This is a genomic window from Salegentibacter sp. 24, from assembly GCF_004362395.1.
Lineage (GTDB): Bacteria > Bacteroidota > Bacteroidia > Flavobacteriales > Flavobacteriaceae > Salegentibacter.
The window spans coordinates 57,672-112,840 of sequence record NZ_SNWE01000014.1 but is presented as its reverse complement, the minus strand read 5'-3'; the positions used below and the strand labels follow the sequence as shown (position 1 = coordinate 112,840).

General features: G+C 37.5%; 42 protein-coding genes and 2 tRNA genes (1 of these 44 only partly in view). 23 read left to right on the top strand and 21 right to left on the bottom strand.

What is annotated here, in order from left to right; genetic code table 11:
• Positions 1–141: 141 nt before the first annotated feature.
• Positions 142–780 (bottom strand): c-type cytochrome, encoded by a 639-nt coding sequence (locus tag DET49_RS11560; protein ID WP_133548254.1) that lies wholly within the window; start codon positions 778–780, stop codon positions 142–144.
• A 75-nt stretch (positions 781–855) separates the two neighbouring features.
• Complete coding sequence (locus DET49_RS11555) at positions 856–1,686, bottom strand: universal stress protein (protein ID WP_133548253.1); 831 nt, start codon at positions 1,684–1,686, stop codon at positions 856–858.
• A 116-nt stretch (positions 1,687–1,802) separates the two neighbouring features.
• On the opposite strand from DET49_RS11555, the gene DET49_RS11550 reads away from it, so the two are divergent.
• On the top strand, positions 1,803–2,258 hold the full coding sequence (locus DET49_RS11550) for an RNA methyltransferase (RefSeq protein WP_133548252.1): 456 nt from the start codon (positions 1,803–1,805) through the stop codon (positions 2,256–2,258).
• Positions 2,259–2,443: 185 nt separating this feature from the next.
• Entirely contained in the window at positions 2,444–4,390 is a 1,947-nt protein-coding gene (locus DET49_RS11545) for a M1 family metallopeptidase (protein ID WP_133548251.1), read from the top strand.
• A 495-nt stretch (positions 4,391–4,885) separates the two neighbouring features.
• On the opposite strand, the gene DET49_RS11540 is transcribed toward DET49_RS11545, so the two are convergent.
• Positions 4,886–6,316 carry a TonB-dependent receptor gene (locus DET49_RS11540; protein ID WP_133548250.1) on the bottom strand — a complete coding sequence of 477 codons (1,431 nt, stop codon included), beginning with the start codon at positions 6,314–6,316 and terminating at the stop codon, positions 4,886–4,888.
• Positions 6,317–6,354: 38 nt separating this feature from the next.
• The gene (locus DET49_RS11535; protein WP_133548249.1) at positions 6,355–7,899 is read right to left on the bottom strand and encodes a SulP family inorganic anion transporter; all 1,545 of its coding nucleotides are present in this window, start codon (positions 7,897–7,899) and stop codon (positions 6,355–6,357) included.
• Positions 7,900–8,253: 354 nt separating this feature from the next.
• On the opposite strand from DET49_RS11535, the gene era reads away from it, so the two are divergent.
• From era to DET49_RS11515, 4 genes are all read left to right on the top strand, one after another.
• Positions 8,254–9,135 carry a GTPase Era gene (gene era, locus DET49_RS11530; RefSeq protein ID WP_133548248.1) on the top strand — a complete coding sequence of 294 codons (882 nt, stop codon included), beginning with the start codon at positions 8,254–8,256 and terminating at the stop codon, positions 9,133–9,135.
• A gap of 17 nt (positions 9,136–9,152) precedes the next feature.
• Positions 9,153–9,971: a hypothetical protein gene (locus DET49_RS11525; protein ID WP_133548247.1), complete on the top strand. Its 819-nt coding sequence runs from the start codon at positions 9,153–9,155 to the stop codon at positions 9,969–9,971.
• 111 nt (positions 9,972–10,082) lie between these two features.
• Entirely contained in the window at positions 10,083–11,390 is a 1,308-nt protein-coding gene (gene der, locus DET49_RS11520; protein ID WP_133548246.1) for a ribosome biogenesis GTPase Der, read from the top strand.
• Between the two features lie 104 nt (positions 11,391–11,494).
• Entirely contained in the window at positions 11,495–14,248 is a 2,754-nt protein-coding gene (locus DET49_RS11515; protein ID WP_133548245.1) for a TonB-dependent receptor, read from the top strand.
• 113 nt (positions 14,249–14,361) lie between these two features.
• Here DET49_RS11515 and DET49_RS11510 read toward each other — a convergent pair whose 3' ends face one another.
• From DET49_RS11510 to DET49_RS11490, 5 genes are read right to left on the bottom strand one after another with little or no spacing between them, the layout of a single operon-like run.
• Positions 14,362–15,156, bottom strand: a complete 795-nt coding sequence (locus DET49_RS11510; protein WP_133548244.1) for a TPM domain-containing protein — start codon at positions 15,154–15,156, stop codon at positions 14,362–14,364.
• A complete protein-coding gene (locus DET49_RS11505) occupies positions 15,157–15,597 on the bottom strand; it encodes a TPM domain-containing protein (RefSeq protein ID WP_133548243.1) in 441 nt (146 codons plus the stop codon). It lies immediately after the preceding gene.
• 5 nt (positions 15,598–15,602) lie between these two features.
• Entirely contained in the window at positions 15,603–16,199 is a 597-nt protein-coding gene (locus DET49_RS11500) for a LemA family protein (protein ID WP_133548242.1), read from the bottom strand.
• 2 nt (positions 16,200–16,201) lie between these two features.
• Entirely contained in the window at positions 16,202–16,531 is a 330-nt protein-coding gene (locus DET49_RS11495; RefSeq protein WP_057480627.1) for a MerR family transcriptional regulator, read from the bottom strand.
• Positions 16,531–17,508 (bottom strand): M23 family metallopeptidase, encoded by a 978-nt coding sequence (locus DET49_RS11490; RefSeq protein WP_133548241.1) that lies wholly within the window; start codon positions 17,506–17,508, stop codon positions 16,531–16,533. The genes DET49_RS11495 and DET49_RS11490 overlap by 1 nt, the downstream gene beginning before the upstream one ends.
• Before the next feature lie 132 nt (positions 17,509–17,640).
• Between DET49_RS11490 and alaS the strand changes: the two genes are divergently transcribed.
• The 3 genes from alaS to DET49_RS11475 all read left to right on the top strand — a co-directional run bounded on the left by alaS (position 17,641) and on the right by DET49_RS11475 (position 22,155).
• The gene (gene alaS / locus DET49_RS11485) at positions 17,641–20,250 is read left to right on the top strand and encodes an alanine--tRNA ligase (protein WP_133548240.1); all 2,610 of its coding nucleotides are present in this window, start codon (positions 17,641–17,643) and stop codon (positions 20,248–20,250) included.
• A 6-nt stretch (positions 20,251–20,256) separates the two neighbouring features.
• Positions 20,257–21,252, top strand: coding sequence for a GSCFA domain-containing protein (locus tag DET49_RS11480; RefSeq protein ID WP_317130317.1), 996 nt, complete (start codon positions 20,257–20,259; stop codon positions 21,250–21,252).
• Between the two features lie 288 nt (positions 21,253–21,540).
• Positions 21,541–22,155 carry a DUF4230 domain-containing protein gene (locus tag DET49_RS11475; protein ID WP_133548239.1) on the top strand — a complete coding sequence of 205 codons (615 nt, stop codon included), beginning with the start codon at positions 21,541–21,543 and terminating at the stop codon, positions 22,153–22,155.
• Positions 22,156–22,246: 91 nt separating this feature from the next.
• Here DET49_RS11475 and DET49_RS11470 read toward each other — a convergent pair whose 3' ends face one another.
• The 4 genes from DET49_RS11470 to DET49_RS18485 all read right to left on the bottom strand — a co-directional run bounded on the left by DET49_RS11470 (position 22,247) and on the right by DET49_RS18485 (position 26,888).
• A complete protein-coding gene (locus DET49_RS11470; RefSeq protein WP_133548238.1) occupies positions 22,247–24,001 on the bottom strand; it encodes an aromatic amino acid hydroxylase in 1,755 nt (584 codons plus the stop codon).
• Between the two features lie 129 nt (positions 24,002–24,130).
• Positions 24,131–24,673: a DUF4136 domain-containing protein gene (locus DET49_RS11465; RefSeq protein WP_133548237.1), complete on the bottom strand. Its 543-nt coding sequence runs from the start codon at positions 24,671–24,673 to the stop codon at positions 24,131–24,133.
• Positions 24,674–24,684: 11 nt separating this feature from the next.
• Positions 24,685–26,691, bottom strand: a complete 2,007-nt coding sequence (locus tag DET49_RS11460) for a urocanate hydratase (protein WP_133548236.1) — start codon at positions 26,689–26,691, stop codon at positions 24,685–24,687.
• A 26-nt stretch (positions 26,692–26,717) separates the two neighbouring features.
• Entirely contained in the window at positions 26,718–26,888 is a 171-nt protein-coding gene (locus DET49_RS18485; RefSeq protein ID WP_166636573.1) for a DUF5522 domain-containing protein, read from the bottom strand.
• A gap of 32 nt (positions 26,889–26,920) precedes the next feature.
• Between DET49_RS18485 and DET49_RS11455 the strand changes: the two genes are divergently transcribed.
• Genes DET49_RS11455 through hemL form a run of 4 tightly spaced genes read left to right on the top strand, consistent with a single transcriptional unit; the run spans position 26,921 to position 30,349 of the window.
• A complete protein-coding gene (locus DET49_RS11455) occupies positions 26,921–27,247 on the top strand; it encodes a hypothetical protein (protein ID WP_133548235.1) in 327 nt (108 codons plus the stop codon).
• A 32-nt stretch (positions 27,248–27,279) separates the two neighbouring features.
• The gene (locus DET49_RS11450) at positions 27,280–28,218 is read left to right on the top strand and encodes a 1-aminocyclopropane-1-carboxylate deaminase/D-cysteine desulfhydrase (protein ID WP_133548263.1); all 939 of its coding nucleotides are present in this window, start codon (positions 27,280–27,282) and stop codon (positions 28,216–28,218) included.
• A gap of 1 nt (position 28,219) precedes the next feature.
• Positions 28,220–29,053: a glucosaminidase domain-containing protein gene (locus DET49_RS11445; protein ID WP_133548234.1), complete on the top strand. Its 834-nt coding sequence runs from the start codon at positions 28,220–28,222 to the stop codon at positions 29,051–29,053.
• 6 nt (positions 29,054–29,059) lie between these two features.
• Entirely contained in the window at positions 29,060–30,349 is a 1,290-nt protein-coding gene (gene hemL, locus DET49_RS11440; protein ID WP_133548233.1) for a glutamate-1-semialdehyde 2,1-aminomutase, read from the top strand.
• A 159-nt stretch (positions 30,350–30,508) separates the two neighbouring features.
• Here the strand turns inward: hemL and DET49_RS11435 are convergent, their stop codons facing one another.
• Positions 30,509–32,026, bottom strand: coding sequence for a GH3 auxin-responsive promoter family protein (locus tag DET49_RS11435; RefSeq protein WP_133548232.1), 1,518 nt, complete (start codon positions 32,024–32,026; stop codon positions 30,509–30,511).
• A 106-nt stretch (positions 32,027–32,132) separates the two neighbouring features.
• Between DET49_RS11435 and DET49_RS11430 the strand changes: the two genes are divergently transcribed.
• Entirely contained in the window at positions 32,133–32,927 is a 795-nt protein-coding gene (locus DET49_RS11430; protein WP_133548262.1) for a DUF2797 domain-containing protein, read from the top strand.
• A gap of 124 nt (positions 32,928–33,051) precedes the next feature.
• Here the strand turns inward: DET49_RS11430 and DET49_RS11425 are convergent, their stop codons facing one another.
• Both DET49_RS11425 and DET49_RS11420 read right to left on the bottom strand, forming a co-directional pair.
• Positions 33,052–35,736 carry an AsmA family protein gene (locus DET49_RS11425; RefSeq protein WP_317130316.1) on the bottom strand — a complete coding sequence of 895 codons (2,685 nt, stop codon included), beginning with the start codon at positions 35,734–35,736 and terminating at the stop codon, positions 33,052–33,054.
• 43 nt (positions 35,737–35,779) lie between these two features.
• Complete coding sequence (locus DET49_RS11420) at positions 35,780–36,478, bottom strand: queuosine precursor transporter (protein WP_133548231.1); 699 nt, start codon at positions 36,476–36,478, stop codon at positions 35,780–35,782.
• Between the two features lie 106 nt (positions 36,479–36,584).
• Here DET49_RS11420 and folK point away from each other — a divergent pair, with 106 nt between their 5' ends.
• On the top strand, positions 36,585–37,715 hold the full coding sequence (gene folK / locus DET49_RS11415; protein WP_133548230.1) for a 2-amino-4-hydroxy-6-hydroxymethyldihydropteridine diphosphokinase: 1,131 nt from the start codon (positions 36,585–36,587) through the stop codon (positions 37,713–37,715).
• 118 nt (positions 37,716–37,833) lie between these two features.
• On the opposite strand, the gene DET49_RS11410 is transcribed toward folK, so the two are convergent.
• A complete protein-coding gene (locus DET49_RS11410; RefSeq protein WP_133548229.1) occupies positions 37,834–38,400 on the bottom strand; it encodes an RNA methyltransferase in 567 nt (188 codons plus the stop codon).
• Positions 38,401–38,502: 102 nt separating this feature from the next.
• Here DET49_RS11410 and DET49_RS11405 point away from each other — a divergent pair, with 102 nt between their 5' ends.
• The 8 genes from DET49_RS11405 to DET49_RS11370 all read left to right on the top strand — a co-directional run bounded on the left by DET49_RS11405 (position 38,503) and on the right by DET49_RS11370 (position 48,965).
• The gene (locus DET49_RS11405) at positions 38,503–40,335 is read left to right on the top strand and encodes an ABC transporter ATP-binding protein (RefSeq protein WP_133548228.1); all 1,833 of its coding nucleotides are present in this window, start codon (positions 38,503–38,505) and stop codon (positions 40,333–40,335) included.
• A 12-nt stretch (positions 40,336–40,347) separates the two neighbouring features.
• Positions 40,348–41,598, top strand: a complete 1,251-nt coding sequence (locus DET49_RS11400) for an ATP-binding cassette domain-containing protein (protein ID WP_133548227.1) — start codon at positions 40,348–40,350, stop codon at positions 41,596–41,598.
• A gap of 118 nt (positions 41,599–41,716) precedes the next feature.
• Positions 41,717–44,302 (top strand): DNA mismatch repair protein MutS, encoded by a 2,586-nt coding sequence (mutS, locus tag DET49_RS11395; protein WP_133548260.1) that lies wholly within the window; start codon positions 41,717–41,719, stop codon positions 44,300–44,302.
• 256 nt (positions 44,303–44,558) lie between these two features.
• Positions 44,559–44,631: transfer RNA gene (locus tag DET49_RS11390), tRNA-Gly, on the top strand.
• Positions 44,632–44,648: 17 nt separating this feature from the next.
• A tRNA-Leu gene (locus DET49_RS11385) sits at positions 44,649–44,733 on the top strand.
• An 805-nt stretch (positions 44,734–45,538) separates the two neighbouring features.
• Complete coding sequence (locus DET49_RS11380) at positions 45,539–46,603, top strand: AAA family ATPase (protein WP_133548226.1); 1,065 nt, start codon at positions 45,539–45,541, stop codon at positions 46,601–46,603.
• A 6-nt stretch (positions 46,604–46,609) separates the two neighbouring features.
• On the top strand, positions 46,610–46,942 hold the full coding sequence (locus tag DET49_RS11375) for a cyclic-phosphate processing receiver domain-containing protein (RefSeq protein WP_133548259.1): 333 nt from the start codon (positions 46,610–46,612) through the stop codon (positions 46,940–46,942).
• A gap of 61 nt (positions 46,943–47,003) precedes the next feature.
• Positions 47,004–48,965, top strand: coding sequence for a DUF2779 domain-containing protein (locus DET49_RS11370; RefSeq protein WP_243729621.1), 1,962 nt, complete (start codon positions 47,004–47,006; stop codon positions 48,963–48,965).
• Between the two features lie 38 nt (positions 48,966–49,003).
• On the opposite strand, the gene DET49_RS11365 is transcribed toward DET49_RS11370, so the two are convergent.
• From DET49_RS11365 to DET49_RS11350, 4 genes are all read right to left on the bottom strand, one after another.
• On the bottom strand, positions 49,004–49,954 hold the full coding sequence (locus DET49_RS11365) for a toll/interleukin-1 receptor domain-containing protein (RefSeq protein ID WP_133548225.1): 951 nt from the start codon (positions 49,952–49,954) through the stop codon (positions 49,004–49,006).
• Between the two features lie 132 nt (positions 49,955–50,086).
• Complete coding sequence (locus DET49_RS11360; protein ID WP_243729619.1) at positions 50,087–50,803, bottom strand: M48 family metallopeptidase; 717 nt, start codon at positions 50,801–50,803, stop codon at positions 50,087–50,089.
• Between the two features lies 1 nt (position 50,804).
• A complete protein-coding gene (locus DET49_RS11355; RefSeq protein ID WP_133548224.1) occupies positions 50,805–53,831 on the bottom strand; it encodes a type I restriction endonuclease subunit R in 3,027 nt (1,008 codons plus the stop codon).
• A protein-coding gene (locus DET49_RS11350; RefSeq protein WP_133548223.1) for a DUF262 domain-containing protein crosses the window boundary here: on the bottom strand, positions 53,831–55,169 show its 3' portion. It continues 971 nt past the right edge of the window; only the last 1,339 of its 2,310 coding nucleotides appear in the window; its start codon lies beyond the right edge, outside the window; it ends in the stop codon at positions 53,831–53,833. Before DET49_RS11350 ends, DET49_RS11355 begins: the two co-directional genes overlap by 1 nt.

Genomic DNA, 55,169 nt, shown 5'->3' with positions numbered 1-55,169 from the left:
CATTCCGAACAGAGAAGTTAAGCCCGTTAGCGCAGATGGTACTGCTATTTGTGGGAGAGTATGTCACCGCCTTTTTTTTAAAGACCCTTACAGTTAGACTGTAAGGGTCTTTTTTTTACCCTATAGGGAATGAATAATTTATTATAATTCCGTTAAGGGCTTAGGTGAGGGCACAATATTTTCTACAGGCTCCAAACTTTTTAAATAGGCATATATAGCTTTTAGATCATCTTCTTCAACATCTTTGAAATGTTGCCAGGGCATTGGAGGTAATAACATTCGAGCATTTTCAAGGCCTTTATATTTACCTTCTACCATAGCTCTTTTAAATTGTTCAAAATTCCAGCTGCCTATCCCGGTCTGGTGCGGTGTTAAATTTGCTGAATAGCTGATTCCCCAGGGACCTACAAATGCCGTTAAATCAGCATTCATTAACATCCATCCGTTTTCCAGGGCTTGTTTATTAATTTTGGGTAGCTCGCTATTTGCATTAAAACCTGAAAAGGCTAATTCTGAAATTAATTCAGGGCCACTCTCTCCCATTCTTTTTGGAGAATGACAATCGTGGCAACCAATCATTTCTACAAGGTACTTCCCTCTATTTTCAATCGTCTCTTTACTTAGTTTTTTCTCCTGCCGTATTTCAGCCATGAGGTTTTTCTCTATATGTTCCTCTTTGTTATCCTGGCAGGATACCATGGGAACAAATAAAAAAAACAGGAAAACATATAGACTCAAAGAAATTTCTTTAAGGTTATATAAGGCTTTTATTAATTTCATAATTACTGATTTGTAATTATCGAAATTATAAATTCAGTGGAATATCAACTATGGGGAAAATCTTGCGTTTTCAGTTTAGATATCGCGATTTATACTCAGTACAGGAATATCATAGTTATTAATAATCTCTTCGGTAATACTAGGACTAAAAATGGTGTCAAAACCGGTCCGTTTGTGGCTTATACTTGTAAAAAGATCTGGTTTTATTTTGTTTAGGGCCATCCCTATACCTCTGACCTCATTATTTGCATTAAAACATGCTATTTTTATCTCTTTTACCTGGATGTTTTCCAAAAATGTCTTCGTTATATTATCTATTTCATCTTGTTCTTTAAAATCATACGGAGTATTTATATAAACCAGTTCTTTTTCAAGATTCAATTTTTGCAGAATGCGGTATACCTTCTGAAAGGCTTTTTGGGAAACTTCTTTCAAATCTGTTGCAATAAGTACTTTCTTCAGCCTATTAAAATCAAATTGGTGTTTTATAGCTAAAACCGGTACTTTTGATTGACGGATAAGTTTTTGAGTATTAGAACCCATTATTTTTTCAAAACCCTGGGTTCCGTGAGTACCCATAATTACTAGCTCATAATGCTCAGGATTGACAAAATTGATAAGTTCATCCATCCCGGTGTTAAAAATTAAACTATGATCGGCCTCCACACCTTCTTTGATCGCATTTTTCTCCCAGTTTTTTAATTGCTCCCTTGCCGTGTTAATCTGCTCTTTAGTTTCCGGATATTTTTTCTCCTCCTCCACATTTAATTTAGACCAGTCCACACGCGTTGGAACGCTATGCAGAAAACGTAAAGGATATCCCAGGACCTTCGCCATTTCAATCCCGAATTCTGAAGCATTAACTGCAGATTCAGAGAAATCGGTTGGTATAAGTATGTATTTCATAATTTTAATATTTCACCTAAAGTTAAAGGGCATTTACACTATAAAAAATGATAAATATCAGGTTTAATCGGCTAGAAATCCCGTGTAAATTATAATTATTTTATTTTTGGACCCTTATGAAGATAGACAATTTAGAACAGGGTTTTTTTGGTATTGGTATACAAAATGGAAAAACTCCCGAAAATTTAGGGGTACTTTGGCGTTCTGCACAAAATTTGGGGGCTAGTTTTATTTTTACCATTGGGAATAGGTATGCCAAACAGGCTTGTGATACCCATAAAGCTGTAGGTGCAATGCCTTATTTTCATTATAAAACCTTTAAAGAGTTCTATTCACACTTGCCCAAGGGTGCAATGCTTGTAGGGGTTGAAATAACAGCAACTGCTAAACCTTTAGAAACTTTTACCCATCCAAGGCGTTGCGTTTATCTACTTGGTGCGGAAGATCACGGTCTTTCCAAGGAAGCTATAGAAAAATCACATTATTTAGTAAAATTTAAGTCCAGTTTAAGTCTCAATGTTTCCGTGGCGGGTAGTATTATAATGTATGACAGGAATAGTAAACTAATTTAAGTAAAATTTACGCCAATTGGAATTTGAAGGAAATAAGAGCATATTTTGGGAGAATTCAATATCAAGTTCGGGAATTATAAATCTTCATTTATTCATACTTTCCGCTTTTTATAAGTTTCGTTTTTTCAGGATTTTTTAATCAGTTTGGTTAAATTAGCGCGAATTACAATAAAAACTTAAAAATAATGAGATACTTATCCAAAGCTATGCTGGGACTTGTAATTGCCGGACTGTTTTCGGTCGGCGCCAAGGCTCAGGAGGTTGTAGAGAACAACCAAAGTGATTTTAGTGAATTCATGGACCGTACTGGTAATATGTACCGTACTGCTACAGGAAAACCCGGTCCAGAATACTGGCAAAACGAAAGCGATTATAAGATTGAAGCCACTTTAAATGATGAAAACCATACCATGAAAGGTCATATCACCTTGACCTATACCAATAATAGTCCGCAAGACTTGGAATTTATATGGATGCATTTAGAACAAAACAGGTTTACCGAAGATTCGCGGGGAACCCTAACTACTCCTATCCAAGGAAATCGGTATAATGGAGATATAGATGGAGGTTATACCATTTCTAACCTGGAAGCAGAAGTCAAAGGAAGTTCTTCTTCAGAATATTTAATAACTGATACCAGAATGCAGGTTTTCTTTGATAAAGCCATTCCGGCCAATGGAGGTGAAGCTACCATTTCTATGAATTTTGAATATAAAATCCCTGTAGAGGGGATGGACCGAATGGGAAGACTGCAAGTCGAAGATGGTACTATTTACGCTATGGCGCAATGGTTCCCAAGAGCAGCAGTACTAGATGATATAGAAGGCTGGAATATTGAACCTTATCTGGGAGCTGGTGAGTTTTATTTAGATTATGGAGATTACGATTATAAAATCACCGCACCTGCGAGTCATATAGTGGTAGCTTCAGGAGAATTGCAAAATCCTAGACAGGTATTATCCTCTACGGTAAGGGAAAGAATGGAAAGAGCTGCAGAAAGCGATTCTACTGTTTATCTGATTAAACCTGAAGAAGTAAATGATATGTCTCTCAGGGCGAAGCAGGAAGGAACTCTTACCTGGCATTTTAAAATGGAAAATACCCGTGATGTTGCTTTTGGTTCTTCTAAAGCTTTTATTTGGGATGCAGCAAAGATAGACCTGCCTGGCGGGAACAAAGCCATGGCACAGTCTGCTTACCCTAAAGAGAGTATGGGAGATGGAGCCTGGAGCCGTTCTACCCAGTATTCTAAAGCTTCTGTAGAGCATTATTCTAATAAGTGGTTTGAGTACCCTTACCCAGTTGCAGTTAACGTTGCCGCTGATATCGGCGGGATGGAATATCCCGGATTGAATTTTTGCAGTTGGAAAAGTGAGGGTGCTTCGCTTTGGGGGGTTACGGATCATGAATTCGGGCATAACTGGTTCCCAATGATTGTAGGTACCAACGAAAGAAGGTATGCCTGGATGGATGAAGGTTTTAATACTTTTATCAATTATTACAGTACCCTTGCCTTTAATGAGGGTGAATATCCTGCACGTTTAAATAAAACCAGGAATATGACTGGTTGGTTTACCAGCGAACAGCGCGAGGGAATCAATACCTATCCCGATGTCACTAATTTAAGAAACCTTGGTATGACGGCTTATTACAAGCCCGCAATTGGCCTTTTGTTGTTAAGAGAATATATCGTGGGGGAAGAACGTTTTGATAACGCATTCATCTCTTATATAGAAACCTGGGCTTACAAACATCCGCAACCAGCAGATTTTTTTAATCATATGGAAAGTGTTACTGGAGAAAACCTTTCGTGGTTCTTTAAAAAATGGTTCTATGGTACAGGGAATATAGATATTGCATTAGATGGTGTAAGCCCCTATGAAGGAAATTATATAATTTCTCTCGCAAACGAAGGAGAAATTCCAATGCCCGTTAAGATGGAAATTACATATGGGGATGGATCTACAGAATTAGTTAAGCTTCCGGTGGAAATCTGGCAACGTGGTGATACCTGGAATTATTTACACCGAACAGATAAAACTATAGAAAATGTAGAACTAGATCCGACCAAAATTTTACCAGATATAAATTCCGGTAATGATGCCTGGCCAAATTCATTTTACCAGGATTAATTGACATCAAATTAATCCCTGGAATAGATAACTTTATTTATAAATATTATGCAAAAAGCTATTCGGTTACTTCTGAATAGCTTTTATGCATCTTAACTCCATTCTTTTTTGTAAAAAAAAAATACTTTACACATGTTAAAGGGGTAGAAAAAAATCAATATTGAAGAGGTAATAGATAAAATTAGAACTGAAATTTAAAAAATGAAAATTATCTAATTAACTATCGCGAACTTATTATACCAATCAATAGAAGAGGCAGAATTTTCCCATTGGAGCCATCAAGAATACAGGGTGAATGCCTTCGGCTAAAGGCAAGCTGAATTAAAACTTTCGATTTTATATATACGCTATAACAACTAATGTCCTTGCTATGTTAATGATCTCTCCTGAAAGTTTGTTGCTTATAAGCTGCTCTAGCTAAAAAAATATAAAAAATGAAAATCTTTTACTCGCAAATATTTAAAACCTTGGGTTACCAGTTTTTCTAATATTAGATTATTTTTTGGTAAATAATTTCTTTTCGTTAATCATTTTAGTGGTGCTTTCTGGAAGCATAGATTCCCAGCCAGATTTTCCTTCCGTGATCATTTGGTGCACTTGTCTGGAATGGATATCTAAAGTTTCAGGATCGTAATCTTTAATGTCTACCACGCGACCATTATCCTTAAAGTACTGATAGAGTTCCTGCATTCTTGGGTGAACCTTTAAATTCTCACTGGTGATAATCTCACCGGTATCCTCATCTTTCAGGGGATAGAGATAGATCTTAAGACTTTTAAAGAATAATTTTCCGAAAGCTTCCAAAATACCACCACTTAAATGGCGATAATATCTTTCATCAAAGATATCCCGAAGCGTACTTACACCCATGGTAAGGCCCATTCGCTCTTTGGTGTGTTGTCCAAAATATTCAACCACCTTATAGTATTCCTGGAAATTAGAAATCATCACCGTTTGACCTAAAGAGCCTAATAAATCTGCCCGGTCAAGAAAATCCTCCTCGTCTATTTCTCCTTCGCCCTTTAAATTGGATAGGGTAATTTCAAATATCACTACCGTTTTCTCCTTATCCACTTTTCTTTCCTTAAGGAAAAGCTCTAGCGATTTTTCATACATCGCCATGTTTACCTTTGTAACGGGCCTGAAACTTCCGCGAAGGGTAAGAATATTTTTTTTATAGAGTATACTGGCTGGCAGCACATTATTACCGTCTGGAGCAAACATAATGGCTTCGGTGATCCCTTTTTTAAGTAACTCTAAGCTCATTAAGCGGTTGTCTACAGCTTTAAAAGCGGGGCCGCTGAAGTTAATCGCATCAATTTCAATTTTATCAATGGTAAGATGATCAAATAAATGTTTGAGTAAGTTTTTTGGATTATCATGATGGTAAAATGCACCATATATAAGATTTACGCCCATAATTCCCAGGCTTATTTGCTGGTGAGATGCATTATTTTCGTGAAACTGAACGTGAAGGACAATTTCGCTGTAATCTTCTCCTGGTTTGGTTTGGAATCTTATACCCAGCCACCCGTGACCCTTATATTTCTTAGCCCAATCTATGGTGGCAACGGTATTGGCGTAACTAAAAAATAATTTATTGGGATGCTTAAGGCGTGAAATTCGTTCTTCAATAAGACCTGTTTCATAACGCATCATACTTGTTAGTCGATCTTCGGTAACGTAACGGCCGTCATCCTCAATCCCGTATATAGCATCACTAAAATCTTTATCGTAGGCACTTAAGGTTTTTGCCACAGTACCTGAAGCGTTTCCAGCCCTAAAAAAATGGCGGACGGTTTCCTGTCCGGCGCCAATTTCCGCAAAAGTTCCGTAGATATTTTCGTTAAGATTAAGGCGCATAGCCTTATTCTGAACGGAAGTTATTTCTTCAAACTTTTTTTCTCCTTCTGCAATTATAGTCATCTTGTGCGTTTTTAGTTTGAAGTTTAAAGTTAAGAAACTTAAGGCTTATCTACAGCAACTTTATACGTTGGATCTTCAAGAATATTTACATCAATAATTGCATCGGCATTGCTTAACAATCTTCGGCAATCCTGGCTTAAATATCGCAGATGAAGTTTTTTGCCTTGTCTATGATATCTTTCCGTTAATTTATTTAATGCTTCGATCCCGGACATGTCTACCACGCGACTTTCAGAAAAATCTATAATTACTTCTGTAGGATCGTTTAAAACATCGAATTTATCATTAAAGGCTTGAACAGATCCGAAAAAAAGCGGGCCGTAGATTTCATAATGTTTTATGCCGTCTTCGTCTATACGTTTTCTTGCTCGAATACGTTTGGCGTTATCCCAGGCAAAAACAAGTGCCGAGATAATAACTCCAATTAATACCGCTAAAGCTAGGTTATGAAGTATTACAGTTACCACCGTAACCAAAACCATTACAAGAATATCAGATTTGGGCATCCTTCTAAAAGTTTTTAAACTGGCCCACTCAAAGGTCCCCACTGCAACCATAATCATAACTCCGGTAAGTGCAGCCATAGGAAGTAATTCAATCACAGAAGAGCCGAACATAATAAAGAGTAATAAACTTACAGCTGCTACAATTCCTGAAAGTCGAGCTCGAGCTCCGGATGACACATTAATTAGACTCTGACCGAGCATAGCGCAACCCCCCATCCCGGAAAAAAATCCAGAAAGTACATTTGCAGTACCCTGAGCTACACATTCTTTGTTTCCACTACCACGGGTTTCGGTAATTTCGTCTACAATATTTAATGTCAACAAACTTTCAATTAAACCAACCCCGGCCATAATAGCCGCATATGGAAAAATAAGGACTAAAGTATCAAGGTTCAAAGGAACCACTGGAATGTGAAAGGGAGGAAAACTACCTTTAATGGAGGCGATATCTCCCACTGTTTTGGTGTCTATTCCCAGGGCAGTAACAATTCCAAAAACCACTAAAATAGCCACTAAAGTTGCGGGAACTACTTTTGTGAGTTTGGGTAATAGCCAAATAATTAGAATGGCGGTAATTACCAGTCCAAGGTAGGTGTACATTGGCGCACCGGTCATCCATTCTAATTCTCCTGTCAGTGGGTTTAAGGCCTTAAACTGGTCTAGTTGGGACATAAAAATAATAATTGCCAATCCGTTCACGAAACCGAAAATAACAGAATGCGGTACAAGCCGTATAAGTTTGCCGAGTTTTAAAACTCCTGCCAATACCTGGATTAATCCGGCCAGAACAACAGTGGCAAAAATATATTCAGGGCCGTGGGAAACTGCAAGCCCAAAAATAACTACGGCTACGGCCCCTGTTGCGCCAGAAATCATACCGGGTCTTCCGCCTAAAATGGAAGTAACCAGCCCCATAACAAATGCGGCGTATAAACCCGTCAAAGGAGAAAGCCCTGCAATTAAGGCGAAAGCTACTGCTTCGGGAATTAGGGCGAGTGCTACGGTAAGTCCAGCTAAAATTTCGTTTTTGTAATCTACTTTTTGTGAAAAATCAAACAGGTTGAAGATTTTCTGCATCAGAATTTAATTTTAATAAATATTGGAAAGCGGATTTTTCCGCAGGGAATAAATTGTTAGAATATAAGAGGATAAAATCTTAACTCCCTAGGGCGGAGTAAGTGGAGATGACTGTTTATTGCTTCTGTACTTCATAAGAGCCAGTAAAATTAGTTAATTATTTTCAATAGAAAAGTTTATAATATATTAAGTATGCATTTTTAATACTTTCATAATATCAGGCAGGCTGATTATCAATCTGCTAATGAAAATCCCTGGAGCATTAGCAGATAACCTGCTTTAGAAATAAAATTAAACCAAAAGGAGATATCTGTTAGGTAATCGTCTTACCTTTGCAACATAAACATTCGTAAAATGGTACATAAAGCAGGATTTGTAAATATTATAGGGAACCCAAACGTAGGAAAATCCACCCTTATGAATGCTTTTGTAGGCGAAAAGCTGTCTATTATTACTTCTAAGGCGCAAACCACGCGTCACCGTATTTTAGGAATTGTCAATGGTGAGGATTTTCAGATGATTCTTAGTGATACCCCTGGTATTATAAAACCGGCATATCAGTTACAGGAATCTATGATGGATTTCGTTAAATCCGCTTTTGAAGATGCCGATGTTTTGGTGTATATGGTAGAAATTGGTGAAAAGGAGCTGAAAGATGAAGCCTTCTTTAATAAAATAATCGCAGCTGACATTCCTGTTGTTTTATTACTGAATAAAATTGATAAATCCAATCAGGAAGAACTGGAAAACCAGGTGCAGATGTGGACTGAAAAAGTACCTAATGCAGAAATTTTTCCGGTGTCGGCGCTGGAAGGTTTCAATGTAGCTGAAGTTTTTAATAGAATAATAGAGTTATTACCTGAATCTCCAGCTTTTTATCCAAAAGATACACTCACCGATAAGCCTGAACGGTTCTTTGTTAATGAGATAATTCGTGAGAAAATTTTAATGCACTACAAAAAGGAAATTCCATACGCGGTAGAAATTGATACGCAGGAATTTTTTGAAGAGGATAAAATTATTAGAATGCGAAGCGTTATTATGGTAGAGCGCGAAACGCAAAAAGGAATTATTATTGGACATAAAGGTGCGGCTTTAAAAAGGGTAGGTGTGGAAGCACGAAAAGATCTCGAAAAATTCTTCGGAAAACAGGTTCATCTTGAGCTTTATGTGAAAGTTAACAAAAACTGGCGAAGTGATCAACGCCAACTGAAGCGTTTCGGTTATAATGATTAAAAATTCAGTCTTTTCTTATGAAGAATACTTTGCTAGTTCTGAGCTTACTGATCACTGTAAATAGCTATTGCCAAAAGCAGCTTGTCGTTGCAGAAAATAAACCTAGTCACATATTTCATAAAGATTTAAATGAAAAACTGAGTCATTTAAATCTAGAAGATTTACGTGTTAGTGAGGACAAAAAAATCAGAATTTGGAGACAAAATGAAATATTGACTTTTGGTGAAAGTGTTGAGATAACTTATTATGTTTCCCAAGGTGAAAAGACTATTTCAGAAACCTATACTTTGCAAAAAAAATTTAACTTAGATTCTTTGCAAGCGCGAATTCCAGGTTTAAACTTTTTTAAAAATAAGGAGGAACGAAGTAAAATCGATGAATATCCCCTTACCATAGAAATTAATACATCTGAAGCATATCACCAGTTTTCCGGCTACGGGAGTAAAGAGTTAAATGAAATTGTTTTAGATTCTTATGAACAATTTTCATCAAAATCACTCAGAAATCGATTTATAAATCACTTACCTCAAGGGAATTATCGGATAGGAATGGGTGTGATTTCTGTAGACCACTTAATAGGGGATGCAGAAGAAAAAACTGATTTTTATAAAAAAGTGATTCAGGATGCAGAAAGTGAATTGCAAATAAGCCAGGAGACTCCCGCAACCGAGTTCCCTATGATATTTATAAATGAAAAGCCAGCAAATTTCAAAAGTATTAATTTGTTAAATACTTCTACAATGGAAAGTTATAGGATCCTACCGGAGACACCTACAATTAGGGCTATTTACGGAGAGAAAGGTAGAAATGGAGTGATTTTAATAAACACCAAATAATCTAAGTTTTCCATTTTATGCAGCTTAGAGGAAGAAAACATCTTTTTTCCTAACCTCCGTAATATTGCGCAAAAAATCCACTAATTTTGCAACTTAATAAAGAATAGACTTATGGGCAATATTGTAGCCATTGTAGGAAGACCAAATGTTGGCAAATCTACTTTTTTCAACCGATTGATTCAACGCCGTGAGGCGATTGTGGATTCGGTTAGTGGGGTAACCCGCGATCGCCATTATGGAAAATCTGACTGGAATGGGCGTAATTTTTCCCTAATAGATACGGGTGGTTACGTGGTTGGGAGCGACGACATATTTGAAGCGGAAATTGATAAGCAGGTTGAGCTAGCTATCGATGAAGCCGACGCCATTATTTTTATGGTAGATGTTGAAAGCGGGGTGACGCCTATGGATGAAGATGTTGCGCAACTGCTTAGAAAAGTGGACAAGCCGGTGCTTTTGGCCGTAAATAAGGTGGACAACAATAAAAGACTTGAAAATGCGGTGGAATTCTATTCTCTCGGTCTTGGGGAATATTTCCCTATTGCCAGCACCAATGGAAGCGGTACCGGAGATCTGCTTGATGCTTTAATTGAAGCTCTGCCCATAAACGAAGCTGAAGAGGAAACCGAATTACCAAGATTTGCAGTGGTCGGACGTCCAAATGCAGGGAAATCATCTTTCATCAATGCATTGATAGGGGAAGAGCGGTATATAGTTACCGATATTGCGGGAACTACCCGTGATGCTATGGATACAAAATATAATCGTTTTGGATTTGAATTTAATCTGGTAGACACTGCTGGAATTAGAAGGAAGTCTAAAGTTAAAGAGGATCTTGAATTTTACTCTGTGATGCGCTCTGTTAGGGCTATAGAGAATTGCGATGTTTGTTTGGTGATTTTAGATGCCACACGTGGTTTTGACGGACAGGTACAGAATATCTTTTGGCTGGCTCAAAGAAATCGAAAAGGAATCGTTATTCTGGTAAATAAATGGGATTTGGTTGAGGATAAGCAAACCAATACCATGAAAGAATTCGAAGCTATGATCAGGCGCGAAATTGAACCTTTTACCGATGTGCCCATTGTATTTATGTCGGTGCTTACCAAGCAACGTATTTTTAAAGCGATAGAAACTGCCGTTAAGGTTTTTGAAAATCGTAGCAAGAAAATTAAAACCCGCGAACTTAATGATATAATGCTTCCTATAATCGAGCAAAATCCTCCGCCGGCTTATAAGGGCAAGTACGTAAAGATCAAATTTTGCACACAGTTACCCACTCCACAGCCTCAGTTTGCTTTTTTCTGCAATCTCCCACAGTATGTGAGGGATCCTTATAAACGCTTTATTGAGAACAAGCTCAGAAAGGAATTTGACCTTACCGGGGTTCCAATTTCAGTTTATTTCAGAAAAAAATAAAATACCTGTTAAACTTTGTAACGAATCAGGAGTCTAACTACTAATATAGTTAGTGAGGCATTGTTATGTCTTGATTTATCCATTTTTTAACACCTAGCTCTCAAATGAGAATTCTTCTTTTCCTGACCTTGCTATTTTTTGCAGGAAACCTGACAGCTCAAAATTTTGAAATTAATGGGAAAGTAACCGGTCCCCAGGGGGAACCCCTGGAATCGGCCACTGTTTACCTGGAAAAACCTGCGGATAGTAGTTTGGTAACTTATACAATTTCAAATAATTCTGGGGAATTTCAACTTTCCGGAGAGAGTGACATTCAGGCTTTAAATTTGCTTATTTCCTATGCCGGTTTTAAAACCTATATGCGGCGAATTCAAATAGATAAGCAGGTGATGCTTGACGCTATACAAATGCAGATGGCGGATAATTCATTGGATGAAATCACTATAACTTCTTCCAGAGCGCCCGTGAGTATTAAAAAGGATACGCTTGAATTTAACGCAGCTTCTTTTAAAACCCGAAAAGATGCAAATTTGGAGGAATTGTTAAAAGAATTGCCTGGTGTAGAGGTGGCTACTGACGGTAGTATTACTGTTAATGGCACTCCTGTATCGCAAATTAAAGTGAACGGAAAAGCATTCTTTGGTGACGATCCCAAGATTGCCACAAAAAACCTTCCCAAGGAATTAATCAATAAAATTCAGGTCGTAGACAGTAAAACAAAATCTGAAGAATTTACGGGAAAGGAAGGGGATGCTGAGAATAAAACAATCAACATCACCATAGATGAAGATAAAAACCGGGGATTTTTTTCCAGGCTTACTGCAGGCGGCGGAACAGATGATCGCTATGAATTGAGTGGCATTGGGAATTATTTTAAAAACGACATGCGAATAAGTGTTTTAGCCAGTTCAAATAATATTAACTCTACAGGTTTTTCCTTTGATGAAATTTATGATGCTATGGGCCGCAATGCGTATTCAATTACCAGAAGCAGAGGTGGGAATTTTAGTATTAACGGGAATAGTTTTGGAACCGGAAACGGGATAACGGAATCTGATAATGCTGGGTTTAGTTTTGTAAATGAATGGCCACAGGAAACCGAGCTATCCTCCAATTATTTTTACAGTAATGCAGATAACCGTACTGAAAGCAGAACCCAAAGAGAGAATATTTTACCTGATAGAAGGTTCTTTAATTATTCTGAATCCAGCAGTAATCGGGTGAATAATAATCACCGTTTTAGTCTGGGCTTTGAGGTTCAACCAGATACTCTCACCAGGATTTCGGTAAGGCCAAATATAAATACCAACAATGGTAGGTTTTCAAGTTTGTCTTTTACCGAATCGGTGGAGGCAGACGGGACTCCAATAAATACTGCATTAACCAATAATTATTCGGAAGTGCACAGTGTGAATTTCTCTAATCGACTAAATTTTACACGGAAATTCGGTAAAAACGGAGGCTATTATAGTTTAGGTTTTAATAACCAGAACAATGTGTATTCCCAGGATAATAATTTCTTTTCGGAAAGAGAAATCTATAATGAGCAGGGGGCACTGGTAAGCACAGATGTGCAGGATCAGTTCATATCGGAAGAAAATATTGATAACAATTATGGCTTCGATATAAATACTCGTTTTCCTATCACCAAAGAATTAATGTTGGATGTCAGTTATGATTTTGAAAAGGTGAATGGTAGAAATGAGCGCTTGGTTTATGACGCCAATGAGGAAGGAGATTACGTTTTTCTGGTGGATGAATTGAGTAATGAATTTGTTTCGGAATCTTTTATCCATCGTCCGAGTTTGGGGGTGGCTTATAACGGTGAGAAATTAAGAGCCAGTCTTTCAGGTGGATTTCAAAGTATACGCTTAAAGAATGAGGATGTATTTACTGAAACTGCAATTGATAATACCTACGAAAATGTTTTTGCCGATGCATATTTTAGATACAGTTTGGCCCAGGGCAAAGCCATTTATTTTAATTATAATAATTCCTGGAATGCCCCTTCCCTGAATCAGTTGCAGCCGGTAACCAACACTGTGAATCCCTTAAATATTATCACTGGTAATCCCGATCTAAGACCCGCCCTAAGACACAGGTTCTATTTAAATTTTAATAATTATGATTTTAAAACCCGCTCCGGTTTTTATGCTTATTTAGGTGGAAACTTTACTGATGACCAGGTGGTCACCCGTAGTACTGTTGGAGAAGATTTAGTGCGAACCACTACTTATACCAATGTAGATGGTGCTTATAATTATTTCGGAGGGGGAAGTATCGATAAAACATTTGAACTTGAAAAAGAGAGTTCTATTAAAATTAGGGGAGGCGTTTATGGAAATTTTAATAAAAATATAGGCTTTACTAACGGGCAACGTTTTAACTCAAAAACCTTGAACGTGACTCCCAATTTAGGTGTGGAATACAATTTCAGGGACCTGGTAACCATTGAACCATTTTATAGCGTTGAATTTGTAGATGCACAGTACAGCTTTAATAACAGGGAGGAAAAATATCAGAATGAGAATATTTCCTTAGCCATTACTTCGTTCTGGCCAGAAAAATTTGTCATAGGCAGCGATATTGCATATCAGTCTATAGGAAATGCTTCCCCAGGATTTGAAAACTCTTTCTATTTATGGAATGCCAGTTTGGGATATGAAATTCTTGGAGATAATGGAACCATAAAGGTAAAAGTCTTCGATCTATTGGATCAAAATATTGCGACAAGAAGATTTACCGGGGATGACTTTATCCAAGATACGCAGGAACTCGTTTTAGAACAATATTTTATGCTGAGTTTTACTTATAAAATCAGCAAATTTGGAGGAAAAGACCCGAACAAGAGTAGATAGGTAGCCACTAATTTGCAAAATAAGGGGTAAAAATTCCTACTTGAATTAACCCCTTATAATTTTTGAATTCTTTGGTAGAAATATTATCAGATGGTAAACATCTAGTAGTGAATTTACCAGCTTCCACCGGCACCGCCGCCACCAAAGCCGCCTCCGCCGAAACCGCCACCAAAGCCGCCTCCGCCTCCAAAACCACCACCAGAACTGCCGCCACCAAATGTGCCTCGTCCTAATGAGCTTAAGATAACAGCGTCCAGAAATGTGCCTCCTGCACCTCTGTGACCTCCATTTCTTCCGCCTTTATTTTTATTAGCTAGAGATACGATAATAACAAGTAAGATAACTCCCATTATCAAAAGCCGTACAGGACTCCCTCCAGTTTTACTGCTTTTCTGTGGAACGCCTTCAAAGGTACCTGATAAAACCTTAAAAATTGCTGTAGCACCGGCATCAAGACCCTTGTAATAACTTCCGTTTCTGAATTCGGGGAGAATAATCTGTTCTATTATTTGTTTGCTCCGGGCATCGGTTAAGTACTCTTCGAGCCCATAGCCGGTTGTAATCCAAATTTTTCGGTCATTCTCAGCAACAAGAATCAGCAATCCATTATCTTTTTCGCTTTGTCCAATTCCCCATTCCTGAGCCCATTCTGCAGCGTAAATCCCTTCATATTCCCCTTGTAAAGATTCTATTGTGGCGATTACAATTTGGGTTGAGGTAGTATCTGCATAGTTAACCAATCTTTGCTCCAGCAGATTTTCTTCCGAAGAAGATAAAATTCCAGCGTCATCATAAACACTGGTTTCTTCTGATGGTTTAGGCGGAATATCGCGCTGCGCATATATAAACCCCGAAAAAACGAGGGATAATAAAAAAAATAGTTTGAACTTTTTGGTGAATTGTGGCATTTATCCTTTTGAAATTTCGTTGGAGAGTTCGTCCCGAGTATCTTCACTCCACGGGAAGTGTTTTTTAAGTTGTTGGCCTGCGGTTAATATTCCGTCAACCAATCCTTCTTTAAAGGCTCCTTTTTTAAATTTTTCTACAATAGCATCCTTTGTGCTTTCCCAGAAATCATCTGGAACTACATCATTAATCCCCTTGTCGCCATAGATGACGAAATTGTGATCTTCAACTGCAACATAAATGAGGACACCATTGTCGTATTTGGTATTATCCATCTTTAACATGTGGAAAACTTCCATCGCGCGATCAAAAATATCCTGTTCGCCCGTGGTTATTTCAAGATGCACCCTTACTTCTCCAGATGTGTGACTCTCTGCAGTCCTGATGGCTTCAATGATTTCTTCTTCGTCTTTTTTGCTTAAAAAATCTTTTACCTTACTCATTTCGTTTAAAAATCAAATTCAACATCTGGTGCGTTTTCTGCACCTTCTTCCGCTTCAAATGATGGCTTTCTTTCAAAACCAAACATTCCGGCAAAAATGTTATTCGGGAATTTTCTAATATAGGTATTGTATTGTCTTACGGCCTCATTGTAGCGGTTTCTTGCTACACTGATCCGATTTTCGGTTCCTTCTAATTGTGATTGTAACTGAAGAAAATTTTGATTCGATTTAATATCAGGATATCGTTCAACAGTAACCAAAAGTTTGGATAATGCTGAAGATAATCCGCCTTGTGCCTGTTGGAACTGTTGAATTTGCTGCGGATTTAAATTTCCGGCATCTACATTTACAGAAGTAGCTTTGGCCCTGGCTTCGATGACATCGGTGAGCGTACCGCGTTCAAAATCGGCTGAGCCCTCTACGGTACTTACCAAATTCGGTATAAGGTCGCTTCTTCGCTGATAAGAGTTTTCAACATCGGCCCAGTTCTTAATCACTCCTTCTTCATATTCTACAGCGGTGTTATTTACTCCTGCAGTAAGACTGTAGACAATGATACCAAGAACTACAATAACTATTAAAGGGATTAACCATTTTCTCATTTTTATAACTGATTTTTTAAATTGATTAGTTTTGCTTTTACTCCTTCCAACTTACGAATTATTTCGAAGTTGCTAAGGGTTTTATGTTTTTCTTCTTTTAAATGTGTTTTTGCACCTTCCAGGGTAAATCCTCGTTCTTTTACCAGGTGATAGATTAGCTCTAAATTCTTAATATCTTCCGGTGTAAATTTACGATTTCCCTTTGCATTTTTCTTAGGTTGAATGACATCAAATTCCTTTTCCCAAAATCTTATAAGGGAAGTGTTCACCTTAAAGGCTTCTGCTACTTCGCCAATGCCATAATATCTTTTGTCTGGTAAATTAAGGTGCATTAATCCAGGGATTGGTTTTCTTGTTGTGCCTTTTCAAGAACTTTATCAAATTCTTCCGGCGAAAGGTTTCCGTAATAAAAGTTTATCGGGTTAATTCGTCGGTCATCTTTAAAGATCTCATAATGCAAATGTGGTCCCTGGGATCTTCCGGTGCTTCCTACATACCCAATAATATCGCCGCGTTGAACCTTTTGGCCAACTCTCACGTTATACTTGTATAAATGAGCGTAAAGACTTGTATATCCATACCCGTGATCAACTCTTATATGGTTGCCATAGCCGGTAGAACGGTTGTCAGCTCTTTCTATTCTGCCATCCCCAGTCGCATAAACCGGTGTGCCTCTCGGGGCGCTAAAATCCATACCATGATGAAATTTTCGCACTTTGGTAAATGGATCGGTTCTCCATCCGTAACCAGAAGCAATCCTGCTAAGATCTTCGTTTTTTACCGGTTGTATAGCAGGAACAGCAGCAAGCAAACTTTCTTTTTCTTTTGCTAATGCAGCAATTTCATCGAGAGATTTAGATTGTACCACCAACTGTTTGGTTAGTATATCCATTCGTTTAGTAGTTTCAATAATCAGTTTAGAATTATCAAAACCTTCCAAATCTTTATAACGGTTAATCCCCCCAAAACCTGCTTTTCGTTGCTCTTCCGGAATTGGATTGGCCTCAAAATAAACCCGGTAAATATTATTGTCCCGGTCTTGGATATTAGCCAGTACGTTCTGAATTTGCCCCATTTTTTTATTTAGCAAACCATACTGTAGCTCCATATTTTGAAGTTCGCGTTTTAATGCTTTTTCTTTGGGGGTTACAATCTGTGGAATGTTCAGGTAAATAACCAGCAAAATAAAACCGGAAAGGAAAGATCCTAAGATACTGAGCAGTACAATCCCTATGCGGCGGCCTTTTCGGCGCTCTATTTTTTTATAGGATTGCGTGTCGCTATCGTAATAATATTTAACCTTCGACATGAGTCAAATTTATGCTATTTTTGCCAACAATACTAAGCAATTACCGTGCTAAGTTTAGAATGGTAAACGAACAAAGATAGGGAATTGTTTCAGCACCTACACAAATTAATAATTTTAGATTAGAGCAGTTAGATGAAATCTCAGGAAATAAGAAGCCAGTTTTTAGAATTTTTTAAATCCAAATCTCATAAAATAGTTCCTTCAGCCCCTATGGTGCTGAAAGATGACCCCTCCTTAATGTTCACCAATGCGGGGATGGTCCAGTTTAAGGAGTATTTTTTAGGAAATAGCGAACCTTTAAATTCCCGAATTACTGATAGCCAAAAATGTCTTCGCGTTAGCGGAAAACACAATGATCTGGAAGAAGTGGGAATGGATACCTACCATCACACGATGTTCGAGATGTTGGGCAACTGGAGTTTTGGTGATTATTTTAAAGAGGAAGCTATAAACTGGGCCTGGGAATTGCTTACGGAAGTTTTTAAGATTGCTCCAGAAAACCTGTATGTTTCAGTTTTTGAAGGTAGCAAGGAAGATAAATTAGAATTAGATACCGAGGCCCTGGAACTATGGAAGAAAATTGTTCCTGAAGACCGAATTGTGTATGGTGACAAGAAAGATAATTTTTGGGAAATGGGGGACCAGGGGCCTTGCGGGCCTTGTTCTGAAATCCATATAGATATTCGTTCTGAGGCGGAAAAAACCAAAATACCAGGCAAAGAACTGGTAAATGCCGATCATCCCCAGGTGGTAGAGATATGGAACCTGGTTTTTATGCAATATAACCGAAAAGCTGATGGCTCCCTGGTGGAATTGCCAGCAAAACACATCGATACCGGGATGGGATTTGAACGTCTTTGTATGGTCTTGCAGGGAACTGTATCAAATTATGACACTGATGTTTTTACCCCCCTAATTTCCGAACTGGAAAAAATCACAAAATCTACCTACGGTAAATCCGAGAAAACAGATATCGCCATTCGGGTAGTTGCAGATCACGTTAGAGCGGTGACTTTTTCTATTGCCGATGGGCAGTTACCTTCAAATACTGGGGCAGGTTATGTGATTAGAAGAATTCTAAGACGTGCCATCCGCTACGGATTTACATTTTTAGAGATCAAAGAACCATTCATTTATAAACTTGTCGAGGTGCTTAGTAAGCAAATGGGAGAGGCATACCCGGAGCTTATTTCCCAAAAAGGCTTATGTGAGAATGTGATAAGGGAAGAGGAACAATCTTTCTTAAGAACCTTGGATCAGGGCCTGATATTATTGGAAAATATAATTTCGGATACCCAGGGAGAAATTGTTTCAGGAAAGAAAGCCTTTGAACTTTACGATACTTTTGGGTTCCCAATTGATTTAACTGCTCTGATTTTACGGGAACGAGGACTTGATCTCGATCAAAAAGAATTCGAAGTTCAGCTTAAGGAACAAAAAGCACGTTCTCGTGCAGCAACCCAGGTTACCGCTGGGGACTGGGAAGAAATAAACCCGATGGATGAGGAAGCTTTTGTTGGGTATGACCAATTAGTGACAGAATCTAAAATTGCCCGTTACCGAAAAGTAGAAAGCAAAAAAGGCACCTCATATCAGATCGTTCTTACACAAACTCCGTTCTATCCGGAAGGTGGCGGCCAGGTAGGTGATAGAGGTTTTCTTCAGGATAATGATAGCAATCAGATCGAGGTTTTCGATACCAAAAAGGAAAACAATCTTATAGTTCATTTTACCAAATCTCTGCCTAAAAATCTAAAAGCTGACTTCAGAGCTGTAGTAAATGCAAAAAACCGTGCGGCCTCGGCAGCGAATCATACGGCTACCCATTTACTGCACCAGGCGCTTCGAGAGGTTTTAGGTACCCATGTAGAACAAAAAGGTTCTTTGGTGAAAGGAGATTATTTGCGTTTTGATTTTTCTCATTTCAGCAAAGTTTCCAGGGAGGAACTCGATCGGATAGAAAAAATGGTGAATACACGAATCGACGAACAACTACCTTTGATAGAACAAAGAAATATTCCATTTAAAGATGCTGTAGATCAGGGTGCTTTGGCCTTATTCGGGGAAAAATATGGCGAGTCTGTACGTGCTATCAGATTTGGAGAATCGATGGAACTTTGTGGCGGAACACATGTGCAAAACACTTCAGAAATCTGGTATTTTAAAATTATTTCGGAAGCTGCTGTAGCTTCCGGAATTAGGAGAATTGAGGCAATTACCGGAGATAGGGTTAAATCATATTTTGCCACTCAAGATGAGATTCTAGAGCAAATAAAAGCTGAACTTAAAAATGCTAAAGACCCGGTAAAGGCGGTAAGTAATTTGCAGGAAGAAAATACCGGTTTGAAAAAACAGGTAGAAGCTTTATTAAGAGACAAGGCCAAGAGCCTCAAAAGTGAGTTAAAGACTGAGATCTCTGAAATAAACGGAGTGAAATTTCTCGCTAAGAAAATCGATCTTGATGCGGGTGGAATAAAAGATCTTGCATTTCAACTGGGAGATGAATTTGAAAATTTATTTTTATTGTTTGCAACCGAACACAACGGCAAAGCGCTTTTAAGCTGCTATATTTCAAAAGAATTAGCCAAAGAAAAAAACCTTCATGCAGGAAATATTGTTAAGGAACTGGGAAAATATATCCAGGGCGGTGGTGGTGGACAAGCATTTTTTGCAACTGCAGGTGGGAAAAAACCTGAAGGAATAAATGAAGCTTTGCGGGAAGCAGCCTCGTATATAAAATAGAACTATGTGCAACATAAGTTTGTTGCTAAAACTTATGCCCTATTTAATAAATATATGGAATTCAGGACTAAAATACCTATTCATCAGGGGGAACTTAAGATAGATTACGAATCTAAAATTTTTCTCATCGGTTCCTGTTTTGTTGAAAATATTGGCAAGAAACTGGATTTTTATAAGTTGAAAAATCTACAGAATCCCTTGGGGATTCTATTCCATCCATTAGCTATCGCGAAGTTTTTTCAGAAGCTCATTGAAAATTCATTTTATTGTGAAAAAGACATTTTTCAATACCAGGAACGTTGGCACTGTTTCGATGCACACTCTTCTCTGAGCCATTCTAATGCTGATGAGTTACTCAAGAACCTTAATTCTGCTTTAGTGAATGGCCGGCAATTTCTACAGGATAGTTCACATGTGGTAATTACTTTGGGAACCGCCTGGAGTTATTTTCATTTGGAAAAACAACAGATAGTTACAAATTGTCACAAACTTCCTCAGAAGTTTTTCAGGAAAGAATTGCAATCTTCAGAAGAAATTCAATTCGCATTTGACGGAATACTCGAAAATTTAAAGCAATTGAATCCTAAAATTGAAGTCATCTTCACCATTTCTCCAGTTCGGCATATCAAGGATGGATTTATCGAAAATCAACGCAGTAAGGCTCATTTGATCTATGCTGTTCACCAAATTTGTGAGGCAAACGAAAACACTAATTATTTTCCCGCCTATGAATTGATGATGGATGAACTGCGGGATTACCGATTTTATGCAGAGGATATGCTGCATCCATCCCAAAAAGCTATAAGTTATATCTGGGAACGATTTACAGAAACCTGGTTTTCAAAAGCTTCTTTTTCGGTTTTAAAAGACGTAGAGAACATTCAGAAAGGACTTAGACATCGTGCTTTTAATGTAAACTCCGAAGCCCATTCCCGTTTTTTAGAAAGACTGAATTCTCAAATTTCAAGGCTTAAAAAACAATACCCCCACTTGGATTTTTAAATTAATTTATTGTAAAAATATCTTTAAATTAAATTTCTACTTGACTTGGTATAAAAATATTTTGTACTTTTATTACAGAATTCGAAATATAAATCGTTGAAATAGAAAGGCTAAAGGCCTTAGGCTTTTGATGAATATTTTGATTCGTTTTCTAAAATTTGTTGGGGTAGATTTTAGAAATTTAACAACTTATGGACGGGTGGGGCCGTCCATAAGCATTTTATGGGCCTAATGTTTTCTTCAAAAACCCTAAATTCACATTCTTTATACATCTAGAAAAATTGATTAATGAAAAATTTCCTTTTCGGAGCCGTTTTGGTTTTGCTTATTGTTTTTGGAATTCGCTATTGTGAAAATAGAAATAACGAAAAAAATCAACTAGAAGAAAGTACTGCCTTGCTGCAAAAGCAAATAAAAAATGTCGGGAAGTTGGTGGTGACCGAGGGTACTTTTTCACAGGTTTATTCCTATAAAGATTCCAAGAAATTTTATCTGGATATTTTTTCAGCTAGAAAAAAGGCATTGATTGTTGTAAATGCCACTGCCACGGTAGCTTATGACTTAAGTAAACTGCAAACCGAAATTGACGAAGAAAACAAGGTTGTTCGTATTATTTATATTCCCAAAGAAGAAATCACCATAAACCCTGAGATAGAATATTATGATGTGACCCAGGACTATTTAAACCAGTTCGATGCAGAAGATTACAATAAAATAAGAAAGCGTATTGAGACCTCGATCAGGAAAAAAGTTGAAACTTCTTCGTTGAAATCAAATGCCGAAAATAGGTTAATCAGCGAATTGCAGAAGATCTACATCTTAACCAGTTCAATGGGTTGGACGCTCCAGTATAAGAACCAGGATTTTGATAACTCGGAAGAGTTGGAAAAAATAAAACTCTGAATTATTATATGGCCTCTACGGGTTGCAATTCTATAGTGGTTTTACTAAATGATTATGCCTTCGATTAATTATCATCGATGGTTTGTTTTGACTAGGGCACTAGTTGTGCGTCGATAAGATTTATCCCCCCTTCGATTAAATGCGAAATATCAGGTCTTCTCGATTTGACCTCTTGCAAATGCTTTAAAACGTCTTTGGTGAGTTTTCCTTCTTTCCCCACAACCAGTTCATAGATTTCCACGGAAAGCAGCCAGTCATTTGGATGGTGTTTCCTTGTCAGATCAAATGCAGCTTCCAGGGAAAACTTTGCATCTTTCCCTTCTCTGATATTTCTAACCGAGGCGTAGAGAGAGGCCAGTTCTTCTCGCTCTGGAGTCTTTTTACTTTTTATCGTGGTACTGGAGGTTTTATGCGTAATTAAATCGAAAGAAAGATTGTCAGCGGGACCTGCAAAGGCAGAAATTATTTCTTTTCCTATAGCCATATCGTAGTTGCCCCATTCCGGCTTAAACAGGATTTCATCACCATAAGTGACACTGCAAGCTTTAAGACTGATCAATATAATTTTCCCCTGAAGGTTTCTGGTTCCGGTAATAATTTCTCCTTTTACTTTTATTCCGCCCTCAAATTCAAACTCAATTTTTTCGCCTTCATAAATATCATATGCTCTAAGATCACGAGGACTCATATCCTCAATGGCCAGATTAATTCCTTTTAACGATCCGATCGGGGAACCAAAGCCGTCTGGATGATTTTTGACACTGTGCCCGACTAATTCTTTTTCCCGATGTGAAAGCGCAGTTTTTCCGGAAGTCTGAATATAAATTGGTTTGCCATCGTGGGCGATCACTTTTGAAAAATTTCCCGAAATCTGCAAACCAGTACTCATTTCAATGGTACCAAGATTCTTAGAATCAATTAATTTCTGCACTCCTTCCAATCCACCTCTTCTTAAGGCCATTTTATTAGCAAACTCTTCTAAAACTGAGCTTAAATGAGCAAAATCCGGTGTTACATAAAGCTGAGGTTGAGGTTTAGTAATATCAAACTCTTGTGTACAGGCATCTATTGAATAAGGAATTTTCCTTACCTTATCGGTCATACACCAGGCGCTTTCCCCAATAGAGGAAAGCAGACCTGCTCCGTAGATTTTGGGATTTTCAGGCGTACCTATAAGTCCATATTCAACCGTCCACCAATGCAAATTTCTTATTTGAGCCATTTCACTGAGTTCACATGCTTCATTTTGAAGTCTGTCCACCTTTTCCTCAGCTGCTTGGATTTGCTCCTGCGAAGTGTCTTCAGCTTCCTTTATAATAGAGAGATGCCTTATTGCTTCGTATATTTCATAATCCCTAGAGCTAGAAATCGCTTTACAACCAATTTCCCCAAATCGTCTTAAATATTCGGCATATTCAGGATTAGCAATAATAGGGGCGTGGCCGGCGCCTTCATGGATAATATCCGGCGCCGGGGTATATTCTATATGTTCAAGTTGCCTGATATCACTGGCGATTACTAAAACATTATAAGCCTGAAATTCCATAAAAGCAGCGGGCGGAATAAAGCCGTCAACGGCCACTGCGGCCCAGCCAATTTCCTTTAAAATACGGTTCATCCCGTACATATTTGGAATGTGATTTATAGAAATTCCGGTTTGCTTTAAACCTTCTAAATAAGACTCATGCGCGACTTTACTTAGGTAATCTACATTTTTACGCATTACATATCTCCAAACAGCGTGATTTACTGGGGTGTAATCCTCGTAATTTTGTGGTTTTATATATTGCTGAAGATGGACCGGTAAGCGGTCTAAGATCGCGTTTGATTCAATTTTATTGAGCATATCAGTGATTGACTAAAATTCAATATAAATATAAGAAATTAAGCTGAAATTCATAAATTGATAATCAAATGCGCTTAAAATTAAAAATGCCCCTATGTAAGGGGCACTTTTGTTAAAAAATTTGTGGGGTTATTCCTCGATTTCCGGGGGGTATTTTTCAAGTATTTCCTCTACAATTTCGTTTATTCTTTCCTGTTTTTTACTTACATCGCTAGCTAAGGCAGCGGTTCCCATTCCCTGCCAAACCAATTCTTTGTCTTGAGCATCAATTAAATCTATATAAAGGGTGCCCTCACTGGTGCGGTTTACGGTATTAAAACCCGAGCCCCAATACCATGGATGCCATCCCCAGCCGTAACCCCAGCCCATCATATTATTCTGGTATATGTTGATGTTTTCATTGGTTTTGGTAAAAATGCTTACTAAGAGATCAGGGTTCTCAGATTTAGTGAAACCTTTACTTTGCATGACCTCTTCTATAGCCCGAAGGATTCTTTTTTTATCCAGATCGGATATTTCGGCTTTATCGATCCCAGGTTTAAAAAATGCATAAGTTTCATACTGATCAAAATTCACTTCTCTATCGTAATCTGATGCAACTCTTACACTACTGCAGGATGTAACCAAAATAGCCAGCAGAAGCAATACCGGTGTAGTTTTAAAGACTTTCATAAAATAAAATTTTAGATGTTAGTGTCGAAAAGAGCCGGGTCTACCAGGTTCGGGATAGTTACTTTTAGCTTTGGTTCCATTTGCATAGCCCTTTTTGCAGCGAAGACCGCTTCTTTATTTCGGGCCCAGCTTCGGCGGGCAATTCCATTGTTAACATCCCAGAAAAGCATAGATTTTAATCGCTCTTCCGATGCCTTATTTCCTTCAAGAACCATACCAAATCCACCATTAATAACCTCCCCCCAGCCAACACCACCTCCATTATGTATGCTCACCCAAGTGGCACCCCTAAAGCTATCCCCAATCACATTTTGTACCGCCATATCAGCTGTGAACTGCGACCCGTCATAGATATTTGAAGTTTCACGATAAGGCGAATCCGTGCCGGAAACATCGTGATGATCCCTTCCTAAAACTACGGGACCTATTTCGCCTCTACCAATAGCATCATTAAAAGCTTTGGCGATTTTTGCGCGACCTTCAGCGTCAGCATAAAGAATCCGTGCTTTGGATCCCACAACTAATCTATTTTCCCGAGCGCCCTTTATCCACTGAATATTATCATCCATTTGTTGCTGAATTTGGGGAGGAGAAATCTTCTTAAGTTCTTGTAGAACTTGGGTAGCTATTTTATCGGTTTTATTAAGATCTTCTTCTTTTCCTGAAGCACAAACCCATCTAAATGGACCAAACCCATAATCAAAACACATGGGCCCCATTATATCCTGAACGTAGCTAGGGTATTTAAAATCTTTGCCGTTTGCGGCCAGAATATTGGCTCCTGCACGGGAAGCCTCTAATAAGAATGCATTTCCATAATCAAAGAAATAGGTTCCTTTAGCGGTGTGTTTATTAATCGCTGTAGTTTGTCTTATCAAACTCTGTTGTACCTTCTTCTTAAACAATTCAGGTTCTTCGGCCATCATCTTATTGGCTTTTTCCAAGCTTAAGCCTGCTGGATAATAACCTCCGGCCCATGGATTGTGTAACGAAGTCTGATCACTGCCTAAATCGATGTAAATATTTTCTTTGTCGAAATATTCCCATACTTCCACGATATTTCCCTGAAAAGCGATAGAAACCACTTCTTTATTTGCTTTGGCATCCCGAACTCTTTCTGCCAAGACAGCAAAATCGGTAATTATTTCATCTACCCAGCCCTGGCTGTGACGCCTTTGAATGGCTTTGGGATTTACTTCGGCACATACCGTAATGCAGCCGGCTATATTTCCGGCCTTGGGTTGTGCACCGCTCATTCCGCCAAGTCCGGAGGTTACGAATAATTTTCCTTCAAGGCCTTCCCCAGATTTTGATATTTTTCTCCCCGCATTTAATACAGTGATCGTAGTACCGTGCACAATTCCTTGGGGACCGATATACATATAGCTCCCTGCCGTCATTTGCCCGTATTGGGTTACCCCTAATGCGTTAAATTTTTCCCAGTCATCGGGTTGGGAATAATTTGGAACCATTATGCCGTTAGTCACTACAACCCGTGGAGCGTTTTCGTGGGAAGGAAACAAACCCAGTGGATGTCCTGAATAAATCACCAAAGTTTGGTCATTTTCCATTTCTGCCAAATACTGCATCGTGAGAAGGTATTGCGCCCAATTTTGAAAAACTGAGCCATTTCCACCATAGGTAATAAGTTCATCAGGATGTTGGGCTACACTTGGATCGAGATTGTTTTGAATCATCAACATAATCCCCTTGGCCTGCATGCTTTTTCCGGGATATTCTTCAATACTCCGGGCGAACAACTCATAATCGGGTTTTAACCGGTACATATATATCCGGCCAAACTGCTCAAGTTCTTTTTGAAATTCCGGGAGCAGTTCTTTATGGTGTTTGGCATCGAAATAACGCAGGGCATTTTGAAGCGCTAATTGTTTTTCATCCTTAGTTAAGATATCCTTTCGTTTTGGTGCGTGGTTTACAGAGGTGTCATATTCCTTTTTTGTAGGAAGTTCATTAGGTATTCCCCTTAAAATTTCTTCTTTAAAATGTAGTGCGGTCATTTGTTTAGATTTGATCGTGCTAAAGCTTATTCCTGATTGTTGGTGTTTTTGTTGTAACCATAAGGGCAATGCCTGCAGCCACTTTCGCAGCAATATCCTCTTTTTAAGTGATATTGCTCAGTAAAGCAGCGATAGCCTTCGGGAGTTGTATAATAATCTCCTTCTTCTAGCGGAATTCTTTTTTTGAAAAAACTCATATCACAAAAATACAATTTCTTAACTTCCGCAAGTGATTCTAATAGTTAACAAATATCTGCTGGGAAAAGGATTTAATGGGGTGAGTTTATGGCCTTTTGTAATCCTTAAAAATAAGGAGCTTAAGGATGATATTACCTTTATCAATCACGAAAAAATTCACCTAAGGCAACAGCTCGAAATGCTTATTATCCCTTTTTATATCTGGTATTTAATGGAATATTTACTACGATTGATTTATTATAAAGACCGGTTTCTAGCTTATAAAAATATAAGTTTTGAACGGGAAGCATACAGTCAGGAAATGAAAGAAAATTATTTGCAGGATCGAAAATTATGGGCATTTCTCCAGTTTGTGTAGGTGCCTCCTCGCAGATTTTAGATATTTGTATTATGCCAAATCATTCCCCGTTATTTACTGAAAACTCTTCTAAGAACCAGTTTGTTGATGAATTTCCTAATGGAATTTCTTTATACATAAAACGGGAAGATTTGCTTCATTCTGAAGTTTCAGGGAATAAATTCAGGAAATTAAAATATAATATCGCTGAGGCACTGGACCAGAAAATGGAAACGCTTTTAACTTTCGGGGGTGCCTTTTCAAATCATATTTCTGCTACGGCAGCAGCGGGAAAACTTGCAGGACTTAAAACTATTGGGATTATCCGTGGAGAGGAATTAGCAGGAAATCTCAAAAGCACCTTAAATCAAAATCCAACACTTCAGTTTGCAAATTCCTGCGGGATGCGATTCAAATTTATTTCCCGAAGTGACTATAGGAATAAGGGGGATCAAGGGTTTCTGGACAAATTAAAAGAAGAATTTGGAGCGTTTTATTACATTCCCGAGGGTGGAACCAACCACCTGGCTGTAAAAGGTTGCCAGGAAATTTTAAATAAAAATGACACGGAATTCAATTTTATAGCCGTTTCAGCCGGAACCGGCGGTACAATTTCCGGTTTGATTAATGCATCTTGCCAGGGTCAGGAAATTCTTGGCTTTCCAGCTTTAAAAGGTGATTTTCTTGCAGCAGAAATTAAAAAGTTCAGTTTCCAGGATAATTGGAAATTAATACTAAATTATCATTTTGGGGGTTATGCAAAGGTAGATTCGGAATTGATAAATTTTATTAATAATTTCAAAGATAAATATCAAATTCAGTTGGATCCCGTGTATACTGGAAAATTAGTTTTTGGTATTTTTGAACTGATAAAAAAAGGATATTTTCCTTCCGGGAGTAAAATCCTGGCAATTCATACGGGAGGTGTACAGGGAATTCCGGGAATGAACAGATTTTTGAAGAAGAAAAAATTGCCTTTAATCGATTTTTAATATGAGAATTAACCGGTTTGTTATTTTGGTATTTTTGGCCATTTTTGTGATTTCCTGCGGGAGCAGGAGAAAAGTGGTGACCACCAAAAAGGATTCTAGAAAAGAAGGAGCAAGAATTGAATCATTAGAAGGTGAGAGGACTGAAGGAATAAAACCATTAGGCGGAGAGCCCAAGCTGCCACCGGTAAATCCCAGGTTGTATACGGTAGAAGATTATATTCGGGATTTTGCCGCTATTGCCATGCAAGAAATGCGCCTTTATAATATTCCAGCCAGTGTGACCCTGGCCCAGGGCATTCTTGAATCTGGCGGAGGGAAGGGAGATCTTACCTTGCGCGCGAATAATCATTTTGGAATAAAATGTCACGACTGGGAAGGTGCGCGTGCTTATCATGATGATGACAGGCGTAACGAGTGTTTTAGGAAATATAAAGATGCCAGATATTCCTACCGGGATCATTCACTTTTTTTAACGGAAAGAAAGCGCTATGCCGAGCTTTTTGAATTGGATAAAGATGATTATAAAGGTTGGGCCAGAGGATTAAGAAAAGCAGGTTATGCTACGGACAGGCGTTACCCTGATAAATTGATTGGTTTAATTGAACGATATAAACTATATCAATTTGATGCTGATGTTTTAAAGCGACCGTCTCCCAGTTATACCCATACTCCGGAATCACCGGAATCTGTTACCTACCGTGTAAAGAAAGGAGACACGTTATATGCAATTGCGAAGGAACATAATACTACTGTAGAAAATTTACAGCGATTTAATAATTTAAGGGATACCACTATAGCCGTTGGGCAGATGCTGGTAATTATCTCATCAGAATAAAATCTTATGATCTATAAAAGAAGTAGCGAATTATTCGCTTCGGCACAAGAAGTGATTCCCGGCGGAGTAAACTCTCCGGTAAGGGCATTTAAGGCCGTAGGTGGCCAACCAATTTTTATAAAACAAGCCAAGGGGGCTTATTTGTATGATGAAGACGGAAATAAGTTAATAGATTATATAAATTCCTGGGGGCCTTTAATCTTAGGTCACGCTCACACATCGGTAATTGATGCGGTTATAGATATCGCAAAAAAAGGAACTTCTTTTGGAACGCCTACCGAAATTGAGACGAAAATCGCTAAACTAGCGGTAAAGATGGTACCAAATATCGATAAGATAAGGATGGTCAATTCCGGAACCGAAGCCACCATGAGTGCCGTTAGACTAGCGCGGGGTTTTACCGGGAGAGAAAAGATCATCAAATTTGCTGGCTGTTATCACGGGCATAGCGACTCTTTCCTTATCCAAGCTGGAAGTGGTGCGATTACTTTTGGTACACCGAATAGTCCAGGAGTTACCAAGGGCACGGCTAAGGATACGCTACTTGCAAAATATAACGATCTTGAAAATGTAAAATCTTTAATCCAAGCCAATGATGATAAGATTGCCTGTATTATTATAGAACCGGTACCCGGAAATATGGGATGCATTCCTCCTAGGGAAGGATTTTTAGAAGGTTTACGCGAACTTTGTGATCAGCACAAAATCTTACTGATTTTTGATGAGGTAATGAGCGGCTTTAGACTTGCTGCCGGTGGGGTCCAGGAAAGATTGGGTGTGAAGGCTGATATAGCTTGCTTTGGAAAAGTTATTGGTGGTGGTTTGCCGGTGGGAGCCTTTGCAGCACGGAATGAAATTATGGACTATCTGGCACCAGTTGGCCCTGTTTATCAGGCAGGAACTTTAAGCGGAAACCCTTTGGCAATGGCAGCTGGATTGGCGATGTTAACGGAATTAGATAATAATCCGAGCATTTTTAAAAGTATAGATAAAAAGACGGCCTATCTACATAATGGCATAGAGGAGGTGCTGACTGAAAATAACGTTGCCCACAGCATAAACCGCGTTGGTTCCATGATTTCTATTCATTTTGGGGAAGATCCCGTGGTAGATTTTGAATCAGCGGCGAAGTCGGCACGAAATGGAATTTTCAATAAATTCTTCCACGGGATGCTGGAAAACGGTATTTACATTGCACCAAGTGCTTTTGAAACCTGGTTTATAAGTGATGCACTTTCCTATGAAGATCTAGACGCTACGGTTAAAGCTGTGAGCAAAGTGGCAAAAACACTTTAAGGTAATCTCGAAAGATTTCAAAACCCACTATGTGATTCAAATCACTCATAGTCACTGCTTGGTATGAATGCTAGTGGGTGAGCAAACTTTTATAAAGAACAGTGAACCATGGGATACTTCATTAGGTTCGTTAAGGGGGGGTAATTATCCGGCTCTAAATTAAGATTTATTCATGTTCAACAACTCTTCCACATAATTTCTGGAGTTGGAAAGTCGTGGGATTTTATGTTGTCCGCCTAATTTATCATGTTTCTTCAACCAGTCGTAAAATAATTTTTCACGGGCTTGATGAATTTTCGGCATATTGAGTGTCATATTATTATAACGTTTCGCCTCATAATCACTATTTACCTGCTGCAAAGCCAAATCGAGTTCAAACCTAAATTTTTCAAAATCTCTGGGTGGATTTTTAAATTCGATAATCCATTCATGGGCCCCTTTTTCTTTGCCTTCCATAAAAATAGGAGCTGCGGTATAATCTACAATCTCGCAATTGGTTACCAAGGAAGTCTTTTTGAGAGCTTCTTCAGCATTTTCTATAATCAATTCTTCCCCGAATGCATTTATATGATGCTTGGTTCGGCCAGTGACTTTGATGCGATAAGGACTAAGTGAAGTAAACTTAACGGTATCGCCTATTTTATAACGCCACAAGCCTGCGTTAGTGGTGATTATAACGGCATAATTTTTTCCAGTTTCTACTTCGGATAGTGGAATTGCTTTTTCATTTTCGCTTCCATAGCTGTCCATAGGAATAAACTCGTAATAAATTCCGTAATCCAGCATTAGTAAAAGCTCCTTGGAATCATTTTGATCCTGGCATGCAAAAAAGCCTTCCGAAGCATTATAGATCTCATAAAACCTAAAGTCTTCTTTGGGGAGGATCTTTTGATATTGTGGTGCATAAGGATCAAAACTTACTCCCCCGTGAAAATAAACTTCCAGGTTTGGCCAAACTTCAAAGAGATTCTCTTTGCCGGTAGTCTCTAGAATATTATTCAATAAAACCAACATCCAACTAGGTACACCTGCTAGGCTAGTAACGTTTTCTTTAATGGTTTCGTTTACAATTGCCTGCATTTTCACTTCCCAATCGTTCATCAGAGAAACTTCGTTACCCGGGGTGCTACTGTATTCTGCCCAGAAAGGCATATTGGCAATAAGAATGGCAGATAAATCTCCATACGCCGTACCATTATTTTTGTAAATTTCTTTGCTTCCCCCTAACCTTAAACTTTTTCCTGTAAAGAACTGTGATTGGGGGTTGTTATTCAAATACATGCAAAGCAAATCTTTGCCTGCACGATAATGGCAGTGTTCCAGTGAATCTTCACTTACCGGGATGAATTTGCTTTTAGCGCTTGTGGTTCCGCTTGATTTGGCGAACCATTTAATTGGTGTGGGCCAAAAAATATTGTTCTCTCCCTGTCGACTACGTTCTATGCAGGCTTCATAATCTTCATATTTCTGAATGGGAACCCGGTTTGCAAATTGATTATAATTTGTGATTTCCGGAAAATTATACTTCCTGCCAATTTCAGTATTTTTTGCTTTGGTAAGTAAGTTTTTAAGTAGCTCATCCTGCACCTCGTGGGGATATTTTATGAACAGTTCCATCTGGTGAATTCGTTTCTTTAGAAACCACGAAGCGATGGAGTTTACTAATGGAATTGGCATTATTCTTTATATCTTTATCGCTGACAATGCTTCAGCTGGTTGGCTAGCTAAAATTAATTTAAACTTCGAAGCTTTCAAAGCTTCGGTTAAAAATAGGGAAAAAAAGATGAGATACGAAGGGGTGTTTAGAAAAATGAGAACCGAGATTACTGATAAGGTTCAGTATTACCTCATTTTTGAAGGGGATTTTATTAATATGAACCAGATTCTCGGAAAAAAAATAAGCCTTAATTTCCTAAGGTTTCAGTGCTTAAACTGCGGGTTGCAGAAGAAAATTTTCCGCCAGGGCTATTGTTATGATTGCTTTACTTCTATTCCACAAGCTGGAGATTGGATTATGAACCCGGAACTTAGTAAAGCACATTTGGATGAAGAGGACCGCGACCTGGATTTTGAGAAACAGGCCCAGTTACAACCTCATATAGTCTATCTGGCCAATTCCAGTAACGTGAAAGTTGGGGTGACCCGGAAAACGCAAATTCCCACGCGTTGGATAGACCAGGGAGCACATGAGGCGATTGAAATTGTTGAGGTGCCAAATAGGTATCTTGCTGGGATTACAGAAGTAGCCTTGAAAACCCATGTTTCGGATAAGACAAATTGGAGAAAAATGTTGACCAATGAGGTTTTAGATCTTAATTTGGTTGAAGAACGCGATAAACTAAAAGAGTTTATTCCGGAGGAAGCCAAAGAATATTTCCTCACAGATAGAAAAGAACTAGAAATTGAATTCCCGGTTTTGGAGTTTCCAAAAAAAATAAAAACCCTGAATTTGAGCAAAACTCCTTTTTATGAAGGGGTTTTAAACGGAATTAAAGGTCAGTATTTAATTTTTGAAGATGGTACCGTTTTTAATGTAAGAGCCCACGAAGGTTTTGTTGTGGAATTAGGTGTTAGTTAATTTATAGGATCTTTCGAAAGCCAACCTGGTAAAATCATTTAGTAGTAACCCCCTTAAATAATCAAGATCGCTATTTATACTAATAGATTATAAACCCTCACAAACTGTAGGTGAGGGTAATTTTTTAATTGTTAGTTGTATCTTTTTTCTGATTTCTATTTTTGAAAATTCCACCTAGAATATCTCTTGCTGCATCTTTAACCTGTTCTTCCTGGCTTTGGGGTTGATCTTCAGTTTTCGGAGTCTCGGTTTTGATAGAGTCCGGTAGCGCAGCGGTATCAGCTTTTTGCTGAGGCTTTTGCCCGATTTGTTGATTAATAATCCCTATTATTGCATCCTTCCCCCGCTCTTTAAGCTTTTCTTTCTGTTTTTCAACAATTTGTTGGCTTAGATTGCTAACGGCCTGTTCCATATTAATATTGATCTGCGGGTTTTGGAAAGTTCCTTTTAAACCAATGGGCAGACCTACCATCATATTTTGCAATTCCTCTCCACTTAATTTACTAATCGCACTGCCTACCTGGCTACCCAGCATTTTTGCAGGTACATCAAGGTTTAGCGTATAATTCATATTCATATCGAATCCATGGCTCCCAGAAACTTCCACATTTATGCCCTCTACATTAAAATCGAAAGGTTCTATTTGCACCCTTCCATCGCTAAATGTTAGTTTGGTTTTTAATTTATCCAGGTTGAGATTACTTAAATCAATAAAATCTAATTGTTGATCAAGCCTTGAGAGCAAGGCTAGTTCTTGAGGATTTACCTTAGCAGTTAGAATTTGGGCAAGAGCATTACCGGCCAAGGTCGATAATTGCGGAGTAAGATCTTCATTTAAATTCCCGCTTAAATTAAGGCTAGTTTGCAATTTACCCTCCAGCGCCCTGGCTACCGGTGCTAATCCTCTTAGAATTTCCAATCCTTCAAAGGATTCTGCTATGTTCAGCGCATTGAGCGACAAGTCCATATTAAAAGTTGGCGTACTACCTTGAGTAGACACATTTCCGTCCAAAGCGATATTGCCTCCAAAAATATTGGTGGTGATATTTTTTAAGGTGGCGGTCTCATTCTTTAGGCTGATAGTTCCGGTAGCATTCTTAAGCTCTAAATTATCGTAAATCACCTTGTCCACGTTAAAAGCTAATTCTGTATCTAAGAAGGAAGGAATTTTAACTGATTCTTGTGGTTCTGGAGTGGAAATCTCACCTGGAGTTTCCTCAGTGTCAGTGCTGGTTTTGGTTTCAGCAATCATAAAATCGTTGATTGCAAATACATCAGAATCGATCTGAAAATTCCCTTTTAAATTTTGATCAGTAAATAAAAAGCCCATCAGGTTTTCAATAGTACCAGAGGCTGTAATATCGGTCTGTCCTGTGGTGAGTTTTAAAACAGGTACGCGAACATCACCCTGGTTAAAAATCATTTGGGCATTATCTATTTTTATTTCATTTGGTATTTCGGGAGATTGATAACTAAAATCATCAATACTGGCCGTCCCATTGCTCTTTACATTCTCATACTGTTCATTTTCTATGGAATTCATATCGAACTGCGTGGTAAAATCAGCAGTTACAATACCATTGAGCTCCTGTTCAAGCTCCAGAGGATAAGCTTTTTCAAGATTCGCTAAATTTATAGTTCCCTTAAGAGCCATGTCTACAAGCATATTTCCCATTAAATTCTTTATACTTCCCTGTGTAGCAAACTTGTCTTCATCTATCCTAAAGGTCACATTATCAAATGTAAGATAAGTGTCTTCCAATAATCCGGTTTTATTTAGAACCTGGAGATCAATATTTATATCTTCCACACCTTTGGGAAGATCAGGATATTTAAAAGAGGCATTATCCGAACTTACATTAATATCCATTTTTGGAATATAAGTGTCATTTATAATACCTTTGATTTCACCTGCAACGATAAAATCACCCTTGGTCTGAACGTTTTCAATGTTTTTAGCATAGGTTGCGGGCATTACCGCTAAAAAGTTCTTAAAGTCAGAAGAAGGCGTCTGGAAACTTATATCTATTTCGTTGCTATCTTCATTTACCTGAACAAACCCATCAAAAGTAAGCGGCAATTGATTTATGATAGCCTCGTTTTCTAAGAAGGTAAAGCGCATTGCTTCCAAATTCATTTGTATTACGGCATCCAGGGAAACTTTGTTTTGCTCCAGATAATTTATATTGTCATAATTCAGTGATACCAAAGCTTCGGTACTAGTATTTAATTCACTTTCCGTTAAAGAAAAATCTCCGGTACCCTGGTGATTTAATTCTTCTACATCTAAGAGAAGATTCTGCCCTTCATCTACATACTTTACACGAGAATCATTGATCTCATAATGTTTTAAATCGAAACTAAATCCTGTTGAAGCCGTATCGCTAGGGGATGGATTGACTTCTTCAAGGGCGATATCATAATTTGCATTTCCCAGGGAATCTACTTTTAAATTCAAAAAAGTATTATTCAACTTGATATCGTCCAGAACTTTTGGTTCATCCGTGCCTTTAAATAATTCTTTAATAGACATTTCCAACAAGGCTTCTTCGCCTATGGCAAGGGTGTCGCCTTTAAAAGGTGCGTTGTTTATTACACTAAAATTCTCAATAATAACCGTGGCCTGTGGAAAACTCCTAAAGAAACTAAGACTAATATCGCTGAATTCGACCTGTGCGTTTACACTTTCGTTCGCAGTTTTACGCACATAATCTTTTATTTGTGATTCAAACAAAAAAGGGGCGGCAATAAGAATTACTACAATTATGAGTAAAACAATACCGATTATTTTAAATACTTTTTTCATCATTATATTATTTAACCAGGTTGCTGTTTAACGAGGTTTCTTAAAGTTAGTCATATTTTAATTCTTCGCCCTGCTTAAGCTTAAATCGTTTTCGAAATGCAAAAACCGAAGCATAGAGCAAGGGCGTATCTAAGGCGGCAATAATTACTTTAAACAGAAAACCACTAAGTAAAAGCGGACCAAATAAATCCCAATCAATCTTATTAAAACTACAGAGCAAAAACAGGACCGAAAACGTATCAACAAACTGTGAGAGAAAAGTTGAAAAATTATTCCGAAGCCATAGATGCCTCCCTTTGGTTAATTTCTTCCAGAAATGGAATAATTGGATGTCTATATACTGCGCTAGTAAATAAGCAACCATTGAGGCGAAAACAGCAATAGTGGTGGCGCCAAAAACTTTACTAAATAAGACATCGTCTATGGGGGACCATTTGGTTGCCGGTACTGCATCAGCGATATAGATGATCAATAACGAAAAAATCGAGGCGAAAATTCCAGTTGTTACCACCTGGTTAGCCTTTCTCTTTCCGTAAATTTCACTAATGATATCAGTGATAAGGAAAGTGATGGGATAGGGTAAAATCCCAACAGAAATTTCAAATGTGTAGATGCCGAAAAACTCCCAACTAAAAAATTTCTGAAATATTAAATTGGAAACAACTAGCGAGGCGATAAATAGTCCGGCTAATATCAAATATATGCGCTGCGCGGTGAGTTTGTCTTTGAATAAAAGTTCTGCCAAATTTATTTTTTAAGTCTTCCCGCAAAATTAGGGGTATGTGGTTTTGTTTTACTTAATTTGCTGTGAAATTTACTAGATAAGCTATAATAATTTTTCTTCATTTAATTTGAATTCCCCAAAAATAGTACATATCGCGCTGGGAAGCAATGTTGGTAACCGCTTTGAACTTTTGCAAACCGCGCTTCTTAAAATTTATATTGAAATTGGTGAGATACACCTAGTTTCAAAAGTTTATGAAACTCCAGCCTGGGGATTTAGCGGTCACGCGTTTCTAAACGCATGTATTTCTGTTTCTACAAGGTTTTCTGTGAAAGAAGTGCTTGCGAAACTATTAAAAATTGAAAATGATGCTGGTCGAGTTAGATCAGATGCGAAGAATTATCAAAACCGAAGTCTGGATCTGGATATTTTATTTTTTGAAGATGAAGTTCTGCAAACAAAGGATTTGGTAGTACCGCATCCAGAAATGCAAAATCGAAAGTTCGTCTTGCTCCCTTTATCTGATATCGCCTCCAAGGAGATCCATCCGGGTTTCCAAATTTCGGTTGAAAAGCTGCTTGAGAAGGTGGAAGATGATTCGCAAATAAAAGCTATTTCAGAAAAGCTGGAAATTCCGAAAAAAGCTTTCGATTTTAACAACCTGAATTACATTGCAGTGGAAGGAAATATCGGAGCCGGAAAAACCAGTTTTTCTACTATGGTTTCCCAGGATTTTAATGCAAAACTCATTTTAGAGCGGTTTAAAGACAACCCATTTTTGCCAAAATTCTATGAAAACAAAGAACGCTATGCGTTTCCATTAGAGATGTCATTTTTAGCAGATCGCTACCAACAGCTTTCTGATGACCTGGCCCAATATGATCTTTTTAAGGATTTTGTGATTTCAGATTATGATGTATTTAAGTCACTTATTTTTGCGAAAATAACCCTACACGAAGATGAATATGCTTTATATCACAAGCTTTTTCACTTAATGTATAAGGAGCTGGTCAAACCCGATCTGTATATTTATCTCTACCAAAATACAGAACGCTTGCTGGAAAATATCAAAGCCCGAGGACGTGATTACGAACAAAACATTCAGCCTGAATATTTAGTGGAAATCAATAAAAGCTACCTGAACTTTATAAAGACTCAGACCAATATGAGGGTGCAAATCATAGATATATCAGGTAAAGATTTTGTGAATAAACGTTCCGACTACCTGTCGATTCTGGAAGAAATTAAAGTCCATTAACCTTTAAATAGTAGGAATAGCCCTCAATTTAATTTTTGTTAACCAAAAGCCTTTTTGTTTTCTATAAGGTCTTTTTTAAATAATTGGATGGTAAGAAGATTTCAAAATCTTTGTTCACTTAATGGTTCATATATGACTGCTCTCTTTTATTTTGAGAGATTTTAGAAAACAAATCCCAAAGCACAACTCCCACACTTACTGAAATATTTAGGGAATGTTTCGTACCTAATTGAGGGATTTCTATAATCCCATCGCTGGCTGAAACCACTTCTTGCTGTACACCCTTAATCTCGTTTCCAAAGATTACAGCTATTTTTTCTCCCGGTTGAGCTTTGAAATCGTTGAGCATAACTGAACCTTCCGCCTGTTCTATTGAAAAAATTTTTATTTCCTCATTTTTTAATTTCTCTATAACATCTATTGTGTTTTCGGAATATTCCCAGGCTACGGTTTCAGTAGCGCCCAAAGCCGTTTTTTGAATATCTTTATGGGGTGGTTGCGCCGTAATTCCACAGAGATAAATTTTTTCGATTAGAAATGCATCAGCACTTCTAAAAACCGAACCAATATTATTTAAGCTTCTAATATTATCCAGCACTACGATAATTGGTGTTTTTTCAGCCTTTTTAAATTCTTCAATAGATTTACGATCCAGTTCGCTATTCTTTAATTTTCGGTTTTCCATAATGCAAAAATAAGTTTTCCATTATTTTTTAGAAGGTTTTCGGAATTGGTTTTATCCTGTATTTTTAAAAATTACGTCTTAACTTGCAAATAAAAACGATCCTTGCCACGACAAAAAAAATCATTAGAAGCCAACAAAGTCACTTTTAGAGGAAGTTTTGCTGCCTTAAAGTTTGTGCCTCGTTTTTTTAAGGAAATCAGGAGCGTAAATCCATCATTATTTTTCACCAACGTGATGGCCAGGACCGTAAACGCAGCATTACCGGTAATCATTCTTTTGGTAGGTAAGCTAATTATCGATGAAGTGGTTTTACAAATTGCTGCAGAAGAAAAGAATATGGATAGACTCTGGATGCTTGTTGCAGCTGAGTTCGGACTTGCCATTTTATCAGATTTGATGAGTAGGGCGATTAGCCTCACTGATGGTTTATTGGGTGATCAATATAGTATAGATACTTCAGTGCGCATCATTCAAAAAACTTCGGAGCTGAATCTGGATCAGTTGGAGGATTCCGAATTTTACGATAAATTAGAACGCGCCAGGCAACAAACTACAGGTCGGGTTGGGCTTATGTCTAATATACTTACCCAGGCTGAAGATCTTGTTGTTATTTTCACCCTTTTGGCCGGGGTGGTGGCCTTTGAACCCTGGTTAATTATTTTGCTTGTCGTTTCAGTGATTCCTACTATAATCAATGAAATAAAATTTAGTGGAACCAGTTATTCCCTGGCGCGCAGTTGGACCCAGGAACGTCGCGAACTGGATTATTTACGATATGCTGGAGCCAGTGATGTGACCGCCAAAGAAGTGAAGCTTTTTGGGCTTTCCAATTACATTTCAGAGCGTTTTAAAAATCTTTCTGACACTTACTATTTAATGAGTAAAAAACTGGCCAAGCAGCGGGCTGGTTGGGGTTCTTTATTTAATATAATTGGTACGGGAGCTTATTATAGCGCATATCTTTTAATAGTATTTAGAACAGTGACAGGAATTTTTACACTTGGGGATCTTACTTTTCTTTCGGGATCTTTCAATAGGTTACGATCTAAATTACAGGTTTTTTTTACTCGCTTTACGGCAATTACAGAGAGTGCTCTTTACCTTCAGGATTATTTTGAGTTCCTGGACTTACGTTATGCGGATAAAACCTCTGAAGAAAAATTATCACTTCCGAAAAAAATCCAAAAAGGATTTGAGTTTAAAGGCGTTGGATTTAAATATCCAAAATCTGAATCCTGGGTGGTAAGAAATATCAACTTTGAATTAAAAGCGGGAGAAAAACTTGCTTTTGTCGGAGAAAACGGCGCTGGGAAAACCACACTTATTAAATTATTGCTTCGTTTTTATGAGCCTACTGAGGGCGAAATTTTACTGGACGATATTCCAGTTAAGCAGTATAGTAGAGCCCAATATCAACAATACTTTGGAGTGATTTTTCAGGATTTTGTAAAATTTGAACTTACACTGCGGGAGAATATCGCGATGGGCGAAATTCAAGAGATTCAGAATCAGAAACGCATAGATAGTGCAGCTGAAAAAAGTTTGGCAAATGAAGTGATTTCTGAAATGCCACTAGGCTATGATCAGCAATTAGGGAAACGCTTCAAACAAGGCAAGGATCTTTCAGGCGGACAATGGCAAAAAATTGCAATTGCCAGGGCTTATATGAAAGATGCTGAGGTTTTGATTCTGGATGAACCTACTTCGGCATTAGATGCCCGGGCAGAAACCGAAGCTTTCGACCGTTTTATTAAGTTAACCGAAGGTAAAACAGCTGTAATTATTTCTCATCGTTTCAGTACGGTAAGAATAGCCGATAGGATTATGGTATTAAAAAATGGTGCCGTACTGGAAATTGGAACCCATCAGGAACTAATTAAAAATGATAAACTGTATGCTGAGTTGTTCAATCTACAGGCTCAGGGTTACCAATAATAAGACTTCAGTATGAATTTAATACATTATGCAATTGTTGGAGATGATTTTTCAGTAAAAAGCAAATGGATGCACCAACTTTTAGAAGGTAATGCACCATCTGAATTAAAGGAATTGCAAGGAAAGAAGGGTTTGTTGTTTTCGGAAGTGTTGTTATATGAATTTATTGCAGAGGACTATAAACACGGAAAATCGGAATTAATTCCAAATGATGATCGTTCTTTAAGAACCTTTTCCAGCGGAGAAAAGAAAAAGGTTTTTTTGAATTACCTACTGGATCAAAAACCTGATTTTCTGGTTTTGGATAATCCCTTTGATAGTTTGGATAAGACTTCAGTGGAAGAATTGATTTCCAGGTTAAAGCAAATTTCAGAAAATACAGGTATTATTCAGATTTTTAATCGCAAAGAAGATTTATTACCATTTATTGGTTCGGTTTTGAAATTGGAAGAAGGAAGATTTAAGGAGTATAACGCTACTAGTTTTTTGGAAAGTAAAAAAGCAGCTGATTGTTTAGAAATTAAAGCTATTCCTCCTGCACCTGAAATTTTTCAAAAAACACCAGAAATTTTGGTGGAAATGAAAAATGTTTCAGTTTCTTACGGGAAAAATCAGATTTTAAACAACATTAACTGGAAAATTAAAAAAGGCGATTATTGGCAACTTATCGGGCCTAATGGCTCCGGAAAAACTACGTTGCTTTCAATGATTTATGGTGATAATCCAAAGGCATTTGGCTTGGAATTATATTTGTTCGGAAACAAAAAAGGCAGCGGTGAGAGCGTTTGGGAAATCAAGAGTAAAATAGGTTATTTTTCTCCATCCCTTATTGAACTTTTTACCACAAGAAATACTGTTATGGAGATGTTGATTTCAGGTTTAAAAGACAGTGTAGGATTATATCAAATACCAAGTGATAAAGAAGCTAGATTAGCCAAAAAATGGTTGGATACTCTAAATTTAGGATATAAATCGGAGGCAATTTTTATAGAATTGTCTGAACTGCATAAAAGGATAATTTTGATTGCCAGAGCGATGATCAAACATCCACCATTACTTATTTTGGATGAACCCACCACAGCTCTGGATGATCAAAGTGCCTTCAAAATGACTTCGCTTATTAATTATATCGCGAACTATAGTGAGACCGTAGTTATTTTTGTGTCACACAGAATAGAAAAGGGGCTGCAACCAAAAGCTGTTTTTCGCTTAATTCCTTCAGAAAATGGATCGTATGGAGAAATCATTTCTGAATCATTGTGAAAAAAATTGAATAACTTCCAGGGATAAGTTTCCTTTAAAAATATGGGATTATGTACTTTAGCTGGAAATAAAATTTAAAATTTTGTCATCCAAAAAATCTCCTAAGGTCACTCCATTAATGAAGCAGTACAATACCATTAAGGATAAATATCCAGATGCTTTGTTGTTGTTTCGCGTTGGGGATTTCTATGAAACTTTTGGTGAAGATGCAGTAAAAACAGCTCGTATTTTAAATATTGTTTGTACTAACAGAAATAACGGGAGTGAGCGCACCGAACTAGCTGGATTTCCACATCATTCTTTAAATACCTATTTGCCCAAACTGGTAAAAGCAGGGGAGCGGGTTGCTATTTGCGACCAGTTGGAAGACCCTAAAATGACTAAAAATATTGTAAAACGTGGTGTGACCGAGCTGGTAACACCGGGAGTGGCTTTAAGTGATGAGGTTCTTAATAGTAAAACAAATAATTTTTTATGCGCTGTTCACTTCGGTAAGAAAGTACTTGGAGTTTCTTTTCTAGATATATCCACTGGAGAGTTTCTGGTTTCTCAGGGAAATTCGGAGTATATAGATAAGCTACTTCAGAATTTTAGCCCAAGCGAGGTTTTGATTCCAAAGAAAAATAAAAAAGATTTCAACCAGGTTTTTGGGGAAGATTTTCATACTTTTAATCTAGAAGACTGGGTCTTTAAACAGGATTTTGCCTACGAAACCTTAACTGAACATTTTCATACCAAATCCTTGAAAGGTTTTGGGGTGGAACACTTGGAAGATGGGGTTATTGCTTCAGGGGCGATTCTACATTATTTAGCTGAAACCCAACATCGCAAACTACAGCATATTACTGCAATAAATCGAATTGCAGAAGAACAATATGTTTGGATGGACCGCTTTACCATTAGGAATCTAGAGTTGTATCAATCTAACGCTGCAAATGCAGTCACATTACTGGATGTGATTGATAAAACAATCTCGCCAATGGGAGGGCGGCTATTAAAGCGCTGGCTTGCATTACCATTAAAGAACTCTGAGGAAATAAAAAGGCGTCACGACGTGGTTGGCTTTTTACTGGATAATTCTTCAGCTCTAGGGGAAATTCAGCAAAATATTAAAAAAATCAGTGATTTGGAGCGGCTAATATCAAAAGTCGCTACAGGAAAAGTTACGCCCCGGGAGGTGCTTCAACTTAAGCATTCCCTGCAGGCTGTTATTCCAATAAAAGAACTGGCACAAAAAAGTGAAAATAAAGCCATTAAGATTATTGGAGATAATTTGCATTCTTGTAAAATACTTAGGGAAAAAATATCCGAAAGTTTACACGAAGAAGCTCCTGTAAATATTCTGAAAGGGAATTGCATTGCTGAAGGTTTTTCAGAGGAACTTGATGATCTCAGAAAAATAGCTTTTTCTGGAAAAGATTATCTCGATAATATGCTCAAACGTGAAACCAAAATTACCGGCATTTCTTCTCTGAAAATAGGAAGTAACAATGTATATGGTTATTATATAGAAGTTCGAAATACACATAAAGACAAGGTGCCTGAATCCTGGATCAGAAAACAGACTTTGGTAAACGCCGAGCGCTATATAACCGAAGAATTAAAGGAATATGAGGCGAAAATCTTAGGGGCGGAGGAAAAGATTTTGCTACTGGAACAGCAACTTTTTGGTAAGCTGGTAGTTTGGATGAATAATTATATCCAACCCGTACAACAAAATGCTCAGCTCATTGCTCAATTGGATTGTTTATGTTCTTTCGCCCAGCAAGCAAAAACCGAAAGTTATTGTAAACCTGAAATTGAAGAACATTATTATTTAAATATCCAGGAAGGCCGCCACCCTGTTATAGAGAAGCAGTTACCAATTGGGGAAACTTATGTGACCAACAACCTTAGCTTAGATAGGGAAAATCAGCAGGTAATTATGATTACCGGACCAAATATGAGTGGTAAGTCTGCTATTTTGCGACAGACGGCTCTAATTGTTCTTATGGCTCAGATGGGTAGTTTTGTACCAGCAAAGACTGCAAATATTGGTTTGGTGGATAAAATCTTTACACGGGTTGGTGCCAGCGATAATATTTCTATGGGAGAGTCTACTTTTATGGTGGAAATGAATGAAACAGCAAGCATTCTTAATAATATTTCTGATCGCAGCCTGGTGCTTCTAGATGAAATCGGCCGCGGAACCAGTACTTATGATGGGATTTCAATTGCCTGGGCTATAAGTGAATATTTACACGAACATCCTGCTAAACCTAAGACGCTTTTTGCGACACATTATCATGAGCTCAATGAAATGTGTGATACTTTTGAACGCATAAAGAATTTTAATGTATCGGTAAAAGAGTTAAAGGATAATGTACTTTTTCTTAGAAAACTGGTACCCGGTGGCAGCGAACACAGCTTTGGAATTCATGTAGCCAAAATGGCTGGAATGCCACAACAGGTATTGCATCGTGCTAATAAAATCCTGAAAAAGCTTGAAAAATCTCATAAAATGGAAGATTCTGGAGAGGTCTTAAAGAAATCGGCCGAAGAAGAAATGCAGCTGAGCTTTTTTAATCTAGATGATCCTATTTTACAAGAAATAAAAGAGGAATTGATTCATATAGATATTGATACATTGACTCCGGTAGAGGCCTTAATGAAGCTTAACGAGATTAAAAGGACTCTGTTAGGGAAAGAAAGGGCAAAAGCTTAAGCCTTTTACCTACATTGTTCTGGTCGAGAAGATGCAAGCCAAGCCTAAGATTATAATCTGCTCTTTACAAAGGGCGATTGTTGGTAAACAGGCCGTTATAATCCCAATATTTTGTCTGTTCCAGATTGTAGAAATTTTATTTTCAGTTTTTTTTTATTTTTTATAAAAAGCCTTTGACATTATAAGATTTATATTAAATTTGCATCCGCAATACGCTATTGCAGCCGCGATTAGTCGGGGATGTTCTTTTTAAAACGCGAAAATAGCTCAGTTGGTAGAGCGCCACCTTGCCAAGGTGGAGGTCGCGGGTTCGAATCCCGTTTTTCGCTCATTATTTTTCTATTACGCTCGGGTGGTGGAATTGGTAGACACGTTGGACTTAAAATCCAATGGCCATTATGGCCGTACGGGTTCAAGTCCCGTCCCGAGTACTTAAAGCCTTGTTAATCATCTGATTTTCAAGGCTTTTTTGTTTTATTCGTGATAGTTTCCCGACATCTTCCCGACATTTCATAATTTCCTTAGACTATAATTTTCTTTAAGGTTGTTTGGGGTATTTTGCTAAATTCCTGAAAACATCAAATTGTACCTAAGTCAAATAAGAGTAATAAAAACTTTGCTAATAAAAAATTTAAATTAAAACTAAGAGATCTCATAACCCGAAGGTCACTGGTTCGAGTCCAGTTCCCGCTACTAGCAAAGACAAGGCTTCACAGAAATGTGAAGCCTTTCTTTTTTGCAATGGGTACAGAATAGGTACAGAATAACTCCTTATTCAAAAGCAAATTCTTAATTGATGTTAATTGCTAGCATTTACCTTTAATTCTAATGAATCTAGATTTAGAATGGGTCAAGTCTAAAGATTTTGTGCCGCGAAAGAGTCTTAGCTCCACGACTAAGACGTACTATGAAAAGAAAACTGGAATTGGGTTTTAAACTTTCTTAGGTTTAATTGCATTACATATTTATTCAAAGTTCGAGTTCAAAAAGAGTTATTACAATCTCTTGATCAAGTAGCACACCCAGAGGATTGTTTTATACTGGCGAAAGCAAATCTTTCATTGCGTCACACTTTGACGTTAACTCCCTGCATTTTTGTAAATATATATAACGAAGCTCAGTGCTTCGTAGTGTTAAGAATAAATCCGCTTCAGTCTGTGACTTTTTCTATAGGTAGGGGCATAGGAGAACTAAGGGCGAAGCGGAATCTTATTTAATTAGTTAAATAAAATTACTATGGATTACAGGAATAATAAAGAACCCAAATTTTTACCAGATTTCAACCTGCAGCATGTGAATCACATGATGAACTTCTATCATGTACAGAAAATGTATCTGGCCTATTTCGGGAAAGTTCCCAGTTATTATTCTTTTTCCAATCGTGACATCGAAAAGTTTCATCAAAGATTTTTAGAAACTTTCACTACCAATATCCTGGGAAAGCATTTTAGACGGTGTTATGATAAGGATGAACACAAAGCAGAAATCATCTATATTTTAAAACACGAAATAATGGTGGAACAGGATCCGGATGAAATTAATGTCTATTTTCAGGATGAGAACTCGGCTCTTCTCGATCAGCTCTTAGTGTTTATAAAAGGGTTTAAAAAAGAAAAGCCTGACAAAGCCCATATCAATCTTATCATAATGCAACCTCATGGTTTCGATAATAAAAAGATAGATTTTACTAAACCAGATCTCGATCTTTCAAAAAGCTACAATGATGACTTTCCAAGATTTCATTCTAAAATGCTGAAAATCCTACAGGAAGATAATAAAAGCGGCCTCCATCTGCTCTACGGAAAACCGGGAACCGGAAAAAGTACATATATTAGGCATTTGTGCGGACTTGTAAAGAAGGAAATTGTTTTTCTACCGGGACAGATGGCCCAGAATCTTGATAATATTGCGATGACAAAATACCTTATGGATAACCCTAACTCAGTATTAGTCATAGAAGACGCTGAGGAGTTGATCGTTTCACGGGACAACCAACGGAATTCCAACCTGGCTATGATCCTAAATATTACTGACGGTATTTTGGGAGAATCCCTGGGCATTCAGATCATAGCTACCTTTAATACTGATGTTCAACGCATCGATCCGGCTTTAAAACGTAAAGGTAGATTGAAATCAGCTTATGAATTCAAGGCTCTGTCCGCAGAAAAAGCAACTCATCTTCTTAAAGACCTGAGCGTAAATTATTCCACAGAGGATGATATGACCCTGGCCGAGATATACAACATTAGTGAAGAAGAACAATATAAGTATCCTGCTAGAAAAGCGGTAGGATTTAGGTAGTTTATGATGAAGAAATTATTTCTCGATGATTTGCGCACCGTGGATATGGTTTATGATTATAGCCAAATATCAGATTTTGAGGTGGTAAGAAGTTATGATGAGTTTGTGGCGTATATTCAGAAAAATGGCCTACCGGACTTTATCAGCTTCGACAATGATCTGGGTTTAAATGAACTCGGGGAGGTTGCGCCAGATGGCTATGCAGCAGCGAAATGGCTTGTTTACGAATCGAGTTTAGACCTTCGTGATTTGCGGTTTAAAGTCCACTCCGCTAATCCGGTGGCGGCAGAACAAATAAGGGGATTGCTGAATAATTATATTAAATTTTTAAATGAGTAGTATTTGATTTTGACCTTATAAAACTCAAAATCGTATTTTTTAAAACTATAAAATAAAACTTTTGAAATCACCACGCTATCTTACCAAATCCCGTTTTAAACTCGCTCTGGACTGTCCAACAAAACTTTACTATACCCGAAAACCGGAATATGAAAACAGTGCCGATACCGATAGCTTCCTGGAGCAGCTGGCTCAGGGTGGCTTCCAGGTAGAAGAACTGGCGCGGATGGAGCATCCGGGAGGTATTGCACTCATTGGTGATGATTACGATTATCAGAAATTGGCTGATGAAACCCGGAAACTTTTGACTCAGGATGAAGTGACGATTTTCGAACCTGCCTTTCTGATCAATGGACTTTTTATTCGGGTAGATATTCTGGTTAAAAAAGGAAATAAAGTACGATTGCTGGAGGTTAAGGCAAAATCTGTTTCGAGAGAGCGACATGAGTCTTACCTTAATTCAAAAGGGAATAAATTACAAGGCGGCATGGACCATTACCTTTATGACGTGACATTTCAGAAATATGTTATGCAGTTATGTTATCCGCAATGGGAGATTTCCAGCTTTCTGAAGTTGGTTAATAAAGATGCTTTCACAACTATAGATGGCCTGCACCAATGTTTTAAAGTAGTGGCCGATTCCAATTTACGAACTAGGATCGAGAAAAAAGAAAGGCTTACCAGGGAAGACCTGGGAGATTCTATTCTTACTGAGATCAATATAGATCCTGAAGTAAACCTAATCCTGAATCAGAATCCAATTGATGAAGTTTTAAGTTTCGAAGAAATGCTAAGATTGTTCAGGGATCATTATCGGGAGGATCGGAAACTATTTCTGGGAATAGGTGGTCACTGTAAAGGCTGTGAGTTTAAGGCCGAACAAGTTTCCGAAAAGAAAAGCGGTTTTCACGAATGCTGGACAGAGGAATTAAAGCTTCCGGTGGGGGAAATAGATGAGCCAAAGATCTATGATGTTTGGTACAACCCGGCAAGGAAATTATTAGAGGAAAGGAAGTATTTTATGAAAGAAATTTCAGAAGAAGATTTCAAGGTAAAACCTGAAGCCGGAAAACTCAGCAGATCTGAACGACAATGGATGCAAATTGAGAAAACCGTTCAAAATGACAACACGCCCTATTTTGACCTGGAAAACCTTAAACCAGAAATCGCGTACTGGAAATTTCCATTAAACTTTATCGATTTTGAAACCACGGCAGTTGCCCTTCCTTTCTTTAAAGGAATGAAGCCTTATGAACAATTGGCTTTCCAGTTTAGTCATCATATAGTTTACGAAGATGGTAGGGTGGAACATTTTAACGAATACCTAAATACCGGGCTTGGAGTATATCCAAATTTTGATTTCATCCGGGCGCTGAAAAAGTCTCTGGAAATTAATAGCGGAAGTATTTTTAGATATCATAATCACGAAAATACGATTGTAAATGTTATCTATAATCAGCTGCGAAATTCTACTGAATCCGATAAGAAGGAACTTATGAAATTTATTGAGAGCATAAGTCATAGTACTAACAAGAATGCAAAATCCTGGAAGGGGGAGAGGGATATGATAGATTTACAGAAGACAGTGGTGAAATATTATTATGATCCCATCACCGGTGGCTCCAATTCCATTAAAGCCGTTTTACCCGCTGCGCTACAATTCAGTAATTATCTTCAGGAGAAGTATCAAAAACGGCTGGCAGAAATTGGAGTGAGCAGCAAGAACTTTAACCCCAACCATATTTTTCTGAGAATGGAGGAAGGAAAGGCAGTGAGTCCCTACAAAGCTTTACCTCCTGTATTTGAAAACTGGGACAGCGATAAGCTAGAACAAATTACGGAAAGTATTTCCGAGATCGCCGATGGGGGAGCAGCGCTATTTGCCTACCAAAAATTGCAGTTCCCGGATCTTTCGGCCCGTGAAAGAGAAGCTATCAATAAAGCTTTGCTTCGCTATTGCGAGCTGGATACCTTGGCGATGGTGATGATTTATGAGTATTTTAGAGAGGTGTGTGAATTCTAGATATATCTTCATTTTAAAAAAGAGCTAAATAAATATTTTTAAAACTCGATCCCTACACTTTTTAGCCACTCATTCCAGATTTCATCAACAATATCCTTCGCTGAAAATCTTTCCTTATTTTGACCATACGAAAAAGAGTATTCAGAATTGTTCTCCCAAAACAAATCATATTCGTCATTGGCAAGACTAAATGTATTCTTCAAATGTCGAGGCCTATCTTCGCCAGTAGAGTATGAAATAATGTATGCTGGATTGTTAAAGTTGATTCGTGGAATAGCTGATTTTTCATCTGTGGTAATTAAGAGCAGAGATTCGCTATTAATCTTATTTCTGTTGACCAAAATGGCTTCAAATTTGTTCTTTTCTTCTACAGTAACTTTGGCTTGTATATTATCCAAAAAATCTAACTCCTGAATGTTTTCCTTAAGATGGATTTTTATTTTATCAAAAGTTTCTTCCAAAAAATCCATTTTCTGTATGGAATCAAAATCTTTTTGAATTTTATAATTTCTGGACGGAGCCTTTTTGTTCCCTGGTTGAAGGGATTGGTTTTGATCTGGACCTGATAACAAGCTCCTCAAGTTTTGAATTATATTCAAGTACGCGGTATTAGTATTACTCCATTCGGAAATAGGTTTACCATCTTTAGGGAGCGCTTTAAATTTTTGGAATGGGGTATTGAGCCAATCACACGGCTCTGCAATAATGGGTACAATAATAATTTCTTCTCTCTCCTGCATTTTCAAAGCCTTTTCAAATTCTTTTTCATAACAGTAATTAGAATTGATATAGTCGGGACTAAGAAGTGCAATGAACAAATCAGTATTTTTTAAGGTTTCAATAACTACATCATCAATTTTACCACCTGCAGGGATTTCATTATCTGTCCAGGTGGAAATTATTCCATCTCGTTGTAATTGGCGTAGGTGTTTATGTAAATGATTAAGATGATTTTCGTCGAAGTGACTGTAAGATATAAAAGCTCTCATATTATCTAGCTGTTTTTGTTTCTTAATATTCTAAAGCAGGGGTAATATTTTAGTTAATTCTTCTCATTAAATACCAGATATGGATCCTACATACAATAATTCCTTTCATACAGTAAACCGAATAAGATTTGTCTAATACCCCCAATCACTATGTGCAATTGGCAAACTATTTAGTTCATCACGATACAGCCGCCACTTCGACATGTATTCATCTAAATAGGCTACAAACCGATCATTATGGTTTCGTTCCAAAAGATGTACTAACTCGTGTGCAATAATATATTCTAAACAAATCGGTGGTTTTTTTGCAAGTTCCAAATTCAACCAGATACGTTTCACTTCAATATTACAAGCGCCCCATTTGGTTTTCATCTGTTTAACCCGCCATTCTTCAGATTTTACTCCAATTTTCTTTTCCCATTTTTTAATTAATTCTGGAACCTGTTTCTTAAGTTGTTCCCTGTACCACTCTTTGAGTAGAATAGATCTTTTTTCCTTAGAGGAATTTTTTTTGCAGTGGATTAATATTTTTTTTGTGCCTTTCAGCTCAACGAATTGTTGCTTATCAGTTTCTATAATTTCCAGTAAAAATCTTTTTCCCTGGAAGTAATGACTTTCTCCAGACACATATTGGCGAGGTGTTTCCCTCGGCTGTTCTTTAAAACTTTTTACTTGTTTTTTGATCCATCCTAGTTTAGAAATAGCAAACAATCGCAATACCTCACTATCAGTTGTTCTGGGAGCGGATAAGCGAACCCTTCCCTGTGGTGGATAGACTGCTAAATGCATGTTTTTTATATCCTTCCGAACAACGTCAACTGTGATACTTCCTATTTGTATATTTTCCACTTTAGTATTCCTTTTGTGCTTTGATAATATCCATCAGCTTCTCGGTCTTTTCATCATCCTTTATCAATTCGTCAACAGCTAATTTTAGCTTGCGTTCCCTAATACCTCCATCTCTCCAATCATCTAATTTGCTGTTTTGTATTACGCTGTCTAGAGCAAGTGCAAGCATTTCGTTTTCTTCCAAATTGTCATATAGCGCCCTCTGGGCTGGAGTGGATAGTGTTGAAGGATAATTATTAGTTTTAGTTGGGGAAGTTAGATTATATGCAAGCCGTTTTATTTCTTCTAAATATTGCTGATAAGACATCGTTTCAGTCTTTCGCTGTAGGATTAACTCATCCAGCAGTAAAGACATTTTATTATAGTACTTAGGATTAGTTTGGGATTCTTCAATAATTACTTTTCTAACATTGTTCTCAATTGTTTCAGCAACGGCTTCTTTCGATTTCTGTTTTTGATAACCTTCTTCAGGCTCACTAAGTTTTTCAATAAGATCTACCAAAGATCTATTTTCAAAATCTGATATTCTCCGGCTGCTTTGAGCATCCAGATACATATCCATTAATTGTCGCATTCCGGGTTCAAATCTTTTGAAATCTACCTGTTCGCCACTTGCCTGCTTAATAGTATCTCGCAAATCGGTATAATATTTTACCTCGTCCTTTATGCTTTTTGCTTCGGCTTCAGTATAACCGGCTTTAAACATTTCATTTGCAAGATTAGCATAGGCTCTTATCAAACTTACAGTAGCTTTATAAAGGCTCAACCTTTTTTGTTCGGTTTCTTTTAGTTCATTTTTATGCTCTGTGTTTCCACAGAAATACCTAATAAATGAAGGTTCATCTTTAGGGTGTACAGGTTCACAAATAGCCCTAACTTTTTCCAAAGCGGTTTCCAATTTTTCCCTTCCTTCGTCAAACCGATCTTTTAATAATCCTTTTACGTCTTCAACATCGTATTCGTCAAAAGCGCCCGAAGTATAATCTGTAATCGAGCTTTTCAGGCTCTCAAAAAGATCTTTATAATCAATGATATAACCATAATCCTTGTCATCGGTGTCACCCCGGTTTACCCTGCAAATTGCTTGAAATAATCCATGGTCCTGCATCTTCTTATCGATATACAAATACGTGGCCGACGGGGCATCAAAACCGGTTAGAAGCTTATCAACAACGATAAGTAACTTCATTTTTGCCGGTTCGTTTTTAAATTTTTCTTTTACTTCCGTTTCAAAATCCTCAGTAGTTTTACCATTCAACATTTTGGTATAAACCGCATATTTTTCAAGGTTGTCGGTAATACCCTCTCCGGTTTCCTCTCCCTTGATATCAGAATGATGAGGTTCATACGAAGTGATTATTGCACATTCTTTGAATCCTGCATTCTGGAAGAGTTCGTAATATTTACAGGCCTGATAGATGCTTCCGGAAACCAACATTGCACTTCCTTCACCACTGGATAAACGTGGTTTAATTTTAAAGTCTTTTACAATATCGAAAACAATTTTTTCAAGCCTAGATTTAGAACCCAGAACTTTTTGCATAGTACCCCATTTCTGTTTAAGTTGAGTTTTAGCAACATCGGTTAGACCTTTTGTTTCGGCTTCAAACCATTCGTCAATACTCTGTTGGTCCGTTATAAACTGGGTTACATCTCTCGCTTCATATAGTAAATCCAATACCACTCCATCTTTTACAGCTTCATCGAATTTGTAAGGATCACCTACATAAGGACCAAATACTTCTATGCTTTTTTGCTTATCTTTTTTTAGTAGGGGAGTACCGGTAAATCCAAAGAATAAAGCATCTGGCAAAATGGTTTTCATTGCATCATGTAGTTTGCCAGATTGGGTACGGTGACACTCATCTACAAATACGAAAACATCCCCTTTAGGCCTGAAATCACTACTCAAATTCTTTTTGATTTCCTGAATATATGAGATGTAATCCCCTTCTTCTGAGTTTCTCCCAAATTTATGTACCAGGCTACAGATAAGCCAGGGCGAATGATTGTTGAGTGTACTAATAAGATTTTTTCCGCTTTTGGTTCGATAAATAGATTCATCTACACCAATAAAAAGTTTTTCGATCTGATCGTCGAGTTCCTCACGGTCTGTAATAATGAGAACACGACTGTTTTCAATGTTCTCTCTTATCCATTTCGTAAGCCACACCATAGTTAAGCTCTTACCACTTCCCTGAGTATGCCAGAAAATACCACCCTCTCTTTCTTTTATTTTCTGCTGGCCGGCTTTAATTCCAAAAAACTGGTTTGGACGGCATAGTTTTTTCACGCCTTTATCAAATACTACAAAATCATGAATTAGCTCCAGAAAACGATCTTTTTGAAAAAGTAGAAATAGGTATTTATCTATGCTGTAATCAAAATTTCTCGTGGATTCTTCCTTCCAGTTTAAATAATATTTTTCCGGAGTTCCTATGGTGCCATACCTCAACCCTTGCGTGTCATTTCCTGCAAGAACTAACTGTTGTGTGGTGAAAAACTTTGGAATAAATTCATTTTTCTGGTTATCCAGATTTTGCCTGATTCCAAATTCCAAACCTTTACGGCTACTTTTAAGTTCAAGAACACTTACAGCAATCCCATTAACATAGATTACTACATCCGGCCGCTTATCGTACTTTCCTTTTACAGTTACTTCTTCGGCGATCGCGAAATCATTACCATCAGGATTTTTCCAGTCTATCAACCAAACCGTTTCTTTAGGCTTTCCTAATTCAGCTCTTACCTGAATGCCGTATCGGAGCAATTTATAAACTTCCTTATTTGCATCGTATAAACCCTGTGAAATATTAGAAACTGCCGAATATAGCTTAGCAATAGCCTTTAAAGCAAGGTTTTGTGTGTATCCTGCTCCTAAAAGATAATTTAAAAGAAGACCTTCTTCTAAAGGAAGGCTTCTTTCTTCATCCTGCCAGTTCCCTAGATATACATATTCCAGCTCATTTTGAAAAAGCTGGATAATACGGTTCTGGGATTCGCGTTCGGGCTTGCCTATTGAATGCATTATAAAATCTTGTTTATAAAATTCAGTACTGTTTCTAAATTATCATTATTTCCAATTATTAGTTTATATGAAGTTGGGGTAAGTTCTACCACAGAAAATTGATTTAACAGATGAGAGTGATCATTTTTTATATCAATATTCTCGAATTGAAAAGCTCCTCTGTGAGCATATACTCTTATAGTTGTTTTCAACAGAAGATAACTTTGTTCAGAATATCGTGCTTCTTTAAATTCTATTTCAATCCCCTGCTCTGTTATTTTATTAAAAATAATTTCCAGGATCGCATTTTTATGAATACCAAGAACATTAGTCCCATTTAACTTCTCAATACGAAGGTCATTATCTTCATCCGAGTAAAATGAGAAGTTGTTGGACCCACCTTTCCAAATAATTGAATTATCTATGAACAACTTTCTCCATAATTCATTCACATTAGCTTTACGTTTTAAAGTTGTAAACCTCTGAACCATTGATCCTTCTATACTTCTTATTTCTTTAAAAAATTGATCAAGTACATTTTTTATTTTTTCGTTATACCCACTATTTTTATCCCTGGCTACCAAAATTCTGTTCCATTTATCTTTTTTTCCAAAGAAATGTATGCCTCCAAGGTTGGATCCTCCCACATGAATAGAATAATCGCCTATCGCCAGAAGTGCCCTAGCAATTTGGCCATCGAATCTTTCTTCCCAAATTTCATAAAAATTGTCTACGAGTGCTTGGATGTTTTCAATTGTGTCATTGATAGGCAAATTGTACAGAGCTCCTTTTAGATGGTTGTGATCTTCTAACTTATGAATGAGTTCTTTTAATTCTGGTTTAGAATTAAAAAGGAGAGCTTTTTCCTTTTCGTGCTTCACATAGAGTTTGTAAAAATTTACTTCAAAATTTTCGGATAATAATTTAGTGTACACATCTTTCTCCTCATAAAATTCTTCCAAAGTTTTACAGATTGCAGCATAGTTTTCTTTTCTGAGATTAGATCCAACGGTGTCTTTCTGAAACTGATTAATATTAAAAATATAGTTACGACAAATGCGTAAATAATCCTTTAAATTGGTAGTAACTTCTATAGAAGAGTTTTGTTTTGTTCCATACAACAAGAGAGAATAAAGCATTAGCTTTTCTCGTATATCGAATGAAGTTTTGAATATACACCTCCTAAATAAATTAACGTTAGGTTCGAATAAAGACACCTTACCAGGAACATAGCTGTCAGAAAAAATCATTTCAAAAGTTAAATCAATTTTTTTCAAATGATCCTTTATCCCAAGGTTGTAAAACAAGTCAAAAGAATCAATTAAAAATCTTAGATTATCCTCCAGCTGGTATACTTTC

Coding starts and splice junctions, on each gene's coding strand:
- DET49_RS11545 (WP_133548251.1), top strand. CDS start 2,444: ATGAGATACTTATCCAAAGCTATGCTGGGACTTGTAATTGCCGGACTG.
- DET49_RS11535 (WP_133548249.1), bottom strand. CDS start 7,899: ATGCAGAAAATCTTCAACCTGTTTGATTTTTCACAAAAAGTAGATTAC.
- DET49_RS11450 (WP_133548263.1), top strand. CDS start 27,280: ATGCCAAATCATTCCCCGTTATTTACTGAAAACTCTTCTAAGAACCAG.
- DET49_RS11510 (WP_133548244.1), bottom strand. CDS start 15,156: ATGCCACAATTCACCAAAAAGTTCAAACTATTTTTTTTATTATCCCTC.
- DET49_RS11445 (WP_133548234.1), top strand. CDS start 28,220: ATGAGAATTAACCGGTTTGTTATTTTGGTATTTTTGGCCATTTTTGTG.
- DET49_RS11500 (WP_133548242.1), bottom strand. CDS start 16,199: ATGAGAAAATGGTTAATCCCTTTAATAGTTATTGTAGTTCTTGGTATC.
- DET49_RS11560 (WP_133548254.1), bottom strand. CDS start 780: ATGAAATTAATAAAAGCCTTATATAACCTTAAAGAAATTTCTTTGAGT.
- era (WP_133548248.1), top strand. CDS start 8,254: ATGGTACATAAAGCAGGATTTGTAAATATTATAGGGAACCCAAACGTA.
- DET49_RS11430 (WP_133548262.1), top strand. CDS start 32,133: ATGAGATACGAAGGGGTGTTTAGAAAAATGAGAACCGAGATTACTGAT.
- DET49_RS11540 (WP_133548250.1), bottom strand. CDS start 6,316: ATGACTATAATTGCAGAAGGAGAAAAAAAGTTTGAAGAAATAACTTCC.
- der (WP_133548246.1), top strand. CDS start 10,083: ATGGGCAATATTGTAGCCATTGTAGGAAGACCAAATGTTGGCAAATCT.
- DET49_RS11410 (WP_133548229.1), bottom strand. CDS start 38,400: ATGGAAAACCGAAAATTAAAGAATAGCGAACTGGATCGTAAATCTATT.
- DET49_RS11365 (WP_133548225.1), bottom strand. CDS start 49,954: ATGAGAGCTTTTATATCTTACAGTCACTTCGACGAAAATCATCTTAAT.
- DET49_RS11495 (WP_057480627.1), bottom strand. CDS start 16,531: ATGCACCTTAATTTACCAGACAAAAGATATTATGGCATTGGCGAAGTA.
- DET49_RS11375 (WP_133548259.1), top strand. CDS start 46,610: ATGAAGAAATTATTTCTCGATGATTTGCGCACCGTGGATATGGTTTAT.
- DET49_RS11465 (WP_133548237.1), bottom strand. CDS start 24,673: ATGAAAGTCTTTAAAACTACACCGGTATTGCTTCTGCTGGCTATTTTG.
- DET49_RS11550 (WP_133548252.1), top strand. CDS start 1,803: ATGAAGATAGACAATTTAGAACAGGGTTTTTTTGGTATTGGTATACAA.
- DET49_RS11525 (WP_133548247.1), top strand. CDS start 9,153: ATGAAGAATACTTTGCTAGTTCTGAGCTTACTGATCACTGTAAATAGC.
- DET49_RS11515 (WP_133548245.1), top strand. CDS start 11,495: ATGAGAATTCTTCTTTTCCTGACCTTGCTATTTTTTGCAGGAAACCTG.
- DET49_RS11460 (WP_133548236.1), bottom strand. CDS start 26,691: ATGACCGCACTACATTTTAAAGAAGAAATTTTAAGGGGAATACCTAAT.
- DET49_RS18485 (WP_166636573.1), bottom strand. CDS start 26,888: ATGAGTTTTTTCAAAAAAAGAATTCCGCTAGAAGAAGGAGATTATTAT.
- DET49_RS11470 (WP_133548238.1), bottom strand. CDS start 24,001: ATGCTCAATAAAATTGAATCAAACGCGATCTTAGACCGCTTACCGGTC.
- DET49_RS11355 (WP_133548224.1), bottom strand. CDS start 53,831: ATGCATTCAATAGGCAAGCCCGAACGCGAATCCCAGAACCGTATTATC.
- mutS (WP_133548260.1), top strand. CDS start 41,717: ATGAAGCAGTACAATACCATTAAGGATAAATATCCAGATGCTTTGTTG.
- hemL (WP_133548233.1), top strand. CDS start 29,060: ATGATCTATAAAAGAAGTAGCGAATTATTCGCTTCGGCACAAGAAGTG.
- DET49_RS11400 (WP_133548227.1), top strand. CDS start 40,348: ATGAATTTAATACATTATGCAATTGTTGGAGATGATTTTTCAGTAAAA.
- DET49_RS11425 (WP_317130316.1), bottom strand. CDS start 35,736: ATGATGAAAAAAGTATTTAAAATAATCGGTATTGTTTTACTCATAATT.
- DET49_RS11435 (WP_133548232.1), bottom strand. CDS start 32,026: ATGCCAATTCCATTAGTAAACTCCATCGCTTCGTGGTTTCTAAAGAAA.
- DET49_RS11505 (WP_133548243.1), bottom strand. CDS start 15,597: ATGAGTAAGGTAAAAGATTTTTTAAGCAAAAAAGACGAAGAAGAAATC.
- alaS (WP_133548240.1), top strand. CDS start 17,641: ATGAAATCTCAGGAAATAAGAAGCCAGTTTTTAGAATTTTTTAAATCC.
- DET49_RS11555 (WP_133548253.1), bottom strand. CDS start 1,686: ATGAAATACATACTTATACCAACCGATTTCTCTGAATCTGCAGTTAAT.
- DET49_RS11380 (WP_133548226.1), top strand. CDS start 45,539: ATGGATTACAGGAATAATAAAGAACCCAAATTTTTACCAGATTTCAAC.
- DET49_RS11475 (WP_133548239.1), top strand. CDS start 21,541: ATGAAAAATTTCCTTTTCGGAGCCGTTTTGGTTTTGCTTATTGTTTTT.
- DET49_RS11490 (WP_133548241.1), bottom strand. CDS start 17,508: ATGTCGAAGGTTAAATATTATTACGATAGCGACACGCAATCCTATAAA.